Genomic DNA, 57671 nt, shown 5'->3' with positions numbered 1-57671 from the left:
CTGGCCAATACGACTCTTCGAATGGAAATCGACATGATGCAAGGAGATCCGAATGGGGGAGACCGGTTAGAGAGGCCGGTAGTATAGCGAATCTCGGCGCCGCAGCAGAGAGAACAACGAAACAGGGCATCCATGCCCGCCCCGTCGATTCACCACCGTACGCCTGGGTCCGCGCCGCCATGGGAAAAGAGGGTCCCGCGATCCAATGCAGGTTGTTTCGTAGACTCTTTGAACAAACAAAAGCAGGAGAGAAAAGGAGACTCGCTGGCCGAATCCGTCCGCCGTGCGAGTCTCCGATAAAAACAGTCCCGGGTGGGCATCCATGCTCCCGTAGACGCGCGCCTGATAGGGGCTTTATGCAGCAGCCAGCATCGGCTGGTTCGCGAACCGAACAACCCCGTCAACGAACTCTTCAAAAATACGGATATCCAAAGCGCTGGCGGCTGGGGACTCTGGATGGAATTGGCATCCGACAACGAACCAATCGTCCGATGCGCTTTCGATCCCTTCGATAATACCATCTTGGCATCGCGCCGTGACCTTGAAGGCATCGGCGAGTCGATCGATCGCCATGTGGTGACGGCTGGTGACGCGAATCTCACCTTCACCATAAACGCGTCCGAGGATGGAGTCGGATTCTACGATCAACGAATGGCGGTGATTCGGATCATGAGGATCGCGGTGGGGAATCGCATGCGGAACATCGATCGGAATATGATAGAAGAGATTTCCTCCCTCGATGATATTGATCAATTGCAGGCCGACACCGATGGCCATCAAACTCATGCGACGGTTCGATACTTCTTGAGCGAGACGGCGATCAAACTCCTCTCGTCGCGATTCCATCGGCCTGACCGAACTATGGAGCATATATCCATCGTTGCGAGGGTCCAAGTCGGCTCCACCGACGAGCACAAATCCATCGAGCGTATCCAGGATGTGGCACAAACTTTCATGGTCCGACATCGGAGGGACCAGTACAGGAATTCCCCCTGCGTTGGCGATGGCATCAAAGTAGCCAGCAGCCAAATAACAGTAGGCAGGAGTGCCTTGATTGGCACCGCGAAAATCACAATTCAATCCGATCAATGGTCGCTTCATTCTAATAGGATCCTCCTAACAAAAAATGAATAACAAGAGTCTGGGTCGCCAGCTATCGCGATGCGCGGGAGTGCAAGTCAACGATTGCTAGGAAACGGTTTGATGGCTTGAGGAAAGGAACCAAGAATCCATCCTGGTGATCAAGTCGGCAGAGAAACGACCCCGTAATTACCACTGGTGCATTACAAGCCATTCCCCCGAAGTTGTTTTGACGGCTTCCTTAAAGCTCAAATCGATAAGACGGGAAAAGGTACTACACAACTCATTCGAGTCTCAGCGGGCGTCGTTCGAGTACGTTTGAGTGGCGAGAAGGTTAAGTTAGATTTTCTCAATTGCAAACGCCCCACAATATTTAGTCCCCCTCTCAAATGCTAGCACGAGATTGTGAGCTAGCAAAAGCAACAATATCCCGTCGCTGATTTGCTTTTTGCGGAACCTCGCATGCCACGCGCCGATTCCGATCGGCGTACTCCGCGCTCTTCCTAGTGAGCCTCGTGGCGAGCTTCCTAGTGAGATTCATCGAATCGCCACAAGGAGCTCCTCCAAAAGGCAGGCGGTTCTGACGAATAAAGCCCGGCGGGGAGGAGCTCCTCATGAAGCATCAAACCTTGCGAAGGAGATAGGGATCGACGCAGAACAATCGCTCGCCGGACGCCTGACACTCATACAACGCACCCCTTGCGCTGCTCTAGCTAGAAAGCCAAGTTCCCCTGAAAATCGAACCGAACGGCACGAAGCCAATAGGGGGTGCTGGTCCAATGTACGGTGTAACACCTGACACAGCGAACAGGGGGCAACACGGGTCGCTGAGAGCTGAGAGCTGAGAGCCAGGAACGGAAACCGACGTTCCATTGGGCGAACCGGCTGCTAATCGCGAGAAGCGGCGACGCCAGAGTAATGCTCCAATTGCCGATCGGCCGCTTGGATCAAACGCGCCACCCGCAAGTCGAACTCGTCGACGGGCTTCGCCACGCTCGCGTCCACCGCGGATGCGCGAAAGTGCGCGCCGCAGAGATGACAGACAACATCCTTGCCAAGGTGTTCAATGGAAATCTGCAAGGACTTGTGACAGCTCGGGCAGCTGCGCAAAAACCGTATCGATTGGGCCATGGAATCCAAACTCCAGATTCGCGTGTTTCGAGCTCCCGGATTATTGCGCATTGTCAGTCTTTGTCAATATGTTTATGGCAAAGAAACCACCAAAAGACGGCAAGTGGTCGTATTGAAACAAAAAAAGGAGAGGGCTTCCCCTCTCCTTTTGTTTTTGTTGCTATCGGCGTCCCCGGAGCACCGATTCGTCCCGTGGTCGAATCGGCAGGGATTCCCGCACTGCTATTGGAAGGATTTCCCGCATCCGCAAGACTTCACTTCATTCGGGTTTTCAAACGTAAACCCTTGCCGCTCCAAGCTCTTGTGGTAACCGAGCGTTGCTCCATCGAGGAGCAGGGCACTCTTCTTGTCGATGACGTAGTTGACCCCGTGTTGCTCATAGCGGGAGTCTTTGTTTTCATCGAACTTGTCATCGAATTGGAGCGAATACTGGAAACCAGCACAGCCTCCGGCCATCACACCAACACGAACAAAGGTTTCGGGGCCAAAGCTGGCTTCGGTGTACGCTTTTTTCAGCTCTTCGGCAGCGACTTCTGACAAACTAAACGCCATCTGAGATCCTCATCACCAACAAAAGTAACCTCTATAATCGTCGTCCTTCGGGCAGAACGAGTTCTCTCGTAAACGATTGTCTTATAATATGCCCGGAATGCCTGGGCCGGCAAGTCAAATTTGACTTTGCAGCTATTATCGATCCTGCTATTCTATTCGGCCCGAATCGGCTTGGCCCCCAGGGTGCTCGTCTTTTGCAGAGGTTGCGGTTCGCCCGTTTTCTGCAAACGCGAGAGGTCCATTGCGATCCCTGATCGCCCGCGACCTAATCGCGTAGGAAAAGTTGCAGCACACACCGAGTCTTGCCCGAATAGGAATTTTTACACTTCTCAGGTCACCCAAGTCGTCAGGATAAGACAGAAATGGTCAAGCCACACCGAAAGCTCAAGAAGGCGAATCACGGACAGCGCGCCGCCAACAGCAAGGCCCGCAAGGCAAAGCGACGCAAGGTCCGCACCTAAGCCCATCCGGAGTTGCTCTGAGCGTCTCCGGGACGCTTTGCATCCCCTCTCGCTTTTGAACGAGGATCTACTTTGGTTGCGAAAGAGTTCATCGTCGATCCGGATACCATCGACTTCGACAATGTCTTGGCGGACATCGATGAGATTCGCAAATACAACCCTCAACGGTTCGAGATGGAGCAATTGACGGCCATCGTCTACGAAGACCCCGTCAAGGTTGCATGCGTAGGCTACAAAGACCTTACCCAGGACGAGTTCTGGGTCCGGGGTCACATGCCCGGAATGCCGCTCATGCCGGGCGTGGTGATGCTCGAGGCCGTTGCGCAGGTGTGCTGCTATTGTTCCCACAAGTACAAATTGCTTGGGGAATCGATGGTCGGATTCGGCGGATTGGAGGATGTCCGGTTCCGAGATCCGGTCCTCCCAGGCTCGCGGCTCGTCGTCATGTGCGAGCTACTCAAGGTCCGCAAGCCCCGTCTGATCGTATGCCGATTTCAGGGAATCGTGGGCCGAAACATCGTTGTGGAAGGAATCCTTAAGGGAATTCCTATTCCAGTCGACTACCTCAAAACGCTTCAAACCGCTGCTCCGGCTAGCTGAAACGACCGGTACAAATTCCCTAATCGTTGCACTCTCTCTCAAGCGGGAGGGTTCGGCCGGTCGAAAACTAGGATGAGCGGGAATCCGCATCGAGCATCCGGCGTATGGGTTTAGGGGATTCAACGTTGATTCGGCAGTCACTTGGTTGGCTAGGAATAACGAGCATGTGCATTTCCCTGTCGGGCTGCGCAATCGTTCTCGCGCCCCCAGGTGCCTTGGCCCCCAACTCCACTCTGGGCAATTCGGCCCCTTCCAGCACCCATTCGATTTCCTGTTCATGCGCGGACAGGTCGCCATTGCTTGCCGACAACGGGTGGGAGGATTGCCATTCGCTCTCGAACGACCTTGAACCGGTGAGGCCGGAGCTGATCCCCTCTCGCTGGAAAGACGCCGGACTCCTGGCGCGTGCACGACTCTCGGACTGGAAAGATCGATGCCGAGCCCGGCATGAAGTTTCCTGTGAAGCGTGCAAAGCTTGGTTCCAATCGAAAGTGAAGCCTCCCGAAGAGCCACCTTGGCCCAAGTTCCACCCGGTACCTTCCGCCCCTGCCTTCACGCCGCGCGAAGACGAAGTCGAGGCCGTCGCTCCCAGCCAATCCCACCAAGCGGCTTGGTAAAAAGAATCGGGTGCCGGGTTACTGTTGACGCTGCTCCCGAGGGAGACTCGGATCTGTGCGGCACGTTTGCCGTTTACCGGCCAAAGAAATCGACATGCGAACGGAAAGAGGGATAGAATCAGCCAGGACGCGAACGGTTGCTTCGATTTCTTATTTCTTGCACAAGTCTCCTCTTCCGATATGCCAGAGCCAGTTACTCACGGGCCATTTCCCTCTGCTCCTGTCGTCCTTTGGATCGACGGAGTCGGTTCGTTTGCCCTTTGCCAGGCAGAGGAACTGGTGCTGGGGCAAGCGACCCCTGACAGTGTCGCGGACCTTTGCATTCGCGGGAGCTTAAGCCGTCGCGCTGCAGCGATTCGCAAAGTAGGTGAGGATTACATTCTGCAACCTATCACCGAAGTAAAATTGCGGGGCGAGGCAATTCAAAATCCGGTCGTCCTGCACCACCTCGACCGATTCCAGCTGGGGAATGTTGAACTCTTGTACTCGCGACCTTCGCCGTTGAGCTGTTCCTCTCGACTGGAGTTGCAGCCCCCTCACCGTTGGCAGCCGCTGCTCGATGCCGCGATTTTGCTGGGCGATGCTTGTGTGATTGGCCCGTCCGATCAAGCGCACATTCGCTGCCACGACTGGCAGCACACTCTTCTTCTCTTTCGACATGGACAAGAGTGGTGGGTACGCCCTCCCGATGGTTTGTCCTTAACGATCGGAGATCGAGAACAGAGCGCCCCGTTTCGGCTTGTTCCTGGCCAAAAAATCACCGGTGGGGAAATCTCCATGATAGTAGAATAAAAGCCAAGATTTCAGGAATACAAACGAAAGCACTTCTAGAAAAACCGTTTAGACACCTCTTTCAACAAGAGGTTTTACGTCTCTGGACGCCAGAAGGAAGTGCCATGTTTGCCGTCTTGAACCGCTGGAAATCTCCTCCCGTTCCAGAGCAGCCCGGTACTAGTCTTAAGCCTTCTCCTCCAAATCAGAATAGAAACTTCGGTGCTTCGATGAAGTTCCAATACGGCAATGGAGACAAGCCGCTCGATGGGTATGTCATAAAACGGGGCGTCGGCACCGGCGGCTTTGGAGAGGTGTACTTTGCCGAAAGCGAATCAGGCAAAGAAGTCGCCTTGAAGCGAATCCAAAAGAACTTGGAGGTCGAAGTCCGCGGGGTGCGGCACTGTCTCAATCTTCGCCATCCGAACTTGGTCGGGATCTATGACATTCGATTCGACAAAGAGGACCAAGGCTGGATCGTAATGGAGTTCATCGCGGGAGAATCACTTCGCGATCGAATCGACCGCCACTCCACTCACGTCGATTTGGAAGAAACCATTTCCCTCTTCGCGCAACTCGCCGCCGGAGTCGCTTATTTGCACGACCAAGGGATCGTGCACCGCGATTTGAAGCCCGCCAACGTCTTTATCGACAACTCGCTCGTAAAAATTGGCGACTATGGTTTGAGCAAGTACATCAGCACGTCGCGCCGAGGGGGCCAAACCGAAAGCGTAGGCACATTCCACTACATGGCCCCCGAAATTGGCAAGGGACAGTACGGCAAAGAGATCGACATCTACTCGCTCGGTGTCATTCTCTATGAAATGTTGACCGGTGTCGTACCGTTTGATGGCGAGAGCAGCCAGGAAATCATCCTGAAGCATTTGACCGCGGATCCGGATGTCAGCATGCTTCCCCAACCCTTCGCCTATACTATCCAGAAAGCACTGGCCAAAAACGCTGGTTCTCGGTTTAGCGACTGTCGCGAGATGCTGGCGGCGATTGGTTGGGAGTTGGACCGCAGCGGTATGGCAATCCGCAGCTTGAACGGTTCTCCCAATGTGGGAGCCATGCCACCCGTTCTTCCAAAACAACCCGGTCCTATCCCCGGTGTCTCACCATCGGGCGCCAAGCAACTTGGGAACGATCATCCAACCTTGGCAGGAGGCCCGGCCGTCAGTTTGGCTGCCCTCGGCGCCATTCCGTTGGGACCGAACAAAGCGTTCCCGGGAGGACACAATGCGGCTGCAGCCAGCCAATCCCCCCTTTACCACGAACCGGTCGCGCGAGCTGTTCATCAAGCTATCGGCGAAGCGCAGGCTTGGTTTCGAAGCCTACCTGCTGGGATGCGCGGGGTCGTCATCGCGTTCTCCATCATCTTGCTTATCACCAACGGTGGATGGATTGCTCCCCTCGGATTCATGGCTTTGTTCGGCTATGTGATCTACTACATTGTTTGGTTCTTGACAGGAGGCCCGGCGCGGGCGCAGAAAACTTTCTTGCCGCTGAAACCCTCCTTTGCAGCCACCAACCATGTTCCTCCTGTTGCGGGCGCTCCCAGAGGTGCGACGGTTTTTGCTCCGGCGCAGCCAGTTGCTAAGACCACCCCAGTGCCATACCGGGTTGCATTGAGGAATTGGCAAAAGGACCAACGCGAACAACTTCATGTCAGAGGAGTCTGGGCGAAGACCTATGCGAGAACTCGTTCCTGGGGATTTTCGGGGGCAGTCATTGCGTCGCTCGCGCTGGCGAGCTCGCTTTTGCTTCACGCGAGATACGAAGGAGATAGTACGCCTTGGCTGGGAGGGATCGCTTGGACAGGCGTCATGGCCCTCCTGACGTCCTGGACTGTTATCTTCTTTGCACGACGGTGGGAGACACAATCGGAGGACTCCATTGTCTATCGATTCGTCTTGATGTCCTCCGGCGTCATGCTAGGCCTAGCAAGCTACGGTCTCAGCGATTGGCTGTACATTCCTTGGCAGGAGATCACGTCCACCCAATGGGGGAGCGTGGAATTTCGCTCCCCGGACTGGAACAAAGCGTGGAAGGGATTTTACAGCGAGGGAGGCGAGCCTCTCTTGCCTGCCCACATCGCATACTTTTGCTGTTTGATGTGGATCGTGAGGTGGTGGAGACAAGCGGACGTTCTACGACGTAGCCGGTTTAGCATTTGGACGATTGCTTGGTCGGTCGCCATGGCCGCGTTGGTGCAAGGACTTTTCGCGTTTCCAATGCCCTGGTGCTTGCTTCTCGCAGGTGTCACGTCCTTTGCCGTTCAGTTGGCATCGCCTTGGATCAACTACAAAGAGGCGAGACTCGCCTAAGGATTCGAATCTATGAAGTGCATCATCTCCTGCTTCCTCTTCACCATCATCATCACGGTGCAGAATCCAGAAGGCGACGTGGCAGTGGTGGACCAGCCGCCACCTGCAGCTCCGTCCGCTCCCGCGCCCCCCGAATTGGAAGATCCATCCAACGCCGAATCACTCGACATACAAGCCTTGCCTGAACGAAATGAGCCTCCGGCATTGAGCACAAAGGTAGAGGTGGAAAATATTCAAATCGATCCACCCAAGGTGGATTCGTCCTCACCGGTGCAACCGATGGATAAACTCATTCTACCTGTGGATGCACCGGATTGGGTGAGGGCACCACAAGTCGGCGAAGGAGAACTTCGGTTTGCGATTCCAACGGCGACCGCAGAGGACTTGGAGAAGTGTTACGAAGAATTTGATTCCCAATTGCTTCCCGAGGTACAGCGAGCACTCGACATGCACGTACTTCGCTATACGAGCGCGAGTCAACTAAAACCTTTGACGAAGAAATACATCGAGGATCACTGGCTGGTCCAAAACTGCGAGTACGACCAAGTCATCGAATTACCTTCGGGCACCTATCACCAATTGTGGAAGCAGATTTATATTTCCAAAGATCAAATCGAACTAGTTCGAAGCTGGGAGGAGCGAGCCATCCTCGGGGAACGAATTGTGAAAGTTGGAGCGCTGGGCGGAGTTTCGATCGGAGGAATGCTTCTCTTGTCTGGATTGGTTGGGGTTTTGGCTCGACGGGAATCGCGTAAACTGAAGGCATGAGTTCCCTAAATACACCCGTGAATCCTGAACGCATCCTCGTTGATAGTATCCGGGCTGGTGATACCGACGCTTGGCGCCAATTGATCGACCGGTACGAAGGACGTTTACTCGCTTTTGTGTCGGCGCGATTGCTAGACCGATCGCACGCAGAAGATATCGTTCAAGACACCTTTCTTGGTTTCTTGAACAGCCTTCCCAACTACGATTGCGAGCGTCCCCTCGAAGGCTATCTGTTTTCGATCGCAGCGTACAAACTGACGGACCATTTGCGAAAACTAGGACGCAGACAAGCGACTTCGTTTACCTCGCCCGATGGTTCCAGCGATGGTGCTCAGCAAGCACCGGCTCCTTACCGAGCCGTAAGTAGTATCGTTCGATCGGTCGAACGTCGGGACGCGGAAGAGTTAGCCCTTGTCGACGCGCTCCGTGAGCAGATCAGCAAGTGGAAGGGGAAAGAGGATTGGAAAAAGCTCAAGTGCATCGAATTGCTATTCGTTGCAGGAATGAGCAATAAAGAGATCGCCGAAAGACTCGCGGTCACCGAACAGCAAGTTGCGAACTACAAGTCCGATTTTATTCTTCGAACCAAGACGCTTCTCAGCCGATTGGCCAACCGCGAATCCTTTCCAGAACTAGGATAGGATTCGCCCGGGCGAACAACGAACGGTTAGTTTACTTTCCAAGTTTCGCCACTGTTGAACAGTTTTTGAAGATCGCCTCGTCCCTTCTTAGTGACGACTTCATCGATCTGACCGTGTACGGCTTCTTCAAATGTATCGGTTCTGACATCACGGAAGACACCGATAGGTTCTGGGAATTCAGGACGTCGCATGCGAGAGAGCATATAGACCAATGTTGAATTGGCCTGCTCGTCATGGAACAAGAGATCGTCTTCTTTGACTTTGCCATCCTTCAAGTCAACCATTTCGAGGTTCAGCCCATTCAGGCGAATTCCTTTGTCCCGATCCTTTCCGAATATCATTGGCTTACCGTGCTCCAACTCGATCGTCGTATCTTCACGCGTCGCTTTGTCCTGTGCATAAGCCCAAGCACCGTCGTTGAATACGTTGCAGTTTTGGTAAACTTCAACGAACGAGGTCCCGCGATGCGCTGCGGCGCGCTTCAAGGTATAAGCAAGATGCTTTATATTGGAATCGACCGAACGAGCAATGAAGGTTGCTTCCGCCCCCACTGCCACGCTGATGGGATTCAAAGGATGATCGACCACGCCCATCGGCGTGCTCTTGGTGATCTGCCCCTCCACGCTGGTGGGGGAGTACTGACCTTTGGTCAATCCATAAATGCGATTGTTGAAGAGGATGATATTCAAGTCGACATTGCGGCGCAGCAAGTGGATGAAGTGGTTCCCGCCGATGCTGAGCGCGTCGCCGTCCCCCGTAATCACCCAGACGCTCAAATCTGGACGAGCAAGTTTCAGCCCCGTTGCGATGGCTGGAGCGCGACCGTGAATGGAGTGCACTCCATAGGTATTGACGTAATACGGAAAGCGACTGCTGCATCCGATGCCGGAGATGAAAACGGTTTGCTCCGGTGGCACACCGATCTCCGGTAATACTTTCTTCATTTGCGCTAGGATCGAATAGTCGCCGCATCCTGGGCACCATCGTACATCCTGATCGCTCGCAAAATCATCCGCCTTCAAGACTGGGAGTGCTGTACTCATATTGATTCCGTTAGATTATGAACTTAATTTCGATGTTGGTTGCTGGTGATTGGGACATGCGAAATTACTTCGCATGCGCTTCGTGCCGCACCGATGATTTGCAGTGCTCGACGATCTTCTCGTGCAGTTCGCGGACGGTGAAGGGCTTACCCTTGACCTTGTTAAAGCCGACCGCATCGACCAGATATCGGCTGCGAATCAGCATGCGGAGCTGTCCCATGTTCAACTCAGGAATCAATACATTCTTGTAACGAGAAATGACCTCGCCCAGATTGCTGGGGAAAGGATTCATGTACCGGACGTGAGCCAACGCGACCGAGTGTCCTTCGGCCTGCGCCTGCTGAACGCCGGTTAAGCAAGTCCCATAGGTACCGCCCCAAGAAATGACAAGCAGGTCGCCACTTTGAGGCCCGATCACTTGTTGAGGCGGGAGCAACTTGGCTGCATTGGCTACCTTCTGTGCCCGGATATTAACCATCTTTTGGTGGTTGTCCGGATCGTAACTGATGTTCCCCGTCCCGTCTTCTTTTTCCAACCCACCGACGCGGTGCATGAGGCCGGGGGTTCCCGGAATCGCCCAGGGCCGCGCGAGAAGATCGTTCCGAGCATAGGGCTTAAACGGTCCATCGGGATTGTTGTTTTCCGCCGGATGATCGATCTTGATCGGCGAAAGCTTCGAAACATCGGGGACAGCCCATGGCTCGGCACCGTTTGCGATGTATCCATCGGAAAGAACGATCACCGGTAGCATGAGCTGCGTTGCGAGCATCCATGCCTCCTGCACAATTTCAAAACAGTCGGCCGGGCTGCGAGCTGCTAAGACCGGCAACGGCGCTTCCCCGTTTCGGCCAAACATGACTTGCAACAAATCCGCTTGCTCGGTCTTCGTCGGCAATCCCGTGCTCGGCCCCCCCCGCTGCACGTCGATGATCAACATGGGCAGCTCCAGCATCAATGCTAGCCCCATCGCCTCTGCCTTGAGAGCGATTCCCGGTCCGCTCGATGTCGTGACCGCCATCTGGCCGCCGTAGGCTGCACCGATGGCCGAACAGACGGCAGCGATTTCGTCTTCTGCCTGGAATGTGCATACACCGAAGTTCTTGAACTTTGCCAGTTCGTGAAGAATATCGCTAGCAGGTGTGATCGGGTACGTCCCGTAGAACATGTCCTTGCCCGAACGCTTTGCCGCCGTCATCAAGCCCCACGCGAGCGCTTGATTGCCCATGATGTTTCGATAGGTTCCGGGAGCGAGCTTTGCAGGCTCAATGCGATAGGAGTGACCGATCCCTTCGATGGTTTCGCCGAAAGCCCAACCGGATCGGAGCGCCTTCTCGTTCGCTTGAGCAATCACCGACTTGCCATCGCCGAACTTGCCGTGGATGAACCGGAGCGTCGCATCCATATTTCGACCATAGAGCCAATACACCAAGCCCATGGCGAAGAAGTTCTTGCAGCGGTCCGCTTCCTTGACCGTCAATCCGAATTCTGCCACCGCTTCTTTGGTAAGCCGGGTCATCGGCACCTTGATCAAGCGGTAATTTTCCATGGCGGGCTCTTCCAACGGATTCGTTTTGAGTTTCGCCAGCTTCAAGTCTTTGTCTTCGAAGCTATCTTCGTTGACAATCAGAAGTCCACCTTTGATCAAGTCCGCTAGATTCGTCACCAAGGCGGCTGGGTTCATCGCGACCAAGGCATCGAGCGAGTCCCCCGGCGTGTGCACTTCATGCGAAGCGAATTGCACTTGGAATCCAGAAACCCCTGCACGAGTCCCGCGCGGGGCACGGATTTCAGCAGGGAAGTCAGGGAACGTCGCAACGTCGTTTCCCAACAACGCCGAGGTGTTGGTCAACTGGGTTCCCAAGAGCTGCATCCCGTCCCCAGAGTCGCCCACCAACCGGACAGTCACGCCGCTTACAGAATGTACAGGCTTGCTCGAAATAGCTTCGGTAGTCATCAGAGGTCGCAAAAAAAATAGGAGCGCATTCGGTCCTGCGCAAAAGGTGTAAGTCCGCTCTCCGAGATAGAACGGGTCAGACGCAGGCCGCTGTTAACTGGCGACCTCAGGCAATCTGTAACGGTAGTATCGATAATTCCGACCCACCAGTTTCACATATTCTGGCAAATCCGATGGAGGTTGAGTACCTCAAAAACAACCCAAAGCCCCTATCCCTCTCAACTATCACCATCTCCACACCCGAAACCGTGGGAACCCGCCGATTCGACGCCGGGCCGTATCCCCGGGTTTCCACCACGCCATTGGCCTAGATCCGGCAGTGCTGCAGAATTCCTTCGGGCTGCGCGAGATACCCCGTGTAGAACTGCCCGAACTGTCCGAATCGAGCGCTGGCTTGGTCATACCGCATGGTGTAAACGATTTCCTTGAGAAACTGAGGGTTCCGGGCCCAAAGGGTCACCCCCCATTCCCAGTCATCCAAACCGACCGAGGCGGTTACGAGTTGGGTGACACGTCCCGCGAAGGCCATCCCGCTCTGCGCATGCTCGGCCATCATCTCCGATCGCACCGAGAACGGCTGCAAAAACCAGTTGGCTCCAACATGGCGCGATTTGTTCATCGGATAAAAGCACATCGCTGGCCAGTTGGGAAAATCGGGGGCCAGGCGCTGGGCAAACATCATAGGTAGCCGCTTCTCGTACGAAGCCACTTTGGCCAGAAAGGTAGGGGACGAGGGGTCTTCTCCTGTCCGAATCAGTTTTTGGGCATACTGCTCTTTATCCGGCAAGTATTCGCTGATTTCCGACATGGAGACGAACGAGTAGACAGGCTCGATCGCCGCCCCGAGCTTCGATGCCATGATGCGCTGATGCACCCCATCGACGGTGAAGGGATTCGGATCCATGGCAATAATGGCGAAATCCGCCTTGTGCCCCGAAACGATGAACGACTGCAGTCGCTCCGGTTTGGTCACGTCTCCCGCCTGAACCGCTTGGACAAAATCGGACCGCATGCAAGCAGTCACCGGTCCCAACGACTGGAGAACGGCTCGGTTCCAACGATAAAAGTAGTGCCCGCAATGAAGTCCTTGGACGGGAACGACCGATGGCTCAGGGAGGTTGGTAGGGGCTGCATGGGGATTCATGATGGAGGGCTTATTAGTTAAAGGGGTTGCGAGCTATCACGCGGTGAAAATGGAGTTGAACTTCCCGAGCACACACCCGGCGTACTCCCTCGACCAAACAGCGAGGCTCATTGTCGGCCTGACCGCGGGCGATGATCTCTTCCAACTTCGTGCCAGGCGGGACGGTGAACGCGGTCTGCTGAATGGTTTGATTCCCGGCATCCAACTCGGGAACGATGAAATGGCAGGTCGCTCCAAATGTGAGCATGCGGGCGGCAAAGGCGTCGTGGTAAGGTCGAAACCCTCGGAAGCTAGGTAGCAAACCATGGTGCAAGTTGATAATCCGGCCCCCTGCAAATTTCCAACAGGTATCGGGAGGAAGCACCCGCATGTAGCGAGCCAAGATCACATAATCAGCCTGATACCGATCGATGATCCGAACCATCTCTAAATCGTCCGCCACGCCATCATCATTGCCGATGAATTCGAACGGGATCCCGAACTCTCGAGCCAATGGCTCACACTTTCGGCGGTTTCCGATCAAGACAACAGGATTGGCTCGGATCACCCCGTCTCGAATGGCTTGTAAAACCGCCCGAGGCGATTGCTCCAAGAGCGTAACGCAAATCGCCAAGTTCGGGCGAGCAAGTCGCTCATCGGGACTCCAAACTCGAACTTCTAACTGCGTTTTCTCAGCGATTTCCTTCATGGACCGCTTGAGTGGCCCCCATTCCGTACTGGGGATTTGCAGTCGGCACATCATGGCGAAGACGGCCGCCTCGTCGTGATCGTACATCTGGATCTCCGCGATGTTGGCACCTCGGGTGGTGACATCGTGAATGATCGGATCTGCTAACCCAACATTGTCGGGACCTACGGCTGTTATGACGACTTCCATGATGGATAGCGTATCGACTGACTCCCCATTTGAAAACGGGAGCGGCAGGTTGTCCCCGATCTTGCTCCCCCCCTCTCCCGGTCCACTGCTATTGGCCTGGACTCCCCTTTTTGATATGGAAAACGTATGGATGCAACAGCCTCACCCTCCTCGTCGACCGAAAGACTGTTCGGCCTGTTCGAAACCAAACTGCACCTCCTATCGCAAATGCAGTCGATGGCCCTCGAGCAGGACGAACTCGTAGCCCAACATGACATGTCGGGACTGATGTCATTGCTTTCGCGCAAACAACAATTGATGGAGTCGCTCCAAGCGATCCAAAACGAGCTGCATCCCTTCCAACACGAAGATCCCGAGAAACGGGTTTGGCGCTCTCCCGCTCGCAGATTGGAATGCCAAAAAATTGTCAAACGCTGCGAAGACGTCGTCCAACAATTGATCTTGCTCGAGAACCGCAGCCTCGACCATATGAATTTGCAAAGAGAGGCGGTTCAATCGCAACTGCTCCAGAACGCCGCCGCGGATCAGATCCAACGCGCTTACGCTTCGACCCTCGACTCCGAGCACGATAACCCTTCCGAATTTATCCTGGAGGGTTGAACGATGTTTCCATCCTTGTTCGGAAACTCGGCGCTTCAAAGCTTGGAAAAGACGGTCGAATTCGCCGACCGGCGCCACGCGATCTTGGCCAGCAACATTGCGAACATGGATACGCCAGGCTACAAGACACGAGACCTCTCGGTCGATGACTTCCAAGACAGCCTCAAATCGCTCCATGAAAGCAAAAAGCGGATCGCCGAACAATCCCCCGGCCTCCGTCTCAGCGTCTTGGAGGGACAGGACGCGGACCCAGCCATGGCTGTGGAGCATGATCAAGCGGTACAGAATGTGTACGACTCGATGCGGCAAGTCGTCTACCACGATGGCAGCGACGATAGTGTAGAAATGCAAGTTGCACAGATGTCGAAAAACCAGTCGATGCACAATATCGCTATCGCGCTAATGCGTTCCCAATTCCAAAACCTCAAAATGGCTATCTCGGAAAGCGTGAACGTTTAACCGTTCTCGGATCCCTCCCCGCAAAATCGTCACATCCGTCCCATCTTCGCTGGTTTGAGCAGAGTTTAACGCTGTTTTATTTTGGTTCCCGTAGCATCGAACTACTCTGGAACCTATGAAAACCGCTCCCAATCATCTCTTTGCTGGAATTGTGTCGATCGCTTCGGTGGTTCTTTGCGTTCCACACGCGATGGCGGGACAACCCGTTGCACCTATTCACCGGAGCAAGTCGCCTGCCGTGGCTCCATCCGAGTTCGCGCAGCGGACCAAACCGACGACAGTGGACTGTACAACTCTTCCTTCGACCTACACGCACGATGAAAACGGCGCGAGACTGGATCAATACTCGCAAGGAATTCAGCCGGTCGTTGCGTTGAGACCGGACTACGTTCGAAGCGGATTCCGGCACACCCGTAGCACTCTGCAAGCTGGCTTCAGCAGTGACAACTACCATGTCGTCGAACAATGGGGAGGCGATGTGCGACCTTATGGCGAATGGCGCTATCCGAACCGACCTTTTGCGGTTCCCTATGGCATGTGGGGCCCCCAGCTCCCGCAAGTCGTCGGCGGATTGCCTTGGGGAGGTTTCGCCCCCCCACCTGGGTACCCATCCCCCAACCAACCCAACTCTCCCTTCGTTGGCGGAATGGGTGGCGGATTCGGCGTCGGGCCTTGGAATGCCCTGGGGCCAATGCAAGACGATTACTACCCGCAAGCGCCCACCTTGGAAGCGCCACCACCTCCGAACTATTCCCCCTTGGGAATCGGTCTCCCTTAATCCTCATGGAGCTCGGCAAGCAGCTTCCTTGTAGATCCGAAGGAAGAAGTTGCGCGCCAAGGCGCGAAGATCGCAAAGGGAAAGCCGAAGACAAAGAATAGTGGGTGGGCGTATGGGGACTCGGTATGGAGATTCGATAGATCTTCCAATTCGACCATTATCCATCCCATACCCCTCTCCCCTCTTCCTCGCGAGCTTGGCGCCTTGGCGCGCAACCTCTTCCCAAACCAGAGCACAGAAGTTGCGCGCCAAGGCGCAAAGATCGCAAAGGGAAAGCCGTGGACAGAGAATAGCGGGGGGGTCGTTTGGGGACTCGGTTGGGGGATTCCATAGAACTTCCAGTTCGCCCCTTATCCATTCCATGCCCCACTCCCCTCCTCCTCGCGAGCTCGGCGCCTTGGCGCGCAACCTCTTCTCAAATCAGAGCAAAGAAGTCGCGCGCCAAGGCGCGAAGATCGCAAAGGGAAAGCGGTGATGGTGATTTTGATGTTGAAAAAGGGACCTGATGGCGCGCGATGGTTCGCTGAGGTCTAATCGTTTTCCGTACCGTCATTTATCGCGTCTGCGACGACTTGAAAGAAACGAGCCCAGTACGTATTGTCAGTCGCTTGGAATCGTTTCCTCGCTTGGACAATGACGAGTTGCTGATCGGGATCAACGACCAGAATGCAGCCGGAAAAAGATCCGTGCCCGAACGCATTTTCGCTAAACAACAGCGATCCCTGACCCTTCGATTTTGGATCGGCATCTACCCTGCGGTGCCGAATACGGTGCAGCCCCAGTCCATGATCTCCTGCGACCGCCTCCTCACCCGATGGACTCGGAAGCATCTGAGCAAAGGTTTTCGGGTCTATAAACTGACGATCACCATAGCTTCCTTGGTTGGCGAGCCATTGCCCTAAGATGGCTAATTCCATGGCCGTGAATTCGCCATCGGAACTGGCGTTTCCCATGATCACGTTCTGCATTCCGAAAGGTGCAAAAAGATGATCGTAGTAAATCCTCGCAGCACACTTTCCTGTCTTGATTTCCATCGCCTTACCGACCAATTCAAAACCGAGTCCGCAATATTCATGCTTCTTACCTGGTTCGTTGACATCGATCCCATTGAGAACGATGTTTTCCAGATAAGGATTGAACATCCCTCCCCAATCACCATGCCCGCTCAATCCGCTTGTGTGATTGAGTAGCTGGCGAAATGTTGGAACCGAAGGTGCATGGGCAGGATAGTCCGGAAAGACTCGATCCAGCGTCCAATCTAGTTCGATCAAGCCTTGGTCCACAAATTGGCTGAACAGAATGGACGTGACTGTCTTCGTAATCGATGCTACCCAACAACGGTAATCCAAGCCGATGGGTAGGCCGTCAGGACCCGCCCCATAGGACGCATGCGTGATGATGACTCCGTTCTTGGCTACCAAGGTTACGAACGGTTCCTTTGTCGCCTTCACCCATTCCTCGCAAAACGAGTCGATACGTCGTTTAGCGTGAGCTGGAACCCCAGCCTCTTCGCAAGTTCCAGAGCGAATCACCGTGGACGGTACCGATTTTTGACGAGGCGGATTCAATCCGTGCAGCGGCAATTCGATTCCCATTCTCTGGAGCTTCAAATCCAAATGCCTCTGCGAGTTAACCGATGGGGTCCATTCATGAAATCGTTTGGGACGTCCCAAATCTTTCGTTTCGGCGATCCCTGCGACCAAGATCGCGCCTTGCTCGTGATCCATCAGCGACTTGATCAAAAGATCCTTCGAGCTGCGATCGAACTCCCGTTGATGTTCATGCCAGGACTCTGGAGCTTGAGGACCTGGAAAGTGGGGGAGCTCCACCGTTAGGTCAGGTACAAACGTTTGGGAGGCAGCGATATCATTTGGTATCGCGTAAAACGTGAAACCACGCCGCATGGGGGTTTGATTCGGAGCAGTCCCCTCCACTAACGCGATCCACCTCCCTCCTTGATCCGGAACCGTTGACTCTTGAAGGTTTGGGCCGAACCATCGCACAACGAAGCCCGGCGAGTACCCGAATTTGCGAGCCCCTTCGGCATCTCGCCAAATCAATTTGGGAGGGAGAGCAAGCGGAAAAATCCAAGCCCCTTGCCGCGCGGGAAAAAGCTCCAAAGATTGAAACTCTTTGCGCTCCGCACGCTTGGACTCGATCGAGGACAAGGAGTCTTGCGATCGAATCATGGGTTGCATGCAAGCAATCCAAGCGAGCCCCAATACGAACGAAACGAATCGCGAGTGCATCGTTGCACCAGGACTCCACGCACCAATCGGCCACGCACACGTTGAGATTTGCAGTGCGAAAATCCCAAATTTCAATCCCATTGGATACCTACATGGATCGGCCCGGCGGCGGGAGGGGGCGGGGTAGGGGGCTGATGGCGTTTTCCGCCCAATTTGCCTTGTGTGACCAGTTTGATCGGCAAGTTATTGAAGAAGTACGCATCATCGTTGTTCTTGCCAGGAAAACTCCATTTGGCCCAAGACGAGGCACTTCTACGCGTGATGATCAGTTCGTCCTTTGCACGGGTCAACGCGACATAAAGGACTCGCCGCTCCTCTTCGACTTCCTCGGGGTCACTCATCGATCGGACACTCGGGTACGAACCAGGAGAGACATCGACCACGTAGCAGACCGGGGATTCAGCTCCCTTCGCGGAGTGGATGGTGATCAAGGTAACTCGGTCGGTGGAGTCAACACCTTCTACTTCGGAGGTGTACACCGGATCGAGCATGTAGTCTTCGATAAAACTCAATATAGATGTGTGTCGCTCTGCAAGCTTCTCAACGAGCAAGAAATCTCGCTTTCGCTTGTCCCAATCTTGATTTTTGTACTTTTCCTCCAGCGAAGGCTCCAGGGATTCCACCGCCTTGGCAAAAGCTTGACTGGCTTGCAATTTGACTTGCTCCACCCTCGTAATCGCATCGAAGATCGCGGGTCCCAACCTCGTCTCGCGTTGAAGAGCCGAAACACACTCCTCGATTCTCGTTTGGCCGGCGATGGCGGTCACACAGCGACTTGCCGTTCGCTCGCCGATCCCAGGCCACAACGTCAAGAATCTTGCCCACGCCAAATCGTCCGTGGGATTGGCTACCAACCGCAACAGAGAGAGCACATCGCGGATGTGAGCCGACTCGAGCAATTTCAGCCCACCGATAAACGTGTAGGGAATATTGCGAGCTAAGAAGCTCGTTTCCAATGTTCTTCCCGCAAAACCGGTCCGAACGAGGATCATATGGTCTCGCCATTCGGCACCGGAGTCGTGCCGTTTGAGCAAGTCTTCCGAAATCCAGGTTGCTTCTTCCCATTCGTTTTCAAATCGCATCAATGCTGGTTTGTTTCCATCACCCCGCATCGAACGCAGGTTTTTGTCGTACCCGAGCGAGCTTTGTGCGAGCAACCAATTCGAAATATCCAGAATGGGCTGAGTGGACCGGTAATTCTCTTCAAGCTTCAACAGGATCGAGTTCGGCACCCTTTCGGTGAAGCTATGTACATTTTGGAAATCCGCTCCACGAAACCCATAAATCGATTGCGCATCGTCACCCACGCAAAACAAAATCGATTGATGGCTTAATGGTTCCAACAGAGACCACTGCAAAGGATTGGTGTCTTGCATTTCGTCGACCAATACGAACTCGAAGTGCTTCGAAAGCCAATCTCTCGTTTCCGGCGAGTTGCTCAATCGTTGCGCGACCACATCGAGAATGTCGTCGTAATCGAGATAGCGACGCTCACGTTTTTTCGCTTCGTACGATTTCATCACCTCGGCAATTACCGCCTTTTGTGACTCAAGCTCCGGCGCAACTTTTTGTAATGTCGCGCCGAGCGATTGCTTTGTATTCCGTGCGTACGAGTAGAAGTCGAGGATCTCTTTGGACTTTGGGAGATCTTTGTCTTTAATGTTACCTCGCGCCAATTTGAACATCTGCATCTGGTCTTCGCGATCGATGACCGAGAATCCTTGGCAGCCAAAGGCTTCCGGCGCCATCCGGATGACATTCATACACCAGCTATGGAATGTCGAGGCCTGCAGTCCTTTTGCGGTATCCCCCAGGTGTGATCGGACCCGATGGACCACTTCCGAAGCGGACCTGCGTGTGAAAGTCAAGATCTGGATGCGTTGGGGAGGAACCCCTTTGGAAATCAGATAGGCCGCCCGTGCTACGATCGTCTTGGTTTTCCCACATCCAGCCCCCGCGATGACCATGGCATGCTGCGAAGGAAGCGTCGCGGCTGCACGCTGGGACTCATTCAATTCCAGGAGCAAATCGTCGATCGTCATGGCTGCTTTGAGGGTATGAACTAGGTCGATTCGATAGCGCGCAACAAACTTTGACGCAGGGTGTAGAGCCGAGTCGGTTCGGTGATCTTACCCCCTCCCAGTTCCGTTACATAGAACACATCGACGACTTGGTCGAGGTGCGTACTGACCTTGGCCACCTGCAAATCCAGGTTGAGCTCATACAGCGTCTTGGAAATGTCGTAGAGCAATCCCGTTCGATCGTAGGCAAACACGTTGATAATTGTATGGCGATCGGATGTTCCGTTATCGAAACGGATCTGGGTTGGTTGCAATCGGGAAGAAGCCGCATCGGCGTCCGCCTGGGCTTTCCAAACGCGTCGAAACACCGGGGGTTTCGTATTCGCAGGATCGACCGCCTGCGTAATGTGTCGACAAACCTGCTCGATACGTTGCAAAGGAGGCGGCCCATCGAAATCGAGATCTTCGACCAAGAATCGGTCCCACGCAATCATCCCAGGTTGGGTGTGAATCTCAGCGGACAAAATACTCAATCCTTGGCTCGCCATGGCCCCTGCGATCCGATGGAATAATCCAATGGGCTCTTCCTGCCGAACAGCGATGACATATTCGATGGCGTCCCGTTCTGGCAAAAATGCTCCCCAAGCCTGCGTGGGATGCTCCGGCGTCAACTGCCGGAGCCGGCGAAGTTCCTCGATCAATTGCTTCGGTTTCAAGTTGAGCAAGTAGCCTGCAGGAACGTGCTCAATTTGCTCTGTCCACCATGGATCTGCCTGCTCACCCGTGGTTCGCAGTTGCGCTACTTCTTTGCGCATCCCGGTCACCAAATTCAAAAATCGCTGGTCCGAACTTTCGCTGCCGAACTGCGCTTCGGTCGCATCATACAACTGGAGGATGAGGTTCAATTTCCAATCGTTCAACGCCCCCGGCCCGACGGCGGCCAAGTCGGCACAAGAAAGAACCAGCAAATGTTGCAGTCGCTCCATCGACCCCACTTGCTTGGCGAACTGAACCGCTGGCGCCTTTTGCGATAGATCGAACCGAAATGCCGTGTGCGTCATCAACAAGTGCTGGTGAACCAAAAAGACCAACAGGTCTCGATCGGCATCGGACAGCTTTAAGAGCGATGCGGTTTCGTCCGCGATCACGCGCCCTACCTCGCTATGATCCTCGACAAAGCCCTTTCCTAAATCGTGCAGAAGAAGGGCAAGGTGAAGTATGCGTTTGTTCTGAAGCCCTCGGTAGACACGGCCTAAGACACTATCTTCGCGACCAAATTCGCATGCCGCCTCCACCGATCGGATGCAATGTGCATCGACCGTGTATTTGTGATACTCATTGAACTGCAGCAAACATCGAGCATGGCTCACAGCAGGAATGATTTGCTCGAGCACCCGCAATTCATGCAATCGTCGCAGCGCGTCCCCCAACCGACGCGGTTCTTTGATCAACTCAAGGAATCGATTGATGGCTTCCATCGAAGCCGACTTCTCCTGCCGGCGAAGCATCGCTTCGCGAATCGTCCGCCATGTGCGGTGATCAATCCGCCGATTGTACAGGTTCGAGAATTGCATCAATTCCAGAACACGTGCGGGGTCCGACTTGATGCGCTCCAGACCAGATCGCGTCGCCCAAATCTCCTTAAACCCAATTCGCATTCCTTTGCCGATCGGCCAGCCAAGAAACTTTGCGAGGGTCGCAACGACGCTGATTCGCGATCGCGTCACCCCGACAAAATTGGCGGAACTGTAACGAACTTCACTGGTGATCTCAAAAAAGTTCTGCATGAACTCTTCGACGGGAAGAACCCCATCGGAGCCTTGCATTCCCGACCACTTCGCCAGCTCCATCTGCTTGGGGCGATCCAGCGAATCGAGAGACCGACCCGCCATGAAATGGAGTTGGTTTCGCAACCTCAGCAAATACAGGTATCCATTCTGAATAGTCGTGTAGTCTTCTTTTGCGATGATCCCCATATCTGCCAACTGGGCAGGGTCTCGTTCCCCGTAGCAGACAAAGCCGATCCAGCGCACGATTTGGACGTCGCGCAAGCATCCCCGCGACCGCTTCACGTTGGGATGCAGGAGATAAATCGTTTCGCCGAACTTCTTCCTTTCCGCGAGCCGCTCGTTTTCGATCATGGTTGCCAAGCGACTGTTTCGCCACTTGCATCCGATCAACATCGAATGCTGGAACTGATCAAAGAGCGCTTGACTCCCCTCAACCCATCGCATTTCCACGAACGAGGTTAAGGCCGTGGCGTCGATCCACGCCAACGATCTGGCTTGAGAAGGTGTTCGGACCGCGAGCGATAGCTGCAACCCTGCGTCGACGATCATCTGCCCGATCGCACGTGCCAAAGGTGCGATCGCTGTTTCACTCCCCCGATAAAGGAGCATCAAGTCGATGTCGGAGTACGGAGCCAAATCGCGGCGACCATATCCCGCTAGCGCCACAAAAACGAACTTGCTCGCGTCAGGGGGGGTCGGCAGTTCGGAAAGCGCAACGCGAATCAGGCGACGAACAACTTCGTCGACATCATCGGTCCATGCCGAACAAACTTGAAATCCACTTCCGCCAGACTGATGAAGACCTTTAGCCTTTTCGCGCGCTTCGGAGAGAAACGCGCGGGCCGCAACAACTTGTGGATGGAGAGAGGACAATTGACAACACGGCATTGCCGTGCCAACTGGAACAAAATTGTCTCGAAAAGTGCAAACGGAAAGGTCTTACGAAAAGTTCGTACTAGCTTTTCTTACAGCGCGTCTTCGCCATTTTCGCCGGTTCGAATTCGGACTGCCGTCTGAAGCTCCGAAACGAAAATCTTTCCGTCACCGATTTGCCCAGTCTGAGCCGTCTTGACGATGGTGTCGATCACGGTCTGAAGATTCGCGTCCGAACAGACGACTTCAATCTTCACCTTGGGGACGAAGTCGACCGCGTACTCAGTTCCGCGATAGATTTCCGTGTGTCCTTTTTGGCGCCCGTAGCCTCGCACTTCACTGACGGTCATTCCATGGATGCCTTGTTCGGTTAGTGCATTCTTGACGTCTTCCAACTTGAAGTGTCGAACAACGGCCTCAATCTTTTTCATTCCAAATCTCCAGGAACCTTAGCAGTCAACGAACTGCGGGACCGCCTGTGCATTACCTAGCACATCCCACGCCCTTAGTGTAGCAGCGCCGATTCCATTACAACAAGAGATCGCTATCTTTGTTCCATGTTTTTGAAGAAGTTGGCAAACCTAATCGAATGCCAGGGGCAAAAGCGACTTCAATCGTTTCGCAACGTCCGCTTGAGGGAACAATATAAACGGCACTTCTCTCGAACGCCGGATCCTTTGCATTCGCTTTGCTTCCATCAAATCGTTTGATACTAGCCGGAGCCGTTGGACTTCAGGTTCGACCGCCGCTCGGATCCGTTCACGCAGTTCCGCCATCTCGCGATGCCACGCCATCTTGCTCCCTACCAGCCCGGAGAGGCGCTTCAACAAGACTCGGTGATTGCGAAGCAAGTCGACATGGTGTGGGTCCTGCGGATCGAGAAACGACTCGGGAGCCGAACGCATTCGGTGTAGAACTCTTTGATGATCCGCCCATCGTGACTCGGAATGCCCCGCACTGCAAATGCACGAATCCGTTGGCTCGGCGTACCCAGCGAGTGGGGCGTGATCGGCCAGGGGAGGAGGCTCGTTGATCCGAATCGGTAGATGAAGCGATGCGGAAGCTACCATCATCGGTAACCGCTCGACTCCCCAAACGCGATGCGCGATCTCGTCCGTCAAGGCGTCGTAGATCCCACCGCCGATGCCGTGCAAAAACAAATCGGCAATCACGTAACGGAGGTACAAAGTGGTCATCAATGCTCTCGGCCGGATGCAAACCCCCGCATCCATCATCGCCCGCCACGGCTCGGACCAAACCGATGCACCGAGGTCTACCTGGGTCGACCAAGCGGCATGGTCATGGGGTTCGTTGGCTAGAACAAACACGCGATCATCCCCTCGAATCCAGAGCTTCGATCGGGGAATCAAAAGAGATTTATGATAGACCCAAAAGGGGAGCTCGTTCCACTCCCCGTGCCGCTGCAAGGCAGGTACCGGCTGGACGGGATTGCGGATCGCACGCGCCTCGCGATACCCGAGACGTGCCTCGTTGTAGTGTTCGAGCAACCGGGATCCAGGCAACGCTAGCCTGCGAAAAAACTCGCCAAACGCATCCGTCCTACACAGACGGCTCATTGGGAGCTCTGCGTTGCGGACTCCAAAAGCTTTTTCCACGATTTGTCGAAACCCGGAAAACGCCTCACCAAGATGCGAGGAGGTCTCCAACGCTTCCATCCAGCGCTCGCGCAAATCACCAATCAAAGGCTGCACGCCAATCGTACGGCAGTCTTCGATCAGATCGTCGATCCATCGTTCCCAGTCGCCTCGCCGGCTCGCCCTGTATGTGGTGAGTTCCCAAGGCAACTCGGGCTCACCACTCCCCCGGATCGGAATCGGCCGCATCCGATGTAGCAGCCGACCGGAGTCCCAACAGGTCGTCCGCAGCGAAACGGGTTTGGCCAAATCATGGTCGATCGTGATATGGAGCGATAAGATCGCCTCATGGTCCCTGCCCATACGGGAAGCCATCGCATGGAGTAGAAAATTCTTGAACCAAACTCCGGGATGAAAGAGCTCGGGTTGATGCCCTCCGAGCAGCCAAATAATCCCCTCACCACCACGATTCGCATCAACGAACTGGGTCCCATTAACGAACCGGGACGCTTCGTCACCGGACGATAGCATGCCCGCCGCCTCGGATCTCGCAAGTCGCGAAAGGCTCGCGAGCCAATCAGGAAACTGTCCCCGGCGCATCCGCGCGGCGTCCACCAACTCGCGCACCTGAAGAGACGGCCAGATGAGGCTCGTATTATCCTCGCGAGGAACTTCCAAGCGAATGGGACTGGATCCCATCGCGTTTTCAACAAGCGTTTGATCTAACACTCGCCGCAACAATTGACCGGTGGAGTCGGCAACGAATACCCTTTCGCCTCCATGGCTCGAATGCTCTCCTCGATGACTTGGTTGTAGTACGCAAGTCGAACGGCTCCATCATCCAACGAACCACCAAAGGAACGTGTTTCGTCCAAATAAATCAGTGGAACGGGAACCTCGAGAATAGACAGTCCCACCATGGCAGCCTGCGTCCATAGCTCCAACGGCATCGCATATCCGTCGACCGTGATGTCGAGTTGCTTCAACGCGTCGACACGATATGCCTTGAATCCACAAAATGTGTCGGTGAGATTCCAATGGAACAGGTCGTTGATCTTCCGGGTGATCTGTTTGTTGATGAAAAGTCGCTGCGCGGGAGGAACGCTGTCACCGTCATATTGCTTGAGGTATCGAGACCCCGAAACAATATCGGCGTTTTTGCAAGCCGATACGAAGCGAGGAATTCGCATGGGTTGGTGCTGCCCGTCGCAATCCAACGTGACCAGTACATCGTAGCCTTCATCGATGGCGAATTGAAAGGCCGTGCGCAATGCCGCTCCGTAGCCCCTATTTTTCTCGTGGTGGATAACGGTAATGTCCGTCCGTCGGTCCAGAATCTCGCGAGTACCATCGGAAGAACCATCGTTGACGGCCAAGACGTTCGGGGCGTATTTCACCACTTCGTCGAGGACCCCATCTACATACCCCACTTCGTTGTAGACCGGTAACGCTGCTAACCATTCGCCAGTCATTTCGGTTTATCCATTCGCCAGAGCTGAACCTTCCAACAGAAACCGAGGATAACGCTATCGTCGTTGCAGTTGGGCATCAGGGCATTGTAGATGGCCTCCAAGCGGGGTCAACTTTTCGAGTCCGGCGTCCCAGGAGCTTCAACGGCTCTGCGTAACACGAACGACCGCTACAGACGCCATAAACGGCACATCTTCCCCCTAAAAGTCTTCGCAAACCGGAAAAACACTGCAGTTTTTCAGCTCAGAAAGTGGGGTGGGGTAAAGTCTCCTGGGCTGAAAAAGCTTGCGGATTGCTCCACTTACTCTAGTTTGCTCATCAGGTACAAGTCATGGCACGCGAAGAAAAGGCTGGTTCTCACATCGTCACTGTCGACCGTCGCTCCAAAGATCGCCGAACTGGCACTGCGGACGAACAGCAACTCAAAGCCATCATTGCCGAAGAGAAGAAAAAGACCAAGGTCCAGCGACGACGCCAAATCGACCCGACTACTTGCGAACGGGACTACTCCAACGACGAAGTCGAGTTCATGAAGGCTTTGGAGCAGTACAAACGAACCAGCGGCCGTATGTTCCCCACTTGCAGCGAAATCCTGGAAGTGATCCGCGCTTTGGGCTACTCCAAAACGACAACCACTCCATGCGAGACGGCTTCCCAAGCCGACGAAGCAATCGCGGTTTGATCCAAGCCGCGGTGGATTTGGATTCGCGACCTCCTACGCAACGAGACGGAGGAGGCTCGCAGCTAACCCAATAAGGCCGCCGAACACACCTCCCCAAACGACCAACCATCCGAGATGCTGTCGGATCATGTCCTGAACAATCTGTTTCACCATGGCTGGCGTAAGCTCGTCTAGCCTCTTCGAAACAATCTGTTGCACCTTGTCGAGGATATCGTCGGTCAAATCGGGCGTCTTGACTGACTTCTGCAAGGCCTCATGAAGCTTGGGTGAGACGATGAGTTTTCGCAACTCTTCTTCCATATTGGCTTGAAAGGGTGCCCGCATCCCTTCCAATGCTTTGGGCCCGCCGAACATGGCCAGCATCCCGCCGAGCGGAGATTTCATTACCGCGTCTTGCAATTTCGCAAACATCGCATCGAAATCGATCACTTCAAGGATCGGATTTGGGTCCAGCTCCCAATCCATGCTTTTTTGCTGCGATTGGAAGAACTGAGAAACATTCTCCCGATTGAAGAATTGCTGCATCACCATAGCCCGAATTCCGGATTTGAATTCCTCGAACCGATTGGGGATCACTCCGGAACCGTAGAAGCCCGGTACCTTCTCGAACAACATGTAGATCGCAATCCAATTCGTAATCGCCCCAGATGTCGCGTAAAGTCCGATGTCGCGAATCGGTCCCGCCAACGGATTCTCCGACGGAATGAGAAAACCTCCGACAGCCAAGCCGACGGAAATGAGATTGGTGAGAAGACTCTTATTGATCTGCATGCTTTATGCATCTTGCCATTGAGTGGAAGTGGGCCAAGTCAGATCATTGTTCTCAGGTCGGCCTTCGATGTAATACCAATTATGAATCGGTTTAAGAATCTCTTTGACCTTTCCAATCAAGTCCCAATCGACCGATTCTCCCATCCATCTCACCAACTGCTTGACCTCCTCACTGCGCGCACTGCCAACTAAACAGCTAGCAAAAGCGGGATTCTGAATGGAGTACTGCAATGCTAGCTTCTCGATCGAGGTCCCTTGGTCTTGGCAAAACTGCGCTGCTTGGGCAGCCACATTCCTGACCTCTGGCGTCGCTTTGTGCCAAGGCGGCAATGGCATATGAGTCAGGAGTCGCGCAGAAAACGGCGCTGCATTGATCAATCCCACACCGTGTTTTTCTGCGAGTGGGATCAAACGCGTCGCCATGTCATTCTGGAGTGTGTAGTGATTGTAAGTGATCACGCAATCGACCAACCCCGAAGGAATGACCCGCTCAAAATTGCGCATCGGATAACCACTTACCCCAACACACCGCACTTTTCCTTTGGCTCTCTGCAACGCAAGGGCGGGTAACGTTTCTTCGATGACTTGGTTGACATCCCCATACTCGATGTCGTGGCAAAAGACGATATCTAGATAATCCAATCGCATGCGTTCCAACGACACATCGACGCTCTCTGCAACACGTTTGGCGGAAAAGTCAAAGTGATTGGGGGCGTAGCGTCCAAGCTTCGTGCTGATCACCAAGGACTCGCGAGGATACTCGTGCAAGATTTGCCCGAGCAGTATTTCACTCATTCCTCGCCCGTAATAGGCCGCCGTATCGATGAAACTGAGACCAAGCTCGATGGCTGTTCGTACAGCGTCCAACGATGCAGTCCAATCTCGCTGACCAAACTCGGCACCAATCGAGGAGGCTCCAAATCCGAGGATCGGTAGATAGTAATCGGTCTGCCCTAATTTACGTGTTTGCATCCGCGTGAGTTCCCGTCGAACGTGAATAGATTGATTAGAGATTGGCTTTGATTTCTTTCAGACGTTTGGCGTCTTCTGATTTCTTGTAGTAATCATCCAAAGGATAGCAACCGGATGGGAGACCGTTGCGAGGCGCTGTGGTGCAATCGGAAAATGTCCGGCAAACCAATTTCCGCTCACTGGTTCCTCGCTCGACCGCATCCACCATTTGTTTGGGATACGATAATACCATCCGCCCCATCCCGACGAAGTCAACGTTTCCGTGCGCTACCTGATGCTGCGCGACGTTGGGGAGAAACTCCTGCAAGTAGGAATAACCAGAACCCACAACAAGCAACTTCGGGTGTGCTTTCTTTAATTGGGCTGCAGCCTGCAAGTGTTTGGCCACCGAAATCAAGGGATCTTCGTGGGGCTGATAACCATCCGAGGGGGGGTACGCCGCGGGACGCAATAGATGGGGCGTGTAATAGGGGCTTCCCGCCGAAAGATTGATCATCGAAACACCGAGCTCTTGCAAATCGCCGAGCAATCGATGCGTCTCAGTCAGATCCATTTCAAGCGGTCGATCCGGATTCAATCCGAATCCAAACGTGTAAGGGAGCAAGTGCTCATGGGGCATCGGCATTCCCTGCCCCTGTTTACCCGGTTCTGCCGTCTTTGGATTAGGTTGAAAGGGAACCGTATCGTAAGCGCTCAATCGGACCCCGATTCCCAACTCCGGTGCAGCGGCTTGTACTGCACGAACAATCGAAAACAACAACCGCGTCCTCCCTTCGTAATCGCCGCCGAAGGGTCCCGGTCGCGAGCGAGCGCCCAGAAACTCATGCAGGAGGTAGCCATGGCAAGACTTGATATCGACGAAGTCCGCGCCGGCTTGCTTCGCCAGTCTCGCCGCATCGGCATAGTTTCCGATCAATTCACCCAACTGTTCATCGGTCCAAACCATCTCATCGCTGGTAACGTTGAACTTGGGATCGAGCAAAGGATGCCGGTAGGCGACACGAGGCTCCCATCTCTTTTTATCGTTGGGGCGACAGAATCGCCCCGAATGGGTGAGCTGGAAACCGATAATCAAATCATCCGTGCGCCCGTAGTGAGCTTGATGCGACTGGATCAACCTTTCGCGCAAGGCGCTGATTCCCCCCGCGTTTTCTTCCGACAGAATCAATTGATTGGGATTGGCGCGGCCGTCGGGGCGAACCGCCATCGCTTCCCCTCCCCAAATGAGCTTGGCACCACTTTCACCAAAGCGTTCCCAACGCCTGAGCATCGGGGGAGTAACGCCTCCAGCCGTGGTCCCGTCCCAACCCTCCATCGGCTGGATCGCAATCCGATTTCCGATTGTCCTGCCATTCCATGCGATCGGCTGATGGAGAGGCGATTGCGAGGAGGGGGCCAACTCCTCATCGATTCCAATGGTGATTCCCAACGATCGAGTATGGGCTCGAAAGCCAGCAACCCCGTCGAGCGATGTGAGTTTGGTCAGTTTGGTGAGCGTCATAAGGAAATGAATTCACGTCGGGAAAAGAAGAGGGAAAGTTAACGTATTTGCCAGCGATTCGAGAATTCTCTTGACACAAGAGCTCGATTTTGAGATCCCTCTGCAGGTTCGGTAAGAGGCAATCCGTTCATCGATCGGGCCGATCCTTGTCAAAGCGGCATACACTTATGAAAAACACTGCGTTCTGGATTGTACTATTGTCTGCATCTACTGTTGGATGCTCGACGATGAAACAGTCCGATACCTCGCGAACTGGGCTAGAGCAGCTTCTCATCAGCAACGCAGTGGACCGATCCCTCGACAAAGTAGATTTTCGACCGATCGCCGGTGCGAAGGTGCACCTCAAAACAGAACTGCTGGACTGCGTCGACAAGAACTACATCATTCTAGCCGCGAAATCACGATTGCTCGCTTCGCAGTGCACGCTGGCCGACAAAGCCGAAGATGCCGACGTCGTGGTCGAACTCGCATCGGGAGGTGTTGGTACCGATCGGACCGAAACCGTCGTAGGAACCCCCGAAATCCCTCTGGGAGTGATGGGGAGGATTCCCAAAATCAACTTTTACGAGCGGAACAAGGCGATGGGGACGGCAAAGCTTTCTGTTGTCGCAACCGACGTGAAGACCAAGCAGCCGGTCATCAATACAGGATTTGCCTTAGCTCGGAGCGATCACCAACATTGGTCCATGATGGGCGCTGGCCCTGTCCTATCCGGCAGTGTCGCCGAACAGATCAAAGCCAACACCAGTCAGTCGGATGGGTTTATGATTCCGACCCCTCCGCCCACGGCGAGAACCGCACAACGGTAAATCCCGCACCGACTACTCGTTCATAACTTCTGCTTCGCGAGCCTTGGCCAAGTCGCCGACGGAGTTCTCGTATTTCTTCGTGAGCTCTTGGATATCTTCCTTGGCCTTATCGCGATCGTCTTCGCTGATCAATTTTTCCTTTTCCTCGGTCTCCACCGCCTTGTTCGCATCGCGTCGGACGTTGCGAATCGAGACTTTGGATTCTTCCGATAGATCCTTGATCCGCGCGACGAGCTTCTTGCGCACGTCGGTGCTAAGAGGCGGAATATTGATTCGGATGATTCGTCCGTCGTTCTGCGGATTGAGGCCCAGCTCGCTGGCGACAATCGCCTTTTCGATGTCCTTGATCGTGCTCGGATCAAAGGGTCGGATCACCAATTGTTGCGGTTCTGGGGCACCGACACTCGCCAACTGCTTGAGCGGCGTGGCGGATCCATACACAGTGACTTTGACCGAGTCGAGCAAACCGGGGGTAGCTCGTCCGGTTCGGATCCCAGCCAAGTTGTTTTTGAGAACACCGAGCGCCTTCTCCATGCGTTCTTCGGCGTCCAACATGATGTCTTCAACACTCATTTCGATAACTCCAGTTTCGATTGGGGATGACAGATTCAGGTAGTGAAATCAAGTTGCAGCGAAATCAAGTTGCGTTGACCAAGATGCGTTCGCCGCTCGCGCTGCGGGGGCTAATACGCGTCCCGACCTTTTGACCGCTGACGGCCTTCACAATGTTTCCATCTTTCTTGAAGTTGAAAACAAGGATCGGAAGCTTATGGGTTCGGCATTGCGCGATGGCGGTCGAATCCATGACTTTCAAATTCTTCTCGATGACTACATCGTAATCCAATTCACGATAGAGAATCGCATGGGGATTCTTTTCGGGATCATCGCTGTATACGCCATCGACCCGCGTCGCTTTCAGTACGATGTCGGCATCGAGCTCAAGTCCGCGGTTGGCAGCGCACGTATCGGTTGTGACGAAAGGTGCTCCCGTTCCAGCAGCCAAGATCACGATCCGTCCCTTCTCCAGATGACGGATCGCGCGTCGACGAATGAAAGGCTCTGCGACACCATCCATTTTGATGGCGGACATGACCCGCGTCGCGCAGCCGATATTCTCCAAGGCATCTTGCATGGCGAGCGCATTGATGACCGTAGCCAGCATACCCATGTAGTGGGCGGTCGCCTCTTGGATCATCTCCCCGCTCGTCCCTTTGAACTGCGCGCCGCGGAGGATATTGCCTCCTCCGACAACGACTGCGATCTGACACCCGAGCGCATGGGCCGCTTTGATCTGCTTCGCGATAGCCGTTACCTCATCCATGCTGATGCCTCGTTCCCCAGAATGGGCAAGGCTTTCGCCGCTGAGCTTGAGGATCACGCGACGGTAGACGGGAGGGTTTTTCTCAAGGGTTTCGGATTGCATGGTCACCAAACTAAAGTTCGAAAACGATTTCGCAAACGCGTATGATAACTAGAATTTGCTGTTCTAACGAGCCGGGCTCCCGTCGCCCCAACTTTGTTTAGAATGTCCGCCGACGGAGCCGTCTCGCCCCTCTCTCGGCTGCTTTCTCGTCCATCACCATAGCGAAATCCATCAAATCAATGCCAATCCAAGTTACTTGTCCCGGCTGCTACGCACGTTTTTCGGTCAGTGACAAATACGCTGGCAAGAAGGGGCCATGCCCCAAATGCAAAAAAGAAATCGTCGTTCCGGACAAAGCTCAAGAAGTTGTCATCCATGCACCGGAGCTAGCAGGCCCCAAAGACTCCAAAGGGGTCTCGGTTCTCAAGCCGATCAAGCGAAAGGAATTCGAGCTCACCAATTTGCAGCTGATGATCGCGTCCGGACTTGGCTTGATCACCGTCATCGCTGCAATCTCGGCACGTTTTGCATTCGAGGTGGTCCCCTGGTGGTACCTAGCGCTCGGGGTGGTCAGCTTGTCCTACCCGGTCGCTTGGGCAGGCTACGCATTTCTCCGAGACGATGAACTGGGGGGCTACTTTGGGAAAGAACTCGCGATCCGATTGGGAGCTTGCTCTGCGTTTTTCGCCCTGACCTGGGGGCTCTATTGGGGGCTCGCTTTTTATCTTGGAAATAAATCGCTCGCTCAGGTAGACGGAATTTCGTTTGCGATTTTTCTAGCCATTATGTTGGGAATCGGTGCATTCGCCTCCCTCGCGAGCTTGGAAATGGAGTTCGGCCAGAGTTTACTCCACTACGCTCTCTATCTCGGGATCACGATTCTTCTCGCGCTCACCGCAGGCGCCGAGATCGCGGAACCTCTCTCGGGCGGTGCCGCGACCAATCCCTATGGCCTGCCGTCGGTTCCGAAGCTACCGAAATAGTTCTTAGGGTTTGCCGGCATCCCTCTTAGGCTTCGCCGGCCAATCGGTTGGGAGCCGAGGTCGGTGTCGTCGGTTTGGGATTGTTCGTAAACGTCCCCGGCACGACGCGAGGCCCGGCGCTGGTGGAATCGATAATCCGCTTCAATTCTTCGGACTCGATGACTTCGACTTCAATCAATCGCAACGCCAAGGCTTCGAGCGAAGCACGCCGTTCGGTGAGAATCACTCGAGCCCGCTGAATCGCTTCATCGATCAAGCGTTTGACTTCCTGATCGATCTCCCGCGCGGTTTGTTCCGAATACTCACGTCCGAAAGATTCCCCGGAGGAGGCCGCCAGGAAAGGCGAGCGATTTCCTTCGCGATAGTTAATCCTCCCCATTCGGCTCATTCCGTATTCCATGACCATCCCACGAGCGATCTGAGTGGCTCGTTCCAAGTCATTTTGTGCCCCGGTACTGATATCGCGGAATACGATTTCTTCGGTGATGGTTCCGGCTACCAAGACCTGCATCTGCGACTCCAATTCGGCTTGGGTAACGAGATAGCGATCCCCCTCTGGACGCTGCATGGTGTACCCGAGAGCAGCGATACCACGTGGAATGATGGAGACTTTGTGGACCGGATCGGTGTTGGGAAGTGAGTAGGCGATGAGAGCGTGGCCCGCTTCGTGGTACGCGACGCGTCGCTTCTCTTCTTCACCCATGATTCGCTTTTTCTTTTCGAGCCCCGCGGTGACCCTTTCCACTCCGTCATTGAACTCCTGTTGCTCTACTTTCTCTTTCCCTTTGCGGGCAGCGAGCAAGGCGGCTTCGTTCACGAGATTTGCCAGATCCGCACCGACGAAACCGGGGGTGATCGCAGCGACTTGACGCAAATTCACATCCGTGCCGAGTTTCACGCTCTTCACGTGAACCTTGAGAATATCTTCCCGTCCCTGTTTGTCCGGTCTGTCGACCAACACGTTTCGATCGAATCTTCCAGCGCGCAGCAATGCCGGATCCAGAGTCTCTGGACGGTTGGTAGCGGCCATAACAATGACCCCCGCATTGGCATCGAAACCATCCATCTCGACCAACAACGCATTGAGCGTTTGCTCCCGTTCGTCATGGGAACCGGGGACATTTCCCGCGCGGCTCTTCCCCAACGCGTCCAGCTCGTCGATGAAAATGATCGAAGGAGCTTTCGCAGTCGCCTGTTGAAACATGTCACGCACGCGCGCCGCTCCAACACCGACAAACATTTCCACGAAGTCGGAACCGGAAAGGGAGAAGAATGGGACGCCTGCCTCTCCTGCGATCGCTTTTGCCAGCAGCGTTTTTCCCGTGCCGGGAGGTCCGACCAACAACACTCCTCGCGGGATACGACCACCTAGTTTCTGATATTTTTCAGGATGCTTTAGGAAGTCGACGACTTCACGCACTTCCTCCACCGCTTCATCGATCCCAGCCACATCGTCGAAAGTCACTCCGATGTCTTCTTGGACATACATGCGACCTCTCGAACGCCCGAATTGCATGGGAGAATTGATTCCCCCCAACCGTCGCATGACGAAAAAGAAGATCGCAGAGACGACCAGAAGAGGGAGCACGAAGAACATAAGGGACTGCGAAAGCATGCTCGCACCCGGAGCATTAGACCATGGAATATTGGCCCGCTCCAACTTCTCACGAAGCTGCTTGTTGGTGAATTCCGAATTGTCCTTGACCGATTGAAAGCGGACCTTGGATTGCACGGCCCCCTCAACCCCATCTTTATCGATGGGAATCCAATCGACCGTACCGGTCACCGATTTCTCGTCGACCTGCACGTCGCGAAGGTTCTTGACCTTGACTTTGCTGAGGCCGGTCGAGATCTCCAGTTCCCCCGTCGCCTCGTCCACCAAATCGGTGGAACCGCGCGTCTCGTAGCGAGTGTTTTCGATGAGGGCGATCAAGTCGGGATAACGAACGGCCCGGATCATCGAGTTCGTAACCAGCGTGATCGCGCCGAACAGGAACAGGATCGCCAGGAGGGTGTACATCAACCAAGGACTCTGGGGAGGAGTTCCATTGGCGGATGAGGTCGGTTTCTTCTCCGGTTTTTGAGGGCTGCTCATGCGACGGGTCTGGGATGGAGTACGGGATGGCGCGGTTAGGAAACGGAGTAATTATGCGCCGCAGGGTAGGTCTGGGCAGGGTTTGGCGTTGAGGTTTTCGAGACTTCTCCCTAGAATCCGAGCGTTAAATCCATAGGCGGGAACGTTTTGCGACGGATAAAACGACTCTGCTGATTGTGCTTTCGAGGGATGGACTCCCGATAATTGGAGTAGTTTGCGGTGGGCCAAATTCGCAATGTCGCAGTACTCGGCTCCACCGGCAGCATAGGGCGGGCTGCGTTGGATGTCTTGGATCGTCTTCCGGAAACCCATCGCACTGCCGCGATTTCTTGCCATTCGCAACTAGACCTTTTCGAAACTCAGATCGAACAGAGCCAGCCCCTCTATGCCGTCGTGACGCAATGCAATTCTTCTGCGTCGAAAGATTGGCATTCCAAGACGAATCCTCGCTCCCCGAGCACGCAGCGATTTTTGGGCTCCGATGCGGTGAATACGATTGTCAGTCGCCCTGAGATCGACACGGTTGTTGGGGCGATCGTGGGCGTGGCTGGATTGCAAAGCGCTTTACGAACCGTCGAATTGGGAAAACGCTTGGCGCTGGCGAACAAAGAATCGCTCGTCGTGGCGGGGTCCCTCATCATGGGAACGGCCAAAACGACCGGAGCGGAAGTCTTGCCCGTGGACAGCGAGCACAGCGCAATCTTCCAGTGCCTGCAAACCCGTTGCTCACCAAACGAACTCAAGCGAGTCATTCTGACCGCGAGCGGTGGTCCACTTCGCGATTGGCCCTTGGACAAACTGGAGCAAGCGACCGTCGAAGACGCCTTGATGCACCCCACATGGCAAATGGGACGAAAGATCACCGTTGATTCCGCCACGATGATGAATAAGGCTCTCGAGGTGATCGAAGCCAAGTGGTTGTTCGATTTGACCCCGGATCAAATCCATGTCGTGATCCATTCGCAGTCCATCATTCATTCGATGGTGGAGTTTCGCGATGCTTCGGTCATCGCGCAGCTAAGCCCTCCGGATATGCGACTCCCCATTCAATACGCCTTGACCTACCCCGAACGAGCTCCAGCGTCGTCGCCCCCTTTCGACTGGAACAACGATTGCCAGCTAAGCTGGAAACCGGTCGATCCGGAACGTTATCCCTGCTTGCAGTTGGGATTCGAAGTCGCCGCCCGCGGGGGATCCTGCGGTGCAGTCCTCAATGCCGCAAACGAAGCCTGTGTCGAGCTCTTCTTAGAACGTAGAATTCGACTGACTGATATTGCTAAGATTTGTAAATCGATTCTTCACCATCATCACTACTCACCTTCGCCGAGCCTCCCCGAACTCCTGGAACTGGATTGCTGGAGCCGGCTTGAAGTCCAACGTTGGATAACTTGATTCATGACAGATCTCCTCATTGCCGGCGACTCCCTGACCCAACTGCTGAATTGGACGCAGCCCCTTTTTGCTGCGGAACCGACGCTGCTCGAGTCGTGGGGAACCTTCCTTTACAACATCATGCTCGTCGCCCTCGGACTGGGGTTTGTCATCTTTGTTCACGAGCTAGGACACTTCCTCGCTGCGAAAACCTTTGGCGTGCAATGCGACAAGTTCTACGTTGGGTTTGATCCACCACTCCAAATCGGTCCCATCAAACTCCCGTCGAAGCTGTTTCATTTCCAGTGGGGTGAAACCGAATACGGGATTGGAGTGATCCCGTTGGGGGGTTACGTGAAGATGCTCGGACAAGACGATGATCCTCGCAACTCTGCCGCGGAAGCCGCACGAAGCCGGGAAGGTGTCGGACCTGACGGTGCACCGAAGCTCAACCCCCGTTCGTATGCCGCCAAGAGTGTTTACGCGAGGATGGTGATCATCAGCGCTGGGGTCGTCATGAATTTGATCACCGGCGTCTTCATGGCCGCGATCGCATTCTATGTTGGGGTTCCCTACGACGCGGCGGTGATTGGAACAGTGTTCCCCGGCGATCCAGCTTGGCATGCAGGATTAGAACCAGGGGACCGATTTGTGAAAGTCAACAAGAACGAAAACGACGAGCTCTCGTTCCGCGATATGCAGCAGTCGATTGTCTTCGCAGGGCTTCGCGACGCTTCCAAACCGGTGGCCATCGGTGTCGACCGCAATGGCGAGACCAAAGAGTTTTCCGTAGTCGGAACTACCCACCACTCCGACCCATCGCGTGGTATTCAAATCCTCAGCCTTGGCATGCGATCGACCTTCATCACAACCTTGTCAAGAATCAGCCCCATTTCCAAGCAATACACAGAGGACCCGAGTTATGAAGCTTCGAGTCTGCCCAGGCTCGAACCAGGTGACATCGTGGTCGGTATCAATGGCGAAACCCTGCCGGTGTCCCGTTACGCTCCAGAGCCGCTCGGCTATGAATTGGACAAACGACTGGAACCAAGACACGCAGAGACCGTTACCCTCAACGTGATGCGACTCAAAAATCCCGACGATAAGAAGAGCGAAGAGCGAGAACCCGTCGATGTACCTTCTCCACCTGTCGCGATGAAGTCCTTTGGTGCCGGTTTCCTACCCACACCAGTCGTCACCGTTCGCGAAAACTCGCTGGGCTTCCAATCTGGAATCGAGGAAGGAATGAAGCTGATCTCGCTCGATGGCGAACCGATCGACGACGCGTTCGCTTTGCTATTAAAACTGAGCTCGAAATTCGGGAAGAAAGCAACCCTCGATTTCACAGATGCAGCAGGCGAAAAGAAAACGTTCGAATGGCAACTTCCTGATTCCTTTCCTGTCCCGGTCGCCGATGCCATGTTCGGTCCCACCGGACTGGAAATCCCCGGCACGGGAATCGTATACGGTGTCAGCAATATCGTCGGTCGGATTGAACCCGGTATGCCTGCAGAGAAGGCAGGACTGCAAGTGAACGATGTGATCACCCAAATTCGATTCAGCCCGGAAACAGAAGACGAGTTGCAATATTTTAAGAATGTTCTCCTCGGAGCGGAATCGCTGAAGAAAGCCCAACTCGTCGATCGCGGCCGAAACATGCAGTACTGGATCGGAACTCTGCAAATGATGCGCACCGGCCTCTCGACCGAGCTTCACTTCGAACGAGACGGTAAGGTCGATCGATGCAATGTCACCGTCGCGAAACACCCAACGCTCCATTGGCCCGATCGCGGTCTCCAATTCACCTCTCTCAAGAGGACCCATCAAGTCGACTCGGTCGCAGATGCAATGGGTCTGGGGCTTCACGAAATTGTTCGACGAGGTGGCAATGTTCTCGAGTTCTTGGAATTGCTCGTACGTGGCAAACTCCCATTCCGAGCCGTGGGTGGTCCTGGAGCCATCGCGATGGAAGCGACCGATGCGGCGTCTCGCGGCATCTCCCCGTTGCTGATGTTCCTCACGCTGCTTAGCGCGAACTTGGCAATCATCAACTTCCTCCCCATCCCTGCCCTCGATGGTGGACATATGGTTTTCCTTATCGCGGAAGCGATCCGTGGAAAGCCTGTCGACGAAGAACTCGAGGGGAAGCTTCGACTAGCGGGCGTGCTAGGATTGCTTTGCTTGATGCTGGCGGTCGTCTTCAATGACTACATCAACATTTCCAGGTTCTATCGAGGGTAGAGCGGCCAAACGAAACGAGTGGATCCCAATCTTCGCGCGAAGCACATAAATGGCTTCGCAGGGTGAGGACGAGCGGTTCGTTCTAGAGCAAGTGCTTCGCTTTGACTTCGAGATATTGATTCACCAAGGGTGAAGTAAGCGCGTCGGGGAAGGCGTCGACCGCGAGGATCCCCGCATTCTGGATCTTCTGGATCACATCGTTCCGCCAGATTAAAAGCTGAGCGGCCGCGGCACTTCGATAGAGTACCGACTCGTCCAGGTTTGGGTTGTCCGCGTATTCGAACACGGCTCGGTCACGAAGCAAGCATAGCAACGGCAAATGCTTTCCTCGAAGGGTTGTGAGGTAGCCCGTGATCTGCGCCGCAGAGACATCGTCGATCACACTGGTCAACAATACGACTAGCGATCGCTTCCGACAAGTTTTGGAAAAGTGCAGAAACGCTTCGCTGTAGTTGGTCTGAAGCAGTGTGGGGAAGCGATCGAAACTAGCGTGAAGCAATCGATTCATTTGCGACGCTCCCCCCCGAACGGGCACATACGATTCGATCCGATCGGAAAAGCACATCAATCCGACGGAGTCTCCCTGATGCAGCGCGACGTAACTGAGCATCAGCATCGAGTTCAAGGCATAGTCGAGCAAACTTAGACCTCGATATTCCGCGGTCATCAGCCTCCCGCAATCCACCAGGAACACGATGCGCTGGCTCTGGTCGGTTTGAAATTGCTTGACGGTGAGTTTGTTCCGCCGAGCGGTCGAACGCCAATCGATATGCTTGTAATTGTCATCTTGGGTGTAGTCGCGTAGCCGCTCGAAATTGTTGTCCTGCCCAGCCTTTCGAGTCTTGCGAACCCCGATCAGACTCAATCGATTCGTGCGAGCCAAAATCGCATACTCGGTTAACTGTTTCATATCGGGGTAGACATGCAGTTCGCCCGGCAATGGCTTGCGAAGATTGCGTGTCCACAATCCAAATCGGCTCAGCAGTTGAAAGTAGATAGATTCAAATCGATAAGTACCGCGTCGTTTCGGCGTCAGCTTGTAATCGATCTCGGTTCGCTTTCGAGAATCGAGTCGGAAGCGATGGACTTCGGGCTTCGCGCTGAGTTCCGTGGGTAGATCGTCGCGCATCACGATCCGCTTCAACCGGTCGCTACGATTCTCAACCAGCAATTTCACTGGATGCGTCCCACCGAGCGACGCGCTCCGCACCATTTGACGCTCGACCCGAATCCCGCTTTGGCTCGTAATCGTCAGCAGATCCAAGACCACGAATGAGACAGCCACCAGATCCAAGACGACGATAAAGTGGCGATAGAGCGGATCGATCGCGACCAAAACGGTGGCAAACGACAAGGGGAGGAGAAACCACAACCAGCGCAAAGTCGGATAAATCCGCCAGCCCCATGCCAAAACCAGCAGAGGGAGCAGGAGCAAAGCCAGTCCGATCCAAGGTGCCCAGAATAAATAGGAACCGACGGAGTCGTAGAGTTGTTGAGCGTCGATTGTCTGGTCCACGGGATCTACAACCTAGGAACTTCGATTCCGCGCAAAAGGGTGCTGAGCTCCGAATCGACAAGCAACCCCTCCACTTCGGCTTCCGCGCTCATCACCACACGATGACGCAGTGCCGGGATCGCGATCTCGACCACATCATCGGGAACGGCATAGTTGCGGCCGCGAAACGCGGCGAGCGTTCTGGCACCTTGAACAATCGCCAACCCAGCTCGCGGCGATGCCCCCATGTGGAAGGTCGGCCAAGCTCTCGTGGAACGAACAATACGATTGATGTACGCGAGCAGCTTGGGCTCGATGCGAACCTCGGAGTTCGCTTTCATTATTTGGAGAATGGTCTCGGCGTTGGTGACTTGACGCACTTCCTCGCGGAGCACAGCCCCCAAATCGACTTGCCGTGAGTGCAGATCCAAGATCCGCGCCTCCTCGGCTTCACCAGGATAAGAGACGATCGCTTTGAACATGAAGCGATCTAGCTGTGCTTCAGGGAGGGAGTATGTCCCTTCGCTTTCGATTGGGTTTTGGGTCGCCATCACCAAAAAGGGTCGAGGAACCGGATGGCTGACTCCATCGATGGTCACCCGATACTCCTGCATAATCTCCAATAGGGCGGCGTGCGTTTTCGCAGGGGAGCGGTTGATCTCATCCGCCAACAAAAACTGAGTAAAGACAGGACCAGGACGGAATCGAAAGTCCTGAGTCTTCAAATCCAAAATGGGAGCGCCGGTGATATCCGATGGCATCAAGTCAGCTGTGAATTGAATCCGCCCAAATTGACAGCCGAGGACGCGCCCCAGCGTCCGGACGAAGAGAGTCTTTCCGAGCCCCGGCACGCCTTCGATCAACACATGCCCGCCGGAGAACAAGGCGACGAGCGAAACAGTAACCAGCTCCTCTTGCCCCACGAAAATCTTGCTGATTTCCGCCATAGACTCTTCAAAGAGCTTTTGCGTCGGCGTCATTGGGATCGCAGGAATCGGAGCGATGGATGCAGGCTCCGCAGGACGGGCGGGCTCTCCGCTTGAAGCCCCGACGGGAGCAGATGCACCTTCACGGGAAACGGATTGCGAATCGGAATGGCTTTGACTCATAGTGACCATTGGGCAGGGGCTTTTGACGGAACGCCCCAATGATAACCGGAGCTTTCGTGCGGGGGGCAGTGCCCTCAACAAAAATAGTGAAGAGCCGTCGCTGCCTTCTAAAAATGTCCTCCCTATCGGACGTCGTGAAAGCAACAAGGTATACTGAGCTGCGATTATTGTTCTCAACGCGTGCCCGCCGCTCCCGTCCTGCGATCCATCCCCTCTCTGTTCCTATCGCTGCCATGAATCACCTCTCCATTTCGCATCGCGATCCATGCGCGCTACATCCGATCTTCCACGCTCGCAAGATGCCCTCGCGCATCGAGTTGAATAGTAGGTTGATCGGGATGTTTCTATTGGCGATCAACGCGTTTGCACTTCTCGCCTTCGTCCCCCCCGCCTTCGCACAACCCGCAAAGGAAACGGACCATCCCGACCGAGTGCGTCAACAAGATGTCCCCTCGGGTGAAGTGAAGAAAGGGGTCTTCGAGACCAGCGAGATTTATCCCGGCACTCAGCGCGACTACAGCGTTTACATACCGAAGCAGTACGACCCATCCCAAGCGGCTGCCTTGATGGTCTTCCAAGATGGACAGAACTACGCGAATCCCGATGGCCCTTTTCGCATCCCCATCGTCTTCGATAACTTGATTCACCAAAAAGCCATGCCGGTAACGATCGCCGTTTTTGTCTCCCCTGGGACGGTAAAAGGTGCTTTGCCCAATGCGAAGGATCGGAGCACCCGTTCCTTTGAATACGACTCGATGGGAGATCGATACGCACGCTTCCTCATCGAGGAGTTTCTTCCGGTTGCGTTGAAAGATCTGAATGTCAGCAACTCACCCGAAGATCGCGCCATTGGCGGTATCTCGTCAGGCGGCATCGCCGCCTTCACCGTCGCATGGGAACGCCCGGACCAGTTCGGTAAAGTTCTCAGCCACATCGGTAGCTACACCAACATAAGGGGAGGCTGGGCCTACCCGGGCTTGGTCCGCAAAAGCAAACGCAATCCAAAGGCGATCAAGGTCTACCTACAGGAAGGCAAAGACGATCTCAACAATTTGTTCGGAAACTGGCCCTTGGCCAATCAAGACCTTGCGGCAGCTCTGCAGTTCGCAGGCTACGAACACAAATTGGTTATGACCGAGGGTGGACACAGTGGTAACTGGGCTGGAAAAGAACTGCCTGAAGCCCTTCGCTGGCTCTGGTCCAAGCCGGATGCCACCGAGACCAACACCGGTTCAACCGAACCAACGACTGCACCAGAGAAAACGAAATGGGAGCCCCACCCTGACGCCGTCGTCAACGAAAAGGTCCCTACGGGAACCATCGAAAAGTTCCCAGCGTTTGAATCGAAGATCTTTGAGAATACCGTTCGGGATTGGGCGATTTATGTACCGGCTCAGGTCAAGCCGGACGAACCATCGGCCGTCATGGTTTTTCAAGATGGCCATAGTTACATGGATACGAAAGGACGTTGGCGCGTTCCGGTTGTCTTCGACAATCTGATCGCCAAGGGAGAAATGCCCCCCACGATCGCAGTGTTCGTCAATCCTGGACACGACTCTCGACGCGCGAAACCGGATTCCCCCTGGCGAGCCTCGAACCGCGGCTACGAGTACGACAGTCTCGGGGACCGCTACGCTCAATTCCTTTTGACGGAAATCCTTCCTCAGGTGGAAGCCAAATATACGCTATCTAAGGATCCGGAGATGCGAGCACTATGCGGTGCTAGCTCCGGCGGTATTTGCTCGTTCACGGTCGCTTGGGAACGCCCCGATCAATTCCGCAAAGTACTCTCCACGATCGGCAGCTTCACAAATCTTCGAGGTGGAAATGTCTATCCTTCGCTCATCCGAAAAACCGAACCCAAGCCGCTTCGAATCTACCTCGCCGATACGAGCGGCGACTTGGACAACCCCTTTGGCAATTGGCCTCTCTCGAACAAATTGATGCACTCTGCTCTGGCTTACATGGGCTACGATGTGCGCTTTGATTGGGCAGAAGGCTACGGACACAATGCCGACCACGGTGGGATGCTGTTTCCCGACGCACTCCGATGGTTGTGGCGAAAAGAGAAGCATGAGCCCCAATGGAATACGAAGGATGATCTCAAGGGTGACCTCACCCTGCTGAAACTTCTTGTTCCCAAACAAGGCTGGGAGGTCGTCGCGAAAGATCTTGGATTTGCCGACGCTCCCTGCGTCGACCAACAAGGGAACTTTTATTACTCCGATATGCGTGCCCCCGCAATCTATCGCGTTCGAAACGGAAACGGGGAACAAGAACTCATTGCCAAGGAGGCGGTCAGCGGATTGGAATTCGGGGCAGATGGAAAGCTCTACGGTTGCCAAGGTTCCAAGAACCGATTGGTTTCTATCGATCCGACTAACGGGCAGGTCTCCGTGGTCGCCAACGAGGTAACTCCCAATGACTTGGCGATCGCTTCCAATGGCTACGCGTATATCACCGAAACCAAGGAAGGAAGGATTACGAAAATCGAATTGGCCACCGGGAAGGTTTCCATTGCAGGTGAGGGTATCAACCGACCTAACGGGATTGCGGTTTCTCCGGACGGCGGCACGCTCGCTGTTTCGGAATACGGAGGGAAAATTGTTTGGATGTATCGGCTATTGCCCAACGGAGATATCGATAGCAAGTTGCCAGCTATGGAACTTCGATCCCCGATCGATGCCAAAGGTGACTTTGCGTTCAATGAGCCTCCCCCCTATCTCCTTGCATCGGGGGGGGACGGAATGGCTGTCGATCGAGTCGGTCGCTATTACGTGACTTCCCAATTGGGAGTGCAGATATTCGATCCCACGGGACGTCAGTGCGGTGTTTTGCCGAAACCCATTCAGGACGCACCTCTCACCAGTTGCGTGTTGGGAGGCCCTGCCGGCGAGTGGTTGTTCATAACCAATGGAAGCACCATCTTCCGACGCCCATTGACGTTGGAATAGCGGTTAAGAAAAGCATTTCATCCATTCCCGTGTCCGTCCCCCGAGACCCTCATCTTGCCTGCAACAGTTCGTTTGGAAATTCCCTCCCAAGGATTCGAGCCAGCTCGCGAAGCATTGCGAGCTCTCGACTGCGGGGTAGAGCATGAGATTGAAATCTGTTGCGCGAAGGCCCTGCCCTATTTGCTCAACGGCTATCGATTGCGGGGGCACGTCAAAGTTTTGGGCAGTGTCGGCGACTTTTGCTTCGTGTGCTTTGGAGAATCCGAAGGAATCATCGAGGGCAATGCAGGACACTACCTGGCTCATTCGATCCATTCCGGCGCCTTGTTTGTCCACGGCGATGCTGGCTCCGGATTGGCGTCGCTCGGTCAAGGGGGGCTTGTTTCCGTCTACGGAAACGCTGGCCCGCGCGTCGCGCTGGGTATGCAAGGTGCAGATGTCGTGATACGTGGGAACGCAGGTCCGCTGTGTGGGCTCGGTATGCAAAGCGGATCGATCGTCATCGGTGGGAACGCAGGAGAGGAACTGGGCCGGGGAATGCGAGGAGGCATCATTTACGTGCGAGGGGAGGTCCAATCGATCAGCCCCGATATCGAAGAAGTTCGCATGCGGGAGCCAGATAAACTCAAAATTGGACTTCTGATGCTCAAAGCAGGAATCAAAGCGACGGGAAAAGAATTCAAAGTCTTCCGGCCAGCCCACTAGAATCTCTTCATCGGTAGCTTCGCCGATCTTTCCCGATGTCTACTTCCTTCCCAAGATGCGATCGAGTGAATCGGAAGTTTGCCAAACGAGCGCCTCGGGGTAGTGCTGGTAAGGATGGAAATACTCAAAGGTGAGATACCCCTCATAGCCTACTTTCTCCAAGGCGTCCGTCACCGCAGGCCAGTTGGTTGTTCCGTCCAACAACGGACGAAACGTCTCGAGTGAATAATCAGTCCCCTTCTTCGTGAACTCTTTCAAATGGACGTTCTTGGTTCGCTTGCCAAGGATCGTCGCCCAATGCTCCGCGTGCTGGAACATCGAGATATTGCCCGTGTCAAAGTGCACTTGAATGTAAGGGCTACCAAAACTATCGACGAATTGATTCATCTCCATAGGGGTCATCAAATAACCGTTGAAGAAAATGTTCTCCATGTTCAAGTACGTCTTTGTCTTCTCCGCTTTCTTGACCAATTGACCAATCGCATTCTTGGCCCGCTCGTCGCACACATCGTTCGGAACCGGTTCGTGATCGTCGCGCCATGGGATATGAACGGCCCCTGGCACCACCAGAACATTTTCCACCCCCATGTCCGCGGCCGCTTGAGCAATCATTCCCGCGAGTTCAATGCCCCGATTGCGTTTCGCAGGATCGTTCGAGGACAGCGGATAAGGCCAAAAGAGAAACGAACAGAGACCGCTGATCTCAATCCCGATCTCATCTGCCATCCGCCGGATCGCCGCGAAGTTCTTCGCCGTTCCCTTCGGTGAAAGATCGTTTTCCAAATCGTAATTGAGTTCAATCCCGTCAAATCCTGCATCTTTGGCAAGTTGCATGCACTCGCGGAGATTCATAAGCTGTGGGTAAGGGAACGCCCAAAGATTAATCGATTTCTTCATCTTGTATCGCTTGGGGGATGAACGCCTGGCATCCGCCTCAGCAGGGGCCGCTGCTCGGGAAGCGTGAACGGGCTCGAATGCGAACGATGACAAACCAATCCCAGCCATCGTTGCGAGCAACGCTTCACGGCGGGGAATTGAAGAGGGATCGTGTGGGTGCATGGTGCTTTTACTCTTGAAAAGTGGGTAGGAGTCGCAGGCAGGGAAACGAACCGTAAGTGGCACGCTCGACTGGATTCTACTTCGTTTATTCGATGTCGTGGTCTTGCCGAGATACAATCCATTGGAACGCCTAACGCCAACGATGACTTTCGACAAACGTAAAGATGTCCCCGCGCCGTTGGGATCCTTTTCTCCGACCGCCTAAGGGTCTTCCCACCAACAAGGTCCGATCCTTTCATGACTGCCGGTTTCTTTCCCAAATCTTTGCCTTGTCTATTGTTCCTTTGGTTGGGTTCGTCTTTATCTGTCGCATTGGCCCAAGAGGTTCGCTCGCTGACCTATGCCCCCGCTCCAATCGACAATCCGCTGAAGGGATTTGTGCCCTATCAAGGAGACCGAAGGTCGCAGTTCCCGCATTCGCTGGAGTTCAACTACATCGGACTCGCTTCTCTTATGAAGGACGAGGAACGATTCGATTGGACCGAACTGGATTCGATGTTGAACGATATCTCAAGTCGAGGCCATCAAGCCATTTTTCGGGTCTTCATCGAGTACCCGGGCAAGAAGAGCTCAATCCCCGAGTTCCTCATGTCGCGCGAGCTTAAGGTCACGCGATGGAAGTTGAATGACGCTCCTGGATCCATAGTCGACACCCCGGACTACGAAGACCCTCGCATACGGCGGGCTATGGTTCGATTCATCCAGGAGTTAGGAGATCGGTACGATGGAGATCCTCGCATCGGCTTTATCACGGCCGGTCTTCTCGGACTCTGGGGGGAATGGCATACGCATCCTCGCAGCGATTTGTTCGCCACCAAAACAGTTCAATCCGAAGTATTGGACGCGTACGAGAAGGCTTTTCAAAAAACCCCCGTCCTGCTGCGATATCCCGCGGGGGAAAGCGATGCCAAGATTGCGAGTAATTCCTATCGTTTGTTTGGGTACCACGATGACTCGTTCGCATGGTCCACACTCCGTACGGGGCGCGGCGATGACAATTGGTTCTTCATGGCATTGCTAGAACGAGCAGGCGAAGACGCGATGAACAAATGGAAGACGTCGCCCATCGGGGGTGAAGTACGTCCTGAGGCTTGGGGATTCGTTTTCGATCCATCCCCCCAAGATCGTCGCATCCAAGACATCGAGCAATGTGTTTCGGAGACGCATGTCACGTGGCTCATGGACAGCGGTTTGTTCGGCAAAAAGCAGAGTCAGGAGCGAATCGACCGTGCAAAAGAAATCGCTCGCAGGATGGGCTATGAGTTCCATGCAAAATCTGTATCGATGGACGCAACCGCGCCCGATCGCGTGCAATTGACATTGAGTATCGAGAATCGAGGCGTTGCACCTTTTTATTTGGATTGGACGCCTGAATGGGGCATATTTCTTCATGACAAAATCATCCGCACGTTCCCGTGCTCGGGTCGGTTGACGGAGATCCCTCCTCAACATGGAGTGGCTCAATGGCAAGATGAACTGAACCTGAAGGAATTGCCATCAGGCCGATTCGAGCTGGGTATTCGAGTCCCCAATCCACTGCCTCAAGGCCCTGCAGTTCGATTCGCGAACGCCACCCAAGACTTGAACTCCGGGTGGATGAGACTGGGAGAATGGAACAAACAATGAATCCTTCTCTCTTCTCGATGAAATAGAAAGCAATCAGAAGTGGGGAAGAATTGCGCGCCAAGGCGCAAAGCTCGCACGGGAAGCAGACAAAAGCAAAACCGATCCGTCCCTTTCCATCCTCACTCTTCCCTCTGCGACTTGGCGCCTTAGCGAGAAATTCAAGTCTGAAACGGGAATCATAAGCAAGTGGATCGTAGTCCAGCAGAGAAAACTGCTCGACTTTTTCGGAGCTCTCGCGGAGAGTTGGAAACAGCTATACTGTTCGCGGGAATGCGCGAAGGGAATGCCATTCGCAAAAACATCACCGAATAGAATCATGTACATAGCGACGCCATGATTGAACTGCACGAGTTTGGAAAAGATTACGGAGAGTTTCGAGCAGTCGATTCCATCACGATGAAGATCGATGCTGGGGAACTTTTTGGTTTCATCGGCCCCAACGGTGCTGGCAAGAGCACGTCGATTCGATTCCTGGCGACGCTGCTGAAGCCGACGCGAGGGGATGGTTCGATCAATGGATTTAGCGTCAACAAGAACCCCATGGATGTACGCCGCAGTATCGGCTACATGCCCGATGATTTCGGCGTTTATGACGGTATGAAGGTGTGGGAGTTTCTCGATTTTTTTGCCGTCGCTTACAAGATTGGACGGACACAACGCAAACAAGTGATCGGCGATGTTCTGGAGTTGCTCGACCTGACACACAAAAGGGACGATTACGTGAACGGTCTATCCCGTGGAATGAAGCAACGCCTCTGCCTTGCGAAGACTCTGGTTCATGATCCCCCCGTTTTGATTCTTGACGAACCCACGAGCGGATTGGATCCTCGCGCTCGTATCGAAGTCAAAGCGCTGCTCCGTGAACTACGGAAGATGGGAAAAACGATTCTGATCAGCAGCCACATCTTGAGCGAGCTAGCCGACTGCTGCACGTCGATCGGCATTATTGAGCGAGGACAACTCTTGATGCATGGGCCCATCGAATCGGTCTATCGCAAAATCCGACGCAATCGGATCGTCGAAGTCCGATTCTTGGAGAATCAAGATGCTGGACTGTCGATTCTTCGGAGCGAACCAACGCTGCGAGGCATCGATATCGATGGCAATCGCGCGACCGCGGAGTTCGAAACCGACGACGCTGGATTGTCCGATATCCTCAACCGTCTCGTTCATGGCGGAGTCAAGATGAAGTCGTTCAACGACAAAGATCCGACATTGGAAGACGTCTTCATGTTGGTGACGAAGGGCCTCGTCGCTTAATCCGCAAACTCGATACGATCTGCATAATTCCCCTCCTCGGTGCAGTCAATTGCATGCATTTGGTACATTTCGGTTTTGATCCGCGAGAAAATCGACCGATCTTCCACTAACTGAAGATCTCCTTTTTCCACGCGTACTGAGAACCTTGCATGGCACTTCCATCTGGGCCCGCTCTAGATTCCGAATCCAATGCAGACGCTTTGCGAATCCCACGCTCGCAAGCCTCGACCTACTCTCGCTCCGCAGGAAAGTCGGAAGATCGATTATTGCAGAACATTGAGAACGCGGAGATTCTCCTCAGTGAAGCAGCAGGTCCGCAGCCGAGTTCTGCACCAATGTGTGTGGAAACGCCCCAGCTAACGGTGGTGATCCCAGCCTTTAACGAGCTGGCAACGCTCAGCGAGATCGTAGAGCGAGTCTGTCGTTTGCCGATCACCAAGCAAGTCATCGTGGTCGACGACGGGAGCCTCGACGGTACACAGCAGTTGATTCGCGACCTGGCCGATCGTTTCCCGATCGAACCGATCTTCCATTCGATCAACCAAGGCAAAGGTGCCGCCATCCAGACCGGCTTCGCAGCCGCGCGCGGCGAGATTGTGATTGTCCAAGACGCAGACTTGGAGTACGAGCCGGAACAAATCCTGCAAGTCATCGCTCCGATCCAGCGTGGGGAGGCGACTGTGGTATATGGATCGCGTTATCTTGCACCCGAAAACCATCACGACTCTTGGATCCATCGACTGGGCAATGGCATTCTGACAGGGCTAAGCAACTTGGCCAGCGGCCAGAAACTAACGGATATGGAGACGTGCTACAAAGCGTTTCGCAGAGAGTTGCTACAGTCGATTCATATCGAACAGCGCCGATTCGGATTCGAGCCCGAAATCACTGCCAAACTAGCTCGGCGCGGTATCGCAATCCGCGAGGTCCCCATTCGCTATCGTCCGCGATCCTGGGACGAAGGCAAGAAGATCGGTGTTCGCGATCTCTTCAATGCATTGTGGTGCATCATTCGTTACCGATTCGGTTAGCAAAAAAGCCATTCGTTACCAGCGCGAGAACAATCGCTTGCTGTTGGCCGCCGTGATATCTCGCAATTCAGACAGACCGAGTGACTTGGCATTCGCGAGCACCTTGGCCGTGTGTACCATCCAGCTGGGTTCGTTGGGACGCTTCGAACGGTTGGGTTCCGGACTCAGATAAGGTGAGTCCGTCTCGAGTAGCAACCGTTCGACTGGAATCTGCTTTGCTACTTCCCGTAGCTCCTGAGACTTCTTGTAAGTTAGCATGCCCGCGAAGCTGATGGAGAGCCCCATTTCCAAGCATTCCAGCGCTGTCGACAACGATCCGGCGAACGAGTGCATGACACCGTTCAAGGAGCCACGGGTAAATTCGGATTTCAACGCGGCGAGCATCTCTACCTCACACTCCCGCATGTGGATGATCACAGGCAATCCTGTACTTCGGCTCAACTCCCAATGGGCTTGAAAGTTTGCTTCCTGGGTCGCAAAGGGACAGTCGTCCCAGTACTTGTCGAGGCCCGTTTCGCCCAATGCGACGACTCGCGGTTCGGCAACCAGGGATTCAATACGTTCCCAGTCCCCCGGCTTCGCTTGGTGCGCATAGTTGGGATGGATTCCGACGCTGCACCGAATCATCGAATCGGACTTCGCAATCTCCAAGCAATCCTGGGAGGACTCGGCATCCACGGCTACGCATAATATGCCTTCCAATCCGCTCGTTCGAGCCCGCGTAAGAACCTCCTCAAGCTGCGATCGCAAGGTTGGCTCCGCAAGGTGCGCATGCGTATCAAACCATCCCATCTCTACCCAAGTCCGATCGTAAAAGAGACGAATGCATCAGACGAAAAAGAATCGAGTCAGATGGTAGAAGATAGGTGCCGAGAAGCAGAGCGTATCGATCCGATCCAGAACACCGGCGTGTCCGAGCACCAATGACCCGTAGTCGTGTACTCCCCGATCTCGCTTGATCGCACTCATCGTCATCCCACCAGCGAAGCCGAGCCACGCAACCACGATTGCCATCGAAGCGGCCTGCCAAGGTGTAAACGGAGTCACCCAAAAAAGGAGGGCACCGACGATACCGGTTGACAGTGAACCACCCATCAACCCTTCCCACGTCCGCGAACTGCTCACATCTTTCGCGATGATCCTATTCCCTTTGATCAGACTCCAAGTCCACTGGAACACATCGGAAATCTGCGAGATCAAGATAAAGAAGAAGAGCAACCCCGCATTGCTCCCGTGCCACGGCTCGCCATCGCTGGTCGAAAGCTTGAGATCGAGCAAGGCCGGAGCGAAAGACAAGCAATACACACAGATGAGCAATCCTGCTTGGATCTGGGCGGAACGCTCCAGAAATCTCTTGTGATCACCCGCCATCGCTATACGGGCCGGGATAAAAAGAGACGCGTACACAGGAATCATGATGCTATAGATATCGTACAAATCGATCGACTCTCCCGGTCGGATATCCCAGTGGGAGATCGCGATCAATACATATTGCAGCGGGGTGAAAACAACCAGACTCCAAAACAGCGCCCGATGGTCGCCCCGGCGAGTGGGGGTCATGGTGATGAATTCTCGAAATGCCCAAAACGAGACCAAACCGAACAAGATGATTGTCCCGATTCGGTGCATGAAGAGGCCTGCGATCAAGATGGCAAACATGAGCCACCACGCCCACAAACGGTGAACAAATCGCTGCACCAATGCAGGGTTGATAAGCGGGTTTGGGGTCCGCGTAAGGTAGTGAGCGACCGAGGATGCGATCCCTAACACGACCAACACCACCGTCGCCAACATAATGGTGGGAAAGTCGAACCACATCGCCTCGACCGGAGCTTTTCCGATTTCTTTCTCGGCAGGCGCAGGCTGCACGATGATTTCGCGTTGGACGGGTGTAGCGATCGGATCGGTGAGGGCGTCCGAGTCGGCACCAGTCGATTCCTCATTCACTTTCGCCGGATCGCGCGCAGGCTCGGGAGCCAATTCCTGGGTCGGTGCTGGCATCTCCGAGGGAGGAATCGAGCGATCGGCTTCTCCTTCGCTCTTCTGCGTTTCGTCCTGTGCGAAAACCAAGTTAAAAATTAGCATCTGCGTCTGTCGGTTTATGAATGCGATATCTCCGCTATATTATCAGGAAATCTCGCGATGCCGAGTCGTGAACGCAACTTTATACCCTTTAACAACTTACAGAGGATCCATGCGAATCCGCCTCGGAACTCGTCAAAGCCCGTTGGCCCTTTGGCAAGCCCATCATGTTGCCGGCCTTCTCGAGGCTCAAGGGCATGAAATCGACCTGATCAAAATCACAACCTCGGGAGATGTTTCTACCACTCCCCTCGGTTCATCTGGTGGGGTCGGCGTCTTCACGAAGGAGATCCAGCGCGCTCTTCTCGATAACCGATGCGATTTGGCCGTTCACAGCTTGAAGGATCTCCCGACCGCGCCCGTCCCGGGCTTGCGTCTGACCGCCGTCCCAATTCGAGAAGAGGTATCCGATTGCCTTCTTTCCACTCGCTTCACCACCCTCGAATCCTTGCCCGAGGGAGCGAAAGTCGGAACGGGCTCCCCGCGACGGCGGGCTCAATTGCAGCGTCTTCGCCCCGATCTAGAACTCTGCGAGATTCGAGGCAATGTGCACACGCGCATCCAAAAGATGGAGTCGGGCGAATTCGATGCAATTCTCCTGGCTTATGCGGGTCTACACCGATTGGGCATCGAGGATCGCATCTCGCAACGATTCACCGATGAAGAATTGCTACCCGCGGTTGGTCAGGCGGCATTGGGTCTAGAAACGCGCGATGAAGACTCGGAAATCACTCAGGTCGTGGAGTCGCTGCGACATACAGAAACCCATTTTGCGGTCCTAGTCGAGCGAACGCTTCTCCGAACCCTGGAAGCGGGCTGTCTTACACCACTGGCTGCATTAGCGACGATCGACGAAACCACTATTACACTCTCGGCACGGGTCTTTTCGGAAGACTTCACCGAGATGATCGAACAGCGATGGAAGTGGCCTCGCCCCGAGCAACTGGAGCTCCTTCATGCGATCCATCTGGGGGAACAATCGGCCGCGGATCTGATCGAACTGGGTGCGAGCGAGCTCATTCACCCAGACCGCTTCGAGTAAATCGCCTCAGGTTCCGCGACAGCAATAACGCGGCGAGCGTCACCGCTCGCGTGTTACCCTGCACACGGGTCGGCTAACACCTTACTCTGCAGCGGGAGTCGACTCTGCAGCGGGAGTCGACCAAGCAAGGAGTTGCTCCAAGCCCGCTCGCGCGCAGAAGTCGCCAAACGACTCCGACTCCAATCGCTCTTCTTTGAACTTCACAAAGAGAGGTCGCAGGGTTGTCACGAGTTGCTCGAGCGGAATCAGATCCTTGAAGATGAACCCAAGCCGCGTTCCAAGCCGCGTTCCACCCACGAAGACCGTGTATTTGCCCTTCGCCTTGCCGACAAACCCGATATCCGAGTTGTAGGGCCGAGCGCATCCGTTCGGGCAACCGGTCATACGCACCGTAAACAACTCTTTGTCCAGTCCCAGTTCCAGCAGGACCTTTTCCATTTCATCCATCACATCGGGCATGACCCGTTCGCTTTCGGTGATGGAAAGACCGCACGTCGGGAGGGCGACGCAAGCAATCGACCAGCGTCGAACGTTGGAAATCTCTTCCGAGAGCGGCAAGCCTCGCTTCTTGATCAGGCTCGCGAGACGCGACTTATCCTTTTCTTCGATGTTGCAGAAAATGATGCTCTGATGGGCAGTCAATCGAATCTCTGGCTGCAATTCGGTGCAGATGTCGCGCAGTGCAGCCTTCCAAGCTCGGTTTTCGTTGTCATACAACCGACCGTTCTCGACGTTGAATCCGTAGAACCAACGCCCATCACCTTGCTCATCCCAGCCGATGTGGTCATTGTGCTCGACAACGTCATCTTCGGTACAGTCCGCTAAAGGAGAGCCGTAGTACTCTTCCACCTTGGATCGGAACCATTCGACACCCTTGTCGTGAATGAGATACTTCAATCGGGCACGCTTGCGATCGTCGCGATATCCAAAGTCGCGTTGTACTTTCACAACCGCTTCGGCGATCGGCACAGCCTGCTCCTTGGTGACGAACGCCATGCGAGATGCGAGACGTGGGAAGGTCTTCTTCGCGCTCGGGGTAACTCCCAAACCACCACCCACTACCACGTTGTAGCCGATGATTTGCCTGTCGCGTACCACAGCGATGTAGCCCAAGCAGTTGGTGTAAACATCGACACAGTTATCGTCGGCCAGCGCAATTGCCGTTTTGAACTTTCGGGGCAAATAGACTTTGCCGTAAATCGGTTCGAACTCTTCGTCGCTCCCCCCTTCCAGCGTTTTGACACCGGTTTCCGGATCCTCCAGCCACAGCTCGTAATAAGCCTTGGTTCGAGGTGCCAGGTGCATCGCGATGTCATAAGCCAGCTGCTGAATCACGGGGCGAACATTGTCGCGATAGGGGGCGGGGCAGGCCATGACGTTGCGATTCACGTCGCCGCATGCCGAGAGCGTACTCAGGTGGATGTCGTTGATCCGTTTGATGCAGCCACGCAAATCGGATTTGAGGATCCCGTGCAACTGCAGACCTTGACGCGTCGTCACCTTGAGCGTCGTGTTGCCGATTTCATCGCACAAATCGAGGTGAGCTAGCAGTTGTTGGCTGGTCATAATCCCGGCCGGAATACGGCTGCGAACCATGAACGAGTAAGCCTTCTCGCTTTTCCCCGATTCGGTCGCAGCGCCGCGAGCTTCGCGGTCATCCTGTTGGTAGGTACCGTGAAATTTGAGTAGCTGCAAATCGTCTTTACCGAAGTGATCGGAGTCCTTTCCAAGCTCTTCGCCGATCGTGCCCCGAAGGTATCGGCTAGCGGATTTGATCCCTTCAACAGGGCTAAGCTTCTCGGTGGTCGTTTCGGCTTGGGACATCAGACTTTGCAAAATCAAACAGGGATTGCCGAGCTCGGGCCAAAACACAATTGTCTGGCGGGTGAGGGTGCTCGACGGGATACTATCTCAAAGAATATAACAGATGGTCGTTTGGGCGATATCCCGAATGACCCGTAATACCCCACCACCGTTAACGAAATCCCAGGTCTGCGGCATGACAGCACGCGTTCTCGATGGCAAAGCCATCGCGCTCCAAATACGGCACGAAGTCCAAGCAGAAGTAGCGAAGGTTATCGAGAGGACTGGAAAATCTCCATGCTTGGCCGCGGTCCTGGTCGGTGAGGATCCAGCCAGCCAAGTTTACGTCCGCAACAAGGAACTGGCGTGCCAGAAGGCGGGCATCAGTAGCCAGCTATTCCGGCTTGCTGCTGAGACGACTACCGAGGAGTTATTAGTCCTCGTCAATCGTTTGAACGAGGATCCATCGATTCATGGCATCTTGGTCCAACTCCCCTTGCCGAAGCAGATCGACGAACGGAAAGTTCTCGACGCCGTCTCACCCGCCAAGGACGTCGATGCTTTTGCACCCGAAAACGTAGGGCTCATGTCGCAGGGGCGCCCCCGCTTTCTCCCCTGCACCCCGCACGGGGTCATGCAGTTGCTTCACCGAGAGGGGATCGCGACCGAGGGTAAGGAAGTCGTCGTGATCGGACGTAGTGATATCGTCGGCAAACCACTTGTCTCGATGCTCCTCCAAAAGTCAGGACCGTGCGGGGAAAGCAATGCCAACGCCACGGTGACGTGCGTCCACAGCCGCACCCCGAACCTCCCCGAGATCGCGAGGCGAGCGGACATCCTTATCGTCGCTATTGGGAAAGCCCATTTTGTGACCGCCGACATGGTAAAGCCGGGAGCGGTCGTCATCGACGTCGGAATCAATCGATTGGGTGAAGGAATCGTGGGGGATGTCGACTATGCTGGTGTCCGGGAAATCGCTTCGGCCATCACTCCTGTTCCTGGAGGTGTCGGGCCCCTGACGATTGCCATGTTGCTGCGAAATACGCTCGAGGCATTCCGTGCCGCGAATCCCTAAAGAACTTGAACGACCCCCAATTCCCTCCCAACGGATATAGGACACACGATGACAGGATGGGCCATTGTTGGCTGTGGCATGATCGCTAAGTTTCATGCCAAAGCGATTGCGGATATGAAAGGCTCGCGCCTCGTCGCATGCCACAGCCGTTCTCCCGAAAAGGGGGCTGAATTCTCCAAAGCTTTTGGAGGCAAATCCTACACCGATCTAGCAGCCATGCTCGCCGACCCTGAAGTCGATGTGGTGACAATTTGCACTCCGAGCGGCGCTCACCTCGAACCGGGTATCGCGGCTGCCCGGGCCGGAAAACATGTCTTGGTGGAAAAGCCGCTCGAGATCACACCCGCTCGATGCGACAAGCTCATCGCGGCCTGCGAAAAGGAAGGCGTTCGGCTCGGAACCATTTTCCCATCCCGTTTCCACCGCTCCGCCCAACTGCTCAAACAAGCCGTCGATGCCGGGCGTTTCGGATCCATTGCCCTCGCTGCCGCGTATGTGAAGTGGTATCGAACCCAGCAGTATTACGATAGCGGCCAATGGCGAGGAACATGGAAACTCGATGGCGGCGGAGCGTTGATGAACCAAGCCATCCATAGCGTCGATTTGCTCCTCTGGCTCATGGGCCCCGTCAAGTCGCTTCACGCCATGACCGCCCTCCGCGCTCACGAACGCATTGAAGTCGAAGACGCCGCCGTCGCCTGCCTCGAATTTGCATCCGGCGCTCTCGGGTCGGTGGAAGCGACGACGGCAGCTTACCCCGGTTCGCTCAAGCGGGTGGAGATCGCCGGCTCCGCCGGCTACGCCACCCTCGAGGAAGAGGCGCTTATCAAATGGGATTTCGCGAAGAGCTTGAAGGTCGACGCGAAGGTCCAGGAAGAGATGAAATCGAATACCACCGGTGGCGGCGCTTCGGATCCCGCTGCTATCGGACACAAAGCTCACCAAGCCCTGTTCGAAGACTTCCTCAAATCTCTCAAAAAAGGGACCCCCAATTTGATCGATGGGGTCGAAGGGCGGAAGAGCGTCGAACTGATCCACGCGATCTACAAATCGGCTAAAACGTGCAAGAGAGTCACACTCGCGCGCAATTGACGCGGCGCCAATTTTGCGAAGCGTGTGGAGCACCACATCCCATGCGAAAACATGGGTTTCCGCTGACTGTTCGGTGAGGAAAACCGCACGCCCAAATGAACACAGGGAATTGGGTTTGAAGACAAATCTGTCCGATAATAAAAGCATACCCCTGTGGATCACTTCGGGGCAAATCGAACTTACAAACGCTGGGGGCAGCCAAGTAAATTCGTAGGAAGTCCACAGGGGTATTTTCGTTTCTCGATCGGCGGTTTGAAACTAGCGCTCGGTCATCAACCACTCCCAGTTCAGCCGTTTGAGCTCTACGTCTCCGTCACCTTCGTAGAGGCAAAGGATGGTTCCGTCGGCGAGCACGGCGAGATCGGAGTATGCGGAGGGGCCTGCAACAAGCAGCTTGGAATGGGGCCACGACTCTCCGTCGTCTTCGCTCCACTGGATCGTCAGCCTTTCTCGCTTCCCTCTTCCCGCGCCGATCTCTTCTCCCGAAGCATCGCGTGCGAGCGTTCGGGGAGCCGAATAGAGTATCACCCCGGGCTTGTGCATGTAGGTCGCGACGCTCGCCATGCAGATTGGCTCCCAAAGTTCTGGCTGAAACCGAGGCGTGCTCCAACGGCTCGCGCCATCCGGGCTCCTGGACACCAGTTTGCGGTTCGGTTTGGAAACGTTCCGATTCACCAGCAAGCAATCGCCAGCATGGCGTACCGCGATCGTTGTTTCATTCGGATTCCCAAACGCTCCTTGGTTGGGAA

50 protein-coding genes (2 of these 50 only partly in view) are annotated in these 57671 nt (G+C 54.6%); 23 read left to right on the top strand and 27 right to left on the bottom strand.

Translation table 11 applies throughout. The features are described 5' to 3' along the window. The 4 genes from VN12_RS20850 to VN12_RS20835 form a co-directional block, all read right to left on the bottom strand. Nucleotides 1-35, bottom strand: partial view of an SGNH/GDSL hydrolase family protein gene (locus VN12_RS20850; RefSeq protein WP_240491214.1) — the start only. Its footprint begins 781 nt before the window's first position; the window shows 35 of its 816 coding nt (coding positions 1-35); it begins with the start codon at nt 33-35; its stop codon lies off the left edge, out of view. A gap of 319 nt (nt 36-354) precedes the next feature. Beyond that, nucleotides 355-1101 carry a gamma-glutamyl-gamma-aminobutyrate hydrolase family protein gene (locus VN12_RS20845; protein WP_146678609.1) on the bottom strand — a complete coding sequence of 249 codons (747 nt, stop codon included), beginning with the start codon at nt 1099-1101 and terminating at the stop codon, nt 355-357. Nucleotides 1102-1968: 867 nt separating this feature from the next. Further along, nucleotides 1969-2211, bottom strand: coding sequence for a hypothetical protein (locus tag VN12_RS20840; protein WP_146678608.1), 243 nt, complete (start codon nt 2209-2211; stop codon nt 1969-1971). 222 nt (nt 2212-2433) lie between these two features. Then, nucleotides 2434-2763, bottom strand: coding sequence for a HesB/IscA family protein (locus tag VN12_RS20835; protein ID WP_146678607.1), 330 nt, complete (start codon nt 2761-2763; stop codon nt 2434-2436). Nucleotides 2764-3125: 362 nt separating this feature from the next. Between VN12_RS20835 and VN12_RS26870 the strand changes: the two genes are divergently transcribed. The 7 genes from VN12_RS26870 (at nt 3126) to VN12_RS20805 (ending at nt 8948) form a co-directional block, all read left to right on the top strand. Continuing rightward, nucleotides 3126-3224 (top strand): 50S ribosomal protein bL37, encoded by a 99-nt coding sequence (locus VN12_RS26870; RefSeq protein ID WP_369299140.1) that lies wholly within the window; start codon nt 3126-3128, stop codon nt 3222-3224. A gap of 72 nt (nt 3225-3296) precedes the next feature. Further along, on the top strand, nt 3297-3824 hold the full coding sequence (locus VN12_RS20830; RefSeq protein ID WP_146678606.1) for a 3-hydroxyacyl-ACP dehydratase FabZ family protein: 528 nt from the start codon (nt 3297-3299) through the stop codon (nt 3822-3824). Between the two features lie 164 nt (nt 3825-3988). Then, the gene (locus VN12_RS20825) at nt 3989-4441 is read left to right on the top strand and encodes a hypothetical protein (RefSeq protein ID WP_146678605.1); all 453 of its coding nucleotides are present in this window, start codon (nt 3989-3991) and stop codon (nt 4439-4441) included. Between the two features lie 180 nt (nt 4442-4621). Beyond that, on the top strand, nt 4622-5233 hold the full coding sequence (locus tag VN12_RS20820) for a hypothetical protein (protein WP_146678604.1): 612 nt from the start codon (nt 4622-4624) through the stop codon (nt 5231-5233). Nucleotides 5234-5337: 104 nt separating this feature from the next. After that, entirely contained in the window at nt 5338-7539 is a 2202-nt protein-coding gene (locus VN12_RS20815; protein WP_240491213.1) for a serine/threonine protein kinase, read from the top strand. Nucleotides 7540-7551: 12 nt separating this feature from the next. Next, entirely contained in the window at nt 7552-8307 is a 756-nt protein-coding gene (locus VN12_RS20810; RefSeq protein WP_146678603.1) for a hypothetical protein, read from the top strand. Further along, nucleotides 8304-8948 carry an RNA polymerase sigma factor gene (locus VN12_RS20805; protein ID WP_146678602.1) on the top strand — a complete coding sequence of 215 codons (645 nt, stop codon included), beginning with the start codon at nt 8304-8306 and terminating at the stop codon, nt 8946-8948. Before VN12_RS20810 ends, VN12_RS20805 begins: the two co-directional genes overlap by 4 nt. 26 nt (nt 8949-8974) lie before the next feature. Here VN12_RS20805 and VN12_RS20800 read toward each other — a convergent pair whose 3' ends face one another. The 4 genes from VN12_RS20800 to VN12_RS20785 form a co-directional block, all read right to left on the bottom strand. After that, nucleotides 8975-9991: a 2-oxoacid:ferredoxin oxidoreductase subunit beta gene (locus VN12_RS20800; RefSeq protein WP_146678601.1), complete on the bottom strand. Its 1017-nt coding sequence runs from the start codon at nt 9989-9991 to the stop codon at nt 8975-8977. A 64-nt stretch (nt 9992-10055) separates the two neighbouring features. Beyond that, the gene (locus VN12_RS20795) at nt 10056-11945 is read right to left on the bottom strand and encodes a 2-oxoacid:acceptor oxidoreductase subunit alpha (protein ID WP_146678600.1); all 1890 of its coding nucleotides are present in this window, start codon (nt 11943-11945) and stop codon (nt 10056-10058) included. Between the two features lie 307 nt (nt 11946-12252). Beyond that, the gene (gene hemQ / locus VN12_RS20790) at nt 12253-13089 is read right to left on the bottom strand and encodes a hydrogen peroxide-dependent heme synthase (protein WP_146678599.1); all 837 of its coding nucleotides are present in this window, start codon (nt 13087-13089) and stop codon (nt 12253-12255) included. A 13-nt stretch (nt 13090-13102) separates the two neighbouring features. Continuing rightward, nucleotides 13103-13966 carry a formyltransferase family protein gene (locus VN12_RS20785; protein ID WP_146678598.1) on the bottom strand — a complete coding sequence of 288 codons (864 nt, stop codon included), beginning with the start codon at nt 13964-13966 and terminating at the stop codon, nt 13103-13105. 126 nt (nt 13967-14092) lie between these two features. On the opposite strand from VN12_RS20785, the gene VN12_RS20780 reads away from it, so the two are divergent. From VN12_RS20780 to VN12_RS20770, 3 genes are all read left to right on the top strand, one after another. Further along, nucleotides 14093-14566: a hypothetical protein gene (locus VN12_RS20780; RefSeq protein WP_146678597.1), complete on the top strand. Its 474-nt coding sequence runs from the start codon at nt 14093-14095 to the stop codon at nt 14564-14566. 3 nt (nt 14567-14569) lie between these two features. Continuing rightward, complete coding sequence (locus VN12_RS20775; protein ID WP_146678596.1) at nt 14570-15025, top strand: flagellar basal body rod protein FlgB; 456 nt, start codon at nt 14570-14572, stop codon at nt 15023-15025. A 115-nt stretch (nt 15026-15140) separates the two neighbouring features. Further along, nucleotides 15141-15803, top strand: coding sequence for a hypothetical protein (locus tag VN12_RS20770; RefSeq protein ID WP_146678595.1), 663 nt, complete (start codon nt 15141-15143; stop codon nt 15801-15803). A gap of 530 nt (nt 15804-16333) precedes the next feature. Here the strand turns inward: VN12_RS20770 and VN12_RS20765 are convergent. The 6 genes from VN12_RS20765 to VN12_RS20740 form a co-directional block, all read right to left on the bottom strand. Beyond that, nucleotides 16334-18052 carry a serine hydrolase domain-containing protein gene (locus VN12_RS20765; protein WP_168164538.1) on the bottom strand — a complete coding sequence of 573 codons (1719 nt, stop codon included), beginning with the start codon at nt 18050-18052 and terminating at the stop codon, nt 16334-16336. A gap of 71 nt (nt 18053-18123) precedes the next feature. Beyond that, the gene (locus tag VN12_RS20760; RefSeq protein ID WP_146678593.1) at nt 18124-20094 is read right to left on the bottom strand and encodes an ATP-dependent helicase; all 1971 of its coding nucleotides are present in this window, start codon (nt 20092-20094) and stop codon (nt 18124-18126) included. 20 nt (nt 20095-20114) lie between these two features. Further along, nucleotides 20115-22751, bottom strand: coding sequence for an HD domain-containing protein (locus VN12_RS20755; protein WP_146678592.1), 2637 nt, complete (start codon nt 22749-22751; stop codon nt 20115-20117). Between the two features lie 77 nt (nt 22752-22828). Continuing rightward, nucleotides 22829-23167 (bottom strand): P-II family nitrogen regulator, encoded by a 339-nt coding sequence (locus tag VN12_RS20750; protein ID WP_146678591.1) that lies wholly within the window; start codon nt 23165-23167, stop codon nt 22829-22831. Between the two features lie 150 nt (nt 23168-23317). Further along, nucleotides 23318-25030, bottom strand: a complete 1713-nt coding sequence (locus VN12_RS20745) for a hypothetical protein (RefSeq protein WP_146678590.1) — start codon at nt 25028-25030, stop codon at nt 23318-23320. 23 nt (nt 25031-25053) lie between these two features. Further along, complete coding sequence (locus VN12_RS20740; protein ID WP_146678589.1) at nt 25054-25803, bottom strand: glycosyltransferase family 2 protein; 750 nt, start codon at nt 25801-25803, stop codon at nt 25054-25056. Between the two features lie 329 nt (nt 25804-26132). Here VN12_RS20740 and VN12_RS20735 point away from each other — a divergent pair, with 329 nt between their 5' ends. Continuing rightward, the gene (locus tag VN12_RS20735) at nt 26133-26483 is read left to right on the top strand and encodes a hypothetical protein (protein WP_146678588.1); all 351 of its coding nucleotides are present in this window, start codon (nt 26133-26135) and stop codon (nt 26481-26483) included. A 33-nt stretch (nt 26484-26516) separates the two neighbouring features. Here the strand turns inward: VN12_RS20735 and VN12_RS20730 are convergent, their stop codons facing one another. Genes VN12_RS20730 through VN12_RS20720 form a run of 3 tightly spaced genes read right to left on the bottom strand, consistent with a single transcriptional unit; the run spans nt 26517 to nt 29727 of the window. Beyond that, nucleotides 26517-27254 (bottom strand): hypothetical protein, encoded by a 738-nt coding sequence (locus VN12_RS20730; RefSeq protein WP_205855106.1) that lies wholly within the window; start codon nt 27252-27254, stop codon nt 26517-26519. A gap of 3 nt (nt 27255-27257) precedes the next feature. After that, complete coding sequence (locus VN12_RS20725; protein ID WP_146678587.1) at nt 27258-28226, bottom strand: aldo/keto reductase; 969 nt, start codon at nt 28224-28226, stop codon at nt 27258-27260. A gap of 34 nt (nt 28227-28260) precedes the next feature. After that, on the bottom strand, nt 28261-29727 hold the full coding sequence (locus VN12_RS20720; RefSeq protein ID WP_146678586.1) for an NADH:flavin oxidoreductase: 1467 nt from the start codon (nt 29725-29727) through the stop codon (nt 28261-28263). A gap of 167 nt (nt 29728-29894) precedes the next feature. Between VN12_RS20720 and VN12_RS20715 the strand changes: the two genes are divergently transcribed. Beyond that, nucleotides 29895-30536, top strand: coding sequence for a DUF6655 family protein (locus VN12_RS20715; protein ID WP_315850174.1), 642 nt, complete (start codon nt 29895-29897; stop codon nt 30534-30536). Nucleotides 30537-30548: 12 nt separating this feature from the next. Here VN12_RS20715 and frr read toward each other — a convergent pair whose 3' ends face one another. Together frr and pyrH are read right to left on the bottom strand one after the other, a co-directional pair. Continuing rightward, on the bottom strand, nt 30549-31109 hold the full coding sequence (gene frr / locus VN12_RS20710) for a ribosome recycling factor (protein WP_146678584.1): 561 nt from the start codon (nt 31107-31109) through the stop codon (nt 30549-30551). Between the two features lie 64 nt (nt 31110-31173). Further along, nucleotides 31174-31959, bottom strand: coding sequence for a UMP kinase (gene pyrH / locus VN12_RS20705; RefSeq protein WP_146678583.1), 786 nt, complete (start codon nt 31957-31959; stop codon nt 31174-31176). 179 nt (nt 31960-32138) lie between these two features. Between pyrH and VN12_RS20700 the strand changes: the two genes are divergently transcribed. Then, nucleotides 32139-32882, top strand: a complete 744-nt coding sequence (locus VN12_RS20700) for a hypothetical protein (RefSeq protein WP_146678582.1) — start codon at nt 32139-32141, stop codon at nt 32880-32882. 25 nt (nt 32883-32907) lie between these two features. Here VN12_RS20700 and ftsH read toward each other — a convergent pair whose 3' ends face one another. After that, nucleotides 32908-34977, bottom strand: coding sequence for an ATP-dependent zinc metalloprotease FtsH (ftsH, locus tag VN12_RS20695; protein WP_146678581.1), 2070 nt, complete (start codon nt 34975-34977; stop codon nt 32908-32910). A 219-nt stretch (nt 34978-35196) separates the two neighbouring features. Here ftsH and dxr point away from each other — a divergent pair, with 219 nt between their 5' ends. Together dxr and VN12_RS20685 are read left to right on the top strand one after the other, a co-directional pair. Further along, nucleotides 35197-36369, top strand: a complete 1173-nt coding sequence (gene dxr / locus VN12_RS20690; protein ID WP_205855105.1) for a 1-deoxy-D-xylulose-5-phosphate reductoisomerase — start codon at nt 35197-35199, stop codon at nt 36367-36369. A 3-nt stretch (nt 36370-36372) separates the two neighbouring features. Next, nucleotides 36373-38589 carry a site-2 protease family protein gene (locus VN12_RS20685; RefSeq protein WP_146678580.1) on the top strand — a complete coding sequence of 739 codons (2217 nt, stop codon included), beginning with the start codon at nt 36373-36375 and terminating at the stop codon, nt 38587-38589. A gap of 82 nt (nt 38590-38671) precedes the next feature. On the opposite strand, the gene VN12_RS20680 is transcribed toward VN12_RS20685, so the two are convergent. Together VN12_RS20680 and VN12_RS20675 are read right to left on the bottom strand one after the other, a co-directional pair. After that, nucleotides 38672-40105 carry a DUF58 domain-containing protein gene (locus tag VN12_RS20680; RefSeq protein WP_240491212.1) on the bottom strand — a complete coding sequence of 478 codons (1434 nt, stop codon included), beginning with the start codon at nt 40103-40105 and terminating at the stop codon, nt 38672-38674. A gap of 5 nt (nt 40106-40110) precedes the next feature. Next, on the bottom strand, nt 40111-41193 hold the full coding sequence (locus tag VN12_RS20675) for an AAA family ATPase (protein WP_146678579.1): 1083 nt from the start codon (nt 41191-41193) through the stop codon (nt 40111-40113). A 338-nt stretch (nt 41194-41531) separates the two neighbouring features. Here VN12_RS20675 and VN12_RS20670 point away from each other — a divergent pair, with 338 nt between their 5' ends. Both VN12_RS20670 and VN12_RS20665 read left to right on the top strand, forming a co-directional pair. Further along, nucleotides 41532-44147 carry an alpha/beta hydrolase-fold protein gene (locus VN12_RS20670; protein WP_146678578.1) on the top strand — a complete coding sequence of 872 codons (2616 nt, stop codon included), beginning with the start codon at nt 41532-41534 and terminating at the stop codon, nt 44145-44147. A gap of 54 nt (nt 44148-44201) precedes the next feature. Continuing rightward, nucleotides 44202-44852, top strand: a complete 651-nt coding sequence (locus VN12_RS20665) for a hypothetical protein (RefSeq protein WP_168164537.1) — start codon at nt 44202-44204, stop codon at nt 44850-44852. Nucleotides 44853-44891: 39 nt separating this feature from the next. On the opposite strand, the gene VN12_RS20660 is transcribed toward VN12_RS20665, so the two are convergent. Continuing rightward, on the bottom strand, nt 44892-45911 hold the full coding sequence (locus VN12_RS20660) for a sugar phosphate isomerase/epimerase family protein (RefSeq protein ID WP_240491211.1): 1020 nt from the start codon (nt 45909-45911) through the stop codon (nt 44892-44894). A 237-nt stretch (nt 45912-46148) separates the two neighbouring features. On the opposite strand from VN12_RS20660, the gene VN12_RS20655 reads away from it, so the two are divergent. The 3 genes from VN12_RS20655 (at nt 46149) to VN12_RS20645 (ending at nt 49828) form a co-directional block, all read left to right on the top strand. After that, on the top strand, nt 46149-47537 hold the full coding sequence (locus VN12_RS20655) for a DUF4832 domain-containing protein (protein ID WP_146678576.1): 1389 nt from the start codon (nt 46149-46151) through the stop codon (nt 47535-47537). A gap of 333 nt (nt 47538-47870) precedes the next feature. Continuing rightward, nucleotides 47871-48797, top strand: coding sequence for an ATP-binding cassette domain-containing protein (locus tag VN12_RS20650; protein ID WP_146678575.1), 927 nt, complete (start codon nt 47871-47873; stop codon nt 48795-48797). 149 nt (nt 48798-48946) lie between these two features. Next, nucleotides 48947-49828, top strand: coding sequence for a glycosyltransferase family 2 protein (locus VN12_RS20645; protein WP_205855103.1), 882 nt, complete (start codon nt 48947-48949; stop codon nt 49826-49828). A 15-nt stretch (nt 49829-49843) separates the two neighbouring features. Here VN12_RS20645 and VN12_RS20640 read toward each other — a convergent pair whose 3' ends face one another. Together VN12_RS20640 and VN12_RS20635 are read right to left on the bottom strand one after the other, a co-directional pair. After that, nucleotides 49844-50620 (bottom strand): TatD family hydrolase, encoded by a 777-nt coding sequence (locus VN12_RS20640; protein WP_146678574.1) that lies wholly within the window; start codon nt 50618-50620, stop codon nt 49844-49846. Between the two features lie 36 nt (nt 50621-50656). Continuing rightward, on the bottom strand, nt 50657-51913 hold the full coding sequence (locus VN12_RS20635; RefSeq protein ID WP_240491209.1) for a phosphatidate cytidylyltransferase: 1257 nt from the start codon (nt 51911-51913) through the stop codon (nt 50657-50659). A 109-nt stretch (nt 51914-52022) separates the two neighbouring features. Between VN12_RS20635 and hemC the strand changes: the two genes are divergently transcribed. Next, nucleotides 52023-52952, top strand: coding sequence for a hydroxymethylbilane synthase (gene hemC, locus VN12_RS20630; protein ID WP_168164536.1), 930 nt, complete (start codon nt 52023-52025; stop codon nt 52950-52952). Nucleotides 52953-53033: 81 nt separating this feature from the next. On the opposite strand, the gene VN12_RS20625 is transcribed toward hemC, so the two are convergent. After that, nucleotides 53034-54776, bottom strand: a complete 1743-nt coding sequence (locus VN12_RS20625) for an NADPH-dependent assimilatory sulfite reductase hemoprotein subunit (protein ID WP_146678571.1) — start codon at nt 54774-54776, stop codon at nt 53034-53036. 175 nt (nt 54777-54951) lie between these two features. Between VN12_RS20625 and folD the strand changes: the two genes are divergently transcribed. After that, entirely contained in the window at nt 54952-55830 is an 879-nt protein-coding gene (folD, locus tag VN12_RS20620) for a bifunctional methylenetetrahydrofolate dehydrogenase/methenyltetrahydrofolate cyclohydrolase FolD (RefSeq protein WP_146678570.1), read from the top strand. Nucleotides 55831-55878: 48 nt separating this feature from the next. Beyond that, nucleotides 55879-56922 carry a Gfo/Idh/MocA family protein gene (locus VN12_RS20615; protein WP_205855102.1) on the top strand — a complete coding sequence of 348 codons (1044 nt, stop codon included), beginning with the start codon at nt 55879-55881 and terminating at the stop codon, nt 56920-56922. Between the two features lie 258 nt (nt 56923-57180). Here the strand turns inward: VN12_RS20615 and VN12_RS20610 are convergent, their stop codons facing one another. Next, nucleotides 57181-57671: the 3' portion of a sialidase family protein gene (locus VN12_RS20610; protein ID WP_146678568.1), read on the bottom strand. Its footprint extends 685 nt past the window's final position; 491 of the gene's 1176 nt are visible here — the last part of the coding sequence; its start codon lies beyond the right edge, outside the window; its stop codon occupies nt 57181-57183.

The sequence above is a fragment of the Pirellula sp. SH-Sr6A genome (genome assembly GCF_001610875.1).
GTDB lineage: Bacteria > Planctomycetota > Planctomycetia > Pirellulales > Pirellulaceae > JBKCUI01.
The sequence above is the reverse complement of the archived record's forward strand: the minus strand, read 5'-3'. Positions and strand labels throughout refer to the sequence as shown.

Excerpts from the sequence above, each read along its gene's own strand:
- VN12_RS20715 (WP_315850174.1), top strand. The coding sequence starts at position 29,895 with ATGAAAAACACTGCGTTCTGGATTGTACTATTGTCTGCATCTACTGTT.
- VN12_RS20670 (WP_146678578.1), top strand. The coding sequence starts at position 41,532 with ATGTTTCTATTGGCGATCAACGCGTTTGCACTTCTCGCCTTCGTCCCC.
- ftsH (WP_146678581.1), bottom strand. The coding sequence starts at position 34,977 with ATGAGCAGCCCTCAAAAACCGGAGAAGAAACCGACCTCATCCGCCAAT.
- VN12_RS20760 (WP_146678593.1), bottom strand. The coding sequence starts at position 20,094 with ATGACGATCGACGATTTGCTCCTGGAATTGAATGAGTCCCAGCGTGCA.
- VN12_RS20655 (WP_146678576.1), top strand. The coding sequence starts at position 46,149 with ATGACTGCCGGTTTCTTTCCCAAATCTTTGCCTTGTCTATTGTTCCTT.
- VN12_RS20810 (WP_146678603.1), top strand. The coding sequence starts at position 7,552 with ATGAAGTGCATCATCTCCTGCTTCCTCTTCACCATCATCATCACGGTG.
- VN12_RS20820 (WP_146678604.1), top strand. The coding sequence starts at position 4,622 with ATGCCAGAGCCAGTTACTCACGGGCCATTTCCCTCTGCTCCTGTCGTC.
- hemC (WP_168164536.1), top strand. The coding sequence starts at position 52,023 with ATGCGAATCCGCCTCGGAACTCGTCAAAGCCCGTTGGCCCTTTGGCAA.
- frr (WP_146678584.1), bottom strand. The coding sequence starts at position 31,109 with ATGAGTGTTGAAGACATCATGTTGGACGCCGAAGAACGCATGGAGAAG.
- VN12_RS20640 (WP_146678574.1), bottom strand. The coding sequence starts at position 50,620 with ATGGGATGGTTTGATACGCATGCGCACCTTGCGGAGCCAACCTTGCGA.
- VN12_RS20755 (WP_146678592.1), bottom strand. The coding sequence starts at position 22,751 with ATGCCGTGTTGTCAATTGTCCTCTCTCCATCCACAAGTTGTTGCGGCC.
- VN12_RS20765 (WP_168164538.1), bottom strand. The coding sequence starts at position 18,052 with ATGCACTCGCGATTCGTTTCGTTCGTATTGGGGCTCGCTTGGATTGCT.
- VN12_RS20770 (WP_146678595.1), top strand. The coding sequence starts at position 15,141 with ATGAAAACCGCTCCCAATCATCTCTTTGCTGGAATTGTGTCGATCGCT.
- VN12_RS20795 (WP_146678600.1), bottom strand. The coding sequence starts at position 11,945 with ATGACTACCGAAGCTATTTCGAGCAAGCCTGTACATTCTGTAAGCGGC.
- VN12_RS20845 (WP_146678609.1), bottom strand. The coding sequence starts at position 1,101 with ATGAAGCGACCATTGATCGGATTGAATTGTGATTTTCGCGGTGCCAAT.
- VN12_RS20800 (WP_146678601.1), bottom strand. The coding sequence starts at position 9,991 with ATGAGTACAGCACTCCCAGTCTTGAAGGCGGATGATTTTGCGAGCGAT.
- VN12_RS20625 (WP_146678571.1), bottom strand. The coding sequence starts at position 54,776 with ATGTCCCAAGCCGAAACGACCACCGAGAAGCTTAGCCCTGTTGAAGGG.
- VN12_RS20785 (WP_146678598.1), bottom strand. The coding sequence starts at position 13,966 with ATGGAAGTCGTCATAACAGCCGTAGGTCCCGACAATGTTGGGTTAGCA.
- VN12_RS20730 (WP_205855106.1), bottom strand. The coding sequence starts at position 27,254 with ATGCAGATCAATAAGAGTCTTCTCACCAATCTCATTTCCGTCGGCTTG.
- VN12_RS20700 (WP_146678582.1), top strand. The coding sequence starts at position 32,139 with ATGCCAATCCAAGTTACTTGTCCCGGCTGCTACGCACGTTTTTCGGTC.
- VN12_RS20775 (WP_146678596.1), top strand. The coding sequence starts at position 14,570 with ATGTTTCCATCCTTGTTCGGAAACTCGGCGCTTCAAAGCTTGGAAAAG.
- VN12_RS20645 (WP_205855103.1), top strand. The coding sequence starts at position 48,947 with ATGGCACTTCCATCTGGGCCCGCTCTAGATTCCGAATCCAATGCAGAC.
- VN12_RS20660 (WP_240491211.1), bottom strand. The coding sequence starts at position 45,911 with ATGCACCCACACGATCCCTCTTCAATTCCCCGCCGTGAAGCGTTGCTC.
- pyrH (WP_146678583.1), bottom strand. The coding sequence starts at position 31,959 with ATGCAATCCGAAACCCTTGAGAAAAACCCTCCCGTCTACCGTCGCGTG.
- VN12_RS20720 (WP_146678586.1), bottom strand. The coding sequence starts at position 29,727 with ATGACGCTCACCAAACTGACCAAACTCACATCGCTCGACGGGGTTGCT.
- VN12_RS20725 (WP_146678587.1), bottom strand. The coding sequence starts at position 28,226 with ATGCAAACACGTAAATTAGGGCAGACCGATTACTATCTACCGATCCTC.
- VN12_RS20635 (WP_240491209.1), bottom strand. The coding sequence starts at position 51,913 with ATGCTAATTTTTAACTTGGTTTTCGCACAGGACGAAACGCAGAAGAGC.
- VN12_RS20835 (WP_146678607.1), bottom strand. The coding sequence starts at position 2,763 with ATGGCGTTTAGTTTGTCAGAAGTCGCTGCCGAAGAGCTGAAAAAAGCG.
- VN12_RS20685 (WP_146678580.1), top strand. The coding sequence starts at position 36,373 with ATGACAGATCTCCTCATTGCCGGCGACTCCCTGACCCAACTGCTGAAT.
- VN12_RS20780 (WP_146678597.1), top strand. The coding sequence starts at position 14,093 with ATGGATGCAACAGCCTCACCCTCCTCGTCGACCGAAAGACTGTTCGGC.
- hemQ (WP_146678599.1), bottom strand. The coding sequence starts at position 13,089 with ATGAATCCCCATGCAGCCCCTACCAACCTCCCTGAGCCATCGGTCGTT.
- VN12_RS26870 (WP_369299140.1), top strand. The coding sequence starts at position 3,126 with ATGGTCAAGCCACACCGAAAGCTCAAGAAGGCGAATCACGGACAGCGC.
- VN12_RS20745 (WP_146678590.1), bottom strand. The coding sequence starts at position 25,030 with ATGGGATCCAGTCCCATTCGCTTGGAAGTTCCTCGCGAGGATAATACG.
- VN12_RS20740 (WP_146678589.1), bottom strand. The coding sequence starts at position 25,803 with ATGACTGGCGAATGGTTAGCAGCGTTACCGGTCTACAACGAAGTGGGG.
- VN12_RS20825 (WP_146678605.1), top strand. The coding sequence starts at position 3,989 with ATGTGCATTTCCCTGTCGGGCTGCGCAATCGTTCTCGCGCCCCCAGGT.
- VN12_RS20735 (WP_146678588.1), top strand. The coding sequence starts at position 26,133 with ATGGCACGCGAAGAAAAGGCTGGTTCTCACATCGTCACTGTCGACCGT.
- VN12_RS20675 (WP_146678579.1), bottom strand. The coding sequence starts at position 41,193 with ATGAGTCAAAGCCATTCCGATTCGCAATCCGTTTCCCGTGAAGGTGCA.
- VN12_RS20805 (WP_146678602.1), top strand. The coding sequence starts at position 8,304 with ATGAGTTCCCTAAATACACCCGTGAATCCTGAACGCATCCTCGTTGAT.
- VN12_RS20650 (WP_146678575.1), top strand. The coding sequence starts at position 47,871 with ATGATTGAACTGCACGAGTTTGGAAAAGATTACGGAGAGTTTCGAGCA.
- folD (WP_146678570.1), top strand. The coding sequence starts at position 54,952 with ATGACAGCACGCGTTCTCGATGGCAAAGCCATCGCGCTCCAAATACGG.
- VN12_RS20815 (WP_240491213.1), top strand. The coding sequence starts at position 5,338 with ATGTTTGCCGTCTTGAACCGCTGGAAATCTCCTCCCGTTCCAGAGCAG.
- VN12_RS20840 (WP_146678608.1), bottom strand. The coding sequence starts at position 2,211 with ATGGCCCAATCGATACGGTTTTTGCGCAGCTGCCCGAGCTGTCACAAG.
- VN12_RS20750 (WP_146678591.1), bottom strand. The coding sequence starts at position 23,167 with ATGAAAAAGATTGAGGCCGTTGTTCGACACTTCAAGTTGGAAGACGTC.
- VN12_RS20615 (WP_205855102.1), top strand. The coding sequence starts at position 55,879 with ATGACAGGATGGGCCATTGTTGGCTGTGGCATGATCGCTAAGTTTCAT.